Below are 57,671 nucleotides of genomic sequence, written 5' to 3'. Positions count from 1 at the left end.
CCGTGGAGCTGTTGATTCGCTAGCCGGCGTGTTTTGCGTCATTAAAAACCGCTCGATCTCCTCAACCGTACTTCGCGCCGTTCGGGTGACGCCGATCAGTGTCGCGGAAGCGGCGCCTGTCCAGTCGCCATACCCCACCAGCCATAAGCGCGGCTCCTTGATCGAACGTGTACCTTCAACGATCACACGTCCATCGGCGGTACACACCCCCAGTGATGCCAGATAACCGAGGGCAGGGCGGAAGCCGGTGCACCAGATCACTACGTCGACCGGCGTTTGCGAGCCATCGGCCCACGTCACCCCGGTTTCGGTGAAACGCAGGAACGGCCGAACCGCATGCAACACGCCACGCTCCCGCGCCTCGACGACTGGCGGGACCATCACGATATCGCCCAGGCCTCCGACTGGTTGTTCAATGACGGTCCCGGCGAGCTGGGCTTTCCAGCGCTCGGTGGCGCGCTCGAACAGCACGCGGCCATCGACGTCATCGGCGAGAAATTCTGGCGGCTGCGGAGTAACCCAGGTGGCGTCGGCCACTTTTGAGACCTCAGCGAGGATCTGTGCACCGGAGTTGCCACCGCCCACCACCAGGACTTTTTTCCCCGCAAAAGGCTTCGCATTGACGTAATGGGCCGAATGCAAATGCTGGCCGGTAAAGGTTTCACTGCCGGGGTAATGTGGCAGGTAAGGATGACGCCAGGTGCCGGTCGCACTGACCACCGCGCGGGCCAGCCAGCAACGGCCCTGGGCTTTGACCTGAAGTCGATCGCCCTGGCGCTCAACAGCATCGACCCAATAAGGCCGTTCGACAGGAAACTGATAGCGTTGCTCATACTGGCGCAGGTAATCGATCACGTTGTCACGACTGGGATAGCCGTCGGTGACCGGCGGCATCATCCAGCCGGCGATGGAGCTCCAGGTCGAAGGTGAAAACAATCGCAGGGAATCCCAGCCATGCCGCCACGCACCACCCGGTGCGGCTTCGGCATCAATGATCACAAACGAGCGCCCGGTGCGACGCAGGAAATAAGCCGCGGCGAGTGCAGACTGACCGCCGCCAATAATCGCGACATCCACTTCGGTACAGTTGGCAGTCATTGGGAGAGTCCTTGAGGCAGCGCAAGTCAGGCCAGATTAGCGCATCCGAATCGGGCGTTTGTTGATGATCCTCAAATGGCTGTATCTAGATCGCCGCCCAATCGGTTTGATGCTGCAGCAGAAAATCGACGAATGCCCGGACCCGCTGAGGAACGTAGCGGCCATGAGGGTAGAGCAGGGTGTAGGGCCGGGAGCGCCCATTGTAGGGCTGGAGTACCTCGACGAGGCGCCCATCGGCCAATTCGTTCTCGACAATGAATCGGTAAGTCTGGAACAGGCCAGCGCTGTGTTTGGCCAGAGTGACGCCGCCCAGCACATCGTCCGAGCAGCAATAGCGGCCCTCTGTGAAGATCTCCCGATGTTTGCCATCGACTTCGAACAGCCATGAGATGCGACGGCCGCTGCTGGGCAGTTCAAATTGAATGCACTCGTGAGTGACAAGGTCATCCAGTGTCATTGGCGTGCCGGCCCTGGTCAGGTATTCAGGTGTCGCGACCACGACCAGTTGTGCGTCCTCCAGCAAGCGGGCGATCAGGGTCGAGTCCGGTTGAGCCCGGACTCGAATCGCCAGATCGTAGCCTTCCGCCACAAAGTCGATATTTCGGTTACCCAAATGGATATCCACGCTGACGTCTGGATAAAGCGCCCGAAACTTCGGCAGAAGCGGCAGGATCCGGTGATGCCCATAGGTGGTCGGAAGACTGATGCGCAACCGCCCTGAAGGCGTCGATTGAGCGCCCATGACTTCTTGCTGTGCTTCCACCAGTTGCGTCAGGGCCTGTCGGCATTGTTCATAGAACACCCGGCCCGGTTCAGTCATCCGGATGCTGCGTGTGGTTCTGACGAAGAGGCGTGATCCCAAACGCTCCTCTAGACGCAAAATCGCGCGGCTTACTGCAGCAGGCGTCACACCGGCTACCTGCGCGGCTGCCGTAAAACTGCCCGCTTCCGAGGCCAGGCAAAATAGCTCGATGCTTCCTAGCTGCAGGTCATCAAAATGACGCTTCATATTCATCACACCGAGTATTCGCGAAGTGCCCAAAGCATACCGAGGTCGATGACGCAGTGGCGAGGACCGCGGCTTTTATTCATTACACGGCGTCATAAATGAAGTAACCGGGCCCGCATTTATTCATTCAAGGCCAGCTTATAGAGTTCATTCCACTTGCCGTTTCATCATGCCGATGAGACGCGAACTGGAGACTTTCCCGTGCCTTTCATCACCGTTCGTATCACCCGCGATGGCGTTACCAAAGACCAAAAAGCACAGGTGATTGCCGAGATCACCCAGACCATGCAGACGGTGCTCAACAAAGACCCGCACCTGACGCACATCGTGATCGAGGAAGTCGATACCGATAACTGGGGCTACGCAGGAATAACCACGACCGAGTACCGCCAGTCGCTGGTGGAGCCCAGGTAATGCTGAGGCACCTGAAACCGCTTTTATAAACTATCGAGGCATTATCATGAGCCATTCAAAAAAAGTCGTTGTGGTCACTGGCGCATCCCAGGGGCTCGGCGCGGGCATCGTCGAGGGTTTTCGTAAACTCGGTTATCAAGTGGTGGCGACTTCGCGCTCCATCCAGCCGTCATCGGATCCGGACATCCTGACCGTCGCTGGAGATATCGCCGATCCGGCGACGTCTGAGAAAATCATTCGCGAAGGCGTAGCGCGTTTTGGCCGCATCGACACGTTGGTGAACAACGCCGGGATCTTCCTCGCCAAGCCGTTCACGGCCTATACCCGCGAAGAGTATTTAAATACGGTGGCGACCAACATGGGCAGCTTCTTCCATATGTCGCAGCAGGCGATTGCTCAGATGGAGAAGCAAGGCGAGGGCGGTCATGTGGTCAGTATCACCACGTCGCTGGTCGATCACGCTATCGAGGGCGTGCCATCGGTGCTGGCGTCGCTGACTAAAGGTGGGATGAACGCCGCGACCAAATCCCTGGCGATCGAGTACGCCAAGCGCGGCATCCGCGTTAACGCGGTGTCGCCGGGCATCATCAAGACCCCGATGCATGGCGAGGAAAGCCACGCCGCACTGGGCCGCCTGCATCCGGTCGGCCACATGGGCGACGTGCAAGACATTGTCGCAGCGGTGTTGTATCTGGACAGCGCCCCATTCGTCACGGGCGAAATCCTGCACGTCGATGGCGGCCAAAGCGCCGGTCACTGATGGAGACGGCGGCCTGGCTAACCAGGCGACCGGCAATCTGAAGCAAGAAGCCGCCATCGGCGGCTTTTCCCATCACATTTGGGGGGCGTTGCGCGCAGCGATCGCGACGGTGCTCGGCGAATCCGCAAGTGGGACGAATTGCCGTGTCGCGCCATCAAGTGCATCGATGCATCCAGCTTCGATGTCGTAAACCCAGCCGTGCAGATTCAGCCGTCCTTGCTCGAGCGCGAGGGCCACTGAGGGATGCGTACGCAGATTCGCCAGTTGCGCGATCACGTTTTCACGCACAAGGCCATCGAGCTTGGCGCCGGGCGTATCGAACTCATGCGCCGCATTGATCGCTTTCGCGGCGTCCGCGTGACGGAGCCAGTTAGCGACCGCAGGCAGGTGGTCCAGACAAGTGCAGCGCGAAATCGCGCCCATCGCGCCGCAGTCCGAATGGCCGCAGATCACGATGTCCTGGACGCCCAGCACCGCGACCGCATATTCGACGGTGGCCGAGACGCCGCCGGGTTCGGGGCCGTAAGACGGCACAATATTGCCGGCATTACGAATCACGAACAGTTCGCCCGGTTCGCGCTGCGTAAGGAGTTCCGGCACAACACGACTGTCCGAGCAGGTGACAAACAGCGCCTTGGGATTTTGTGCCGTTGCGAGCTGCTTGAACAGCTCGACACGCTGCGGATAAACCTCGCGCTGAAAGCGCAGAAAGCCGTCAATGATGTCACGCATGAAGTTCTCCAAACCCGATTAACAGATGGGGGCACCAGCACTCGATGTGCTGTCGCGCCGCGGTGGCCGGTATTATCGCAAACGTTGCGCGTGTTAGCTGTATTTGACTTGAGGCATTGGTGCAGGAGGGAGGTAACGTAATATGCCATTTAACATAATATACATTACACGCAACAAGATGTTTCCGAATCAGCCCGGTTGCACGCCACATTCAATCCAGAGGCTCACCTGAAACCGCATTTTCCAAAACCTCGGTCTGGCCTGAAATTTGTGAGCATCAATCAGCATCCCGCGTCAGCTTTTCTATCAACATCCGATGCTGTGGAAATTGCGCAGTCAGTCTGCGTCTGTCACCCATCTCCATGTCCGCGAAATCAAATCCTGGCGACACGGTTTCGCTGATCAAACCAAACCCGTGTTCACCCTCAAGCAGTCGCGATGCTTTCCAGATGCCACCAGGTACGTGCATTTGCAAAAGCTGTCCCGCCAGAATGTCGCTACCCAATACCAATGTTTGAAGCGAGCCGTCACCTGAGATCATGCTGTACTCGATGGGATCGCCCAGATGGTAGAAATGCAGGATGTCCGATTGGTTGAAATGAAACTGGCCCACCGGCGAATCTTCAGTCAGCAAGTAATAGATCGAAGTCACCAAGTAACGTGGGCCACGGGTGGTTTGCAGCATGGCACGATGATCTGTTTGAAAAGTCCTGCGAAAATAGCCGCCTTCAACATGAGGCTGCAGATCCAGTGCAGCAATCACGTCCACGATCTCTGTTTTCCCTCGATTCATGGCCTGCTCCATTGATTGAAAGGCAGATAGGCTGATAGCTCTACTAAACAGCCATTTAGTAGAGTTGAATTGATCTCGTAGCCAATGTCTTATCAGTCCGTTATTGGGCGGTCGCTTTATAATATCTTGCTGACGGATATTGATTTTATTTCACAACACCTTTTCTAAAAGCATGGTTCTCTTGAACCTAGCTGACAGAGATACTCCAGTCTAAAGGGCTAGTCATTGTAGACCACTCGAATACTGTCGCAGGGTCGCAACGGGTTCGAACTGCTTAAAACTGAGGACACACAATGAATGCTGATTTTGCCGCTTGGACTTGGAGCGCTGGGAAAGGAATTGAGGGACTGCAACTCACCCGAAAGCCACTGGTGCAACCCGGCCCGTCTGAGGTACTTGTTGCCAACCGAGCAATCGCTCTGAATCCAGTAGACTGGAAAATGGTCGACTGGGGACACCCGAGCTGGAAGGACGGTCACGTGCCGGGGGTGGACGGCGTCGGTGTGGTCGTTGCAGCAGGACCCGATGTCTCCATCAAGCCGGGTACGCGCGTCGCGTATCATCAATCACTGACACGTGACGGTAGTTTTGCCGAGTTCTGTTTGCTGGAAGCCAGCATTGTACTAATCGTGCCCTCCGCGCTTGATGACGGTATAGCGGCAACACTGCCTTGTCCTGGGCTTACCGCCTGGCAAGCATTGGAAAAGATACCCCAGGTCAGCGACGACGTATTAGTGGTGGGTGCAGGTGGTGCGGTCGGTCTGTTGCTTGTGCAGTTAGCAGTACAGCGAGGCTATCGGGTGTGGGCCACTGCAGCTCAAAAGCACCATGCGCGACTGAAATCGCTGGGTGTTGTCGGTGTTGTTGATTACCGGGAAGACAACTGGCAGCAGATACTTCAAGCGGATATGGGTAATCGGCGATTGCACGTCGTTTTCGATACTGTGAGTGGTACTCATGCAGCCGGTCTTGCGCCTCTTCTGGGTTACAACGGCCATTTGGTGTGCGTCCAGGATCGTCAGGAAGTCGCCCCCCTTCCCCCTTTCGGCACTGCGATCTCTTTGCATGAAGTGGCACTCAACAGCTTCCATACCCATGCCAGTTCGAGTGATAAGCAACGGCTGCGACATGCTGGAGAGCGTCTGCTGGAAAGCTTGCTGGAAGGCCGTTTAGCAAAACCAGAACTTCAGATCTTCGATTTCCGAAAACTGCCCGACGCTTTACTGGCTCTCAAGCAAGGGGGTAAAGGCGGGAAATGGATCGCAAGGCTCAACGAGTCAGATCCAGTAACACTTGACTGATCGATAAAACACGGCGCCCGATTTTCAGCATTGGAGTTCGGGCGCTTTTTTCTCGCGTAAAGCTACTCACGCCTCAACCAGATTTTCTTTTTTCTCCAGCCAGTCAATCATCAGCTCGCCCCAAGCAATATCGGCCTGCAACGCGTCCTTGGCCTTGGCTGAATCTCGAGTTCGCAGGCCTTCCAACACTTCAAAGTGCTTGTGCTTGGCACTGGCCAATTCCAACTTTGGCACCTCTGCATGAAACCGGCTAAGCAATGGCCCCATGATGACCCACATGTTTTCCAGTGTTTTGGACACCACAGGCATGCGTGCCGCAGAAATCAATCCGAAGTGAAACTCCCGATTCAGCAATGCAGCCTGCTTGTAATCGACTGACACGGCTTTCTGAAATGCCTCCTGGATGGTCTCGAGCTTCTCCAGCTCCGGCCTGGTAATTCGCTGAGCTGCCATGCCAGCAGCCTCGCCTTCCAACAAACGACGAATCAACTGTATTTCCCGAAGTTGGCTGACCGACAACTCCGGGACATAAATTGAAGTGGCGGCTTTCATGTCCAGTGCATGGTCACTGACCAGGCGGAAAATCGCTTCACGCACTGGAGTGATCGAAACGCCAAACTCCTCCGCCAAACTGCTTATGCGCAACCGATCACCGGGCTGGTACTGCCCGTCCATCAACGCTGTGCGGATAATTGAATACACCCGTTCGCTCAGGTTGCCTTTGTCAATAGGCTTATGCACGGTCACTGTCACTCGATCTCCATGGTCGATTACTGTGCGTCAGACGATAGACTTGTGAATCCACCGCCTGCAAACGCCGATAACGCATCATACATCATCGATCGACACCTGCCACTCCAATCGAAGATTGGTTCAAATGCGCGTATCTCGCCGGCCAACACCTTGCAGCAATACCGCGATGACGATAATTGCCCCCTTGATAATTTGCTGCGGATAGGCCGGGACACTGAGTAAGTTCATAATATTGCCGATCAGCCCCAACACCAAAACACCCACCACCGTATAGAAAATGGTGCCTTTGCCACCCGATAACAAGGCGCCACCGATGACACAGGCAGCGATCGCGTCCAGTTCCAAAGCCAGGCCGGCACTGGGGGTGGCAACTCCCGAGCGTGAGGCGATAACCACCCCGGCCAATGCCGCAAGGCCACCGCACAATCCATAGGCAGCCAATTTGTAACGCTCAACGGAGATCCCCGCAAGGCGCACCGCCGTTTCGTTACTACCACTGGCAATGGTCAAACGACCATATGCGTTGTACCGCAGGATCAAGGCTAGAACGATCGTCACCAGCGCGCCAAGCCACACCGGCCAAGGAATGCCCAGAACACCGTCTGACAGTCGTCCGAAATCACGCAGTAATTGAGCGCCTACAAGTTTGTCATCCAGTCGTTGCGGCTGGCCGTTGGACAGGATGAACGCCAGACCACGAGCAACCGTCATCATCGCCAGGGTCGCGATAAATGGCGCCATGCGGAAATAGGCGATGAAGGTCCCCGTCACTAGCCCCATGAAAACCCCGACCGCCACCGCAATCGCTACCGCAAGCAACAAACCGGCACTCCCGCCGACCGGCAACACATTAAGGGTCATGGCGACTACAACTCCACCCACAGCCGCTACAGATGCTACGGATAAATCGATGCCCGCGGTCAGGATCACGATTAACATTCCGATGCTCACCAGCAACAGTGGCGTCATTTGGCGCAGCAAATTGCCAAGGTTCTGATAGGTGAAGAAATCCGCCGAGAGGATGCTGGCGATAATCGCTAGAACCACCAGCATCACTAACGCGTTGTGCTCCAGAAACAGGCGCTGCAACGCGCGTTGACGGGAATGCGCCTCGCCCGCGTGGTCGGTGTGCTGAACGCGTTCGGCCGTGGCCAGTTTGAAATCAGGGTTATTCATGGTGCTCCACTCCCATTGCCAGGCAAATCATTTCTTGTTCTTGAATGCGGTCGCCCGACAATTCGCCGGCGATCGCGCCTTCACGCATGACCAGCACGCGATCACACATACCGATAATTTCCATCATCTCTGAAGAAACCATGATGATTGCCACACCCTGTGCGGCGAGGTCGTTGATGACCCGGTAAATTTCAGTCTTGGCGCCCACATCGACACCACGCGTAGGTTCATCAAGAATCAGCACACGACAGCCGGCGCCGACCCATTTCATCAATGCGACTTTCTGCTGATTTCCGCCTGACAGATCGCCCACCAGTTGCTCGATCGAATGAGACTTGACCGCCAGTTGCCGGCGCAAGGCTTCAATTCCCCGGGTTTCCTGAGCACTTGCAATCCAGCCCATAGAACCGGTGTAAGGACTGTTCGGGCGCAGCGCGCCATTGACCCGGATCGACATTTCCAGCAGTACGCCCTGCTGCTTACGATCTTCCGGCAGCAGGCCGATGCCATTGGCAATGGCGTCCCTGGGAGTGCGATTGTGGATTTCCCGACCATTGAGGCGCAGGGTGCCAGAAGTCTTGCGGTCAGCACCGAAGATCGCACGCATGGTTTCTGTCCGCCCGGCTCCCACCAGCCCGCAAAAGCCCAGGACTTCACCGGCGCGCAGATCAAAGCTCACATCACGCACTTGGCGCCCGGCATATAGATGCTCGACCGTCAGCAGCACCTCACCGATCTGCGCTTGTCGTGCTGGAAACAGGTCACTCAGCTCACGACCGACCATCATTTGGATCAAGCCGCGCTCGGTGATGCTGGTCAGGTCCACAGTAGCGACGGTCCTGCCATCCTTGAGCACCGTGGCACGGTCGCAGAGACTGAAGATTTCGTCCATACGGTGAGAGACGTAGACAATGCAAGCCCCTTTGCGCCTCAGATCATCAAGGATCTTGAATAGTTTCTGCGTTTCGTGGGAGGTCAATACCGCGGTTGGCTCATCAAAAACCAGTACATTGGAGTTACGCGACAGCGCCTTGCAGATTTCAACCGCCTGTTGATACGCCACCGGCAAAGTGCCGACCGGTTGACGTACATTGATGTCGCTGAATCCCAATTCATCGAGAATCTTCCGCGCCTTTTTACGCAGCGCCGACCACTGGATCAGGCCTCTGCTCTTGCCTAGGTCGTCGATGCAAATATTCTCAGCGACCGATAAATGCGGAGCTAAGGCAAACTCCTGGTAAATAATCGAAATCCCGAGTTTGAGTGCATCAGCGGGTTTACGGATATCAACGGCTTCACCGTTCAGGCTGACGGCGCCGCCATCGCGCACGTAGGCTCCGGAAAGAATCTTCATCAAGGTGGATTTACCGGCGCCGTTCTCGCCCATCAGGGCATGGATCTCCCCGGCCTCGGCCGCAAAAGTGGCGTTGTTCAGGGCGCTGATACCGCCGAACTTTTTTGAGATGTCGAGCATCTCCACGGCAGGTTTTTGCATGGCATTCATAGTGTTCACCATCTATAAAAGTGGCGCGATCAGGCAGTGCCTGCGGTTCAATACGCAGCCACTGCCCAGTTCTATTGCGCGATATCACTTGATCGCGGTTTTGATCTGCTCGATTGACCGGAACGGTGGAACGGTGTCCGTTGACGGTGGCAGGCCGTCAGCCTTGATGTAGGTATCGACGTTATCCGGTGTGATCAACGTTACTGGGAAGTAGGACGCCAAAGGCAGGTTGTTGGCATCCAGGCCCTTGTCGAGGATCTGGTGAATCAACTCGATAGCGGCCACCCCCGTTTCCGATCCGCTATTGGTGGCGGTTACCAGCAATTTGCCCTGCTTGATCAAGTCCAGTGCCAGCCGAAAACTGCCGGCTCCGGAGGCAACCATCACGCTGTTTTTCTTGCCGGCGTTTTCCAACGCATTAATCGCACCGATTGCAATGAAATCGTTCTCGGCCAAGAGCAGATTAAGCTTGTCACCTTGAGACGAGAGAATGTCTTCAGTGGCTGTTAGTCCGCCCTCCTCGGTCCAGTCACCACGGCCCCAGGCCAGCACGTTGAAGCCGCCTTCCTGCCAGTTGAAACTGCCTTTGGCCTTGACCTGTTGAAACAACTTAAAACCTTTGAGCATTGCGTCTTCCCGGGATAGCCCCAGTTTCCGTTCTTGCGAACGGGCATAGACGATCCCGGAAATCATGCCGTTGAGACGGCTTTCGGATGTCGAGTTGCCCATCACCCCAATGACCATTGCCGCGTTAATCACCTTGGCCGGATCAGTCTTGGCCGCGATGTAACGCCCAGCCTCGAAGCCGCTGCCATACGGATTGCCGGTACTGGTAGTAATAACGGGCGCCCGAGAATCCGGCGCCGTGCCAACGGTTATGACGGGAATTCCAGCCGCCACTGCCCGCTCCACATCAGACACAGACCCGAGCACATCAGTCGGGTCGATCACGATCAAGTCGACCCCCAGTGTGATGAAGTTATCAACCTGAGCACTCTGCTTGGCGACATCACTGTCTGCTACCTGCAGTTCGATGTCGTAGTTGTACTGTTTCGCGATCGTTTTCGAGTCGTCAATCATCGAGACAAACCAAGGATTGCCCAGGGTTATTTCGGTCCACCCGATACGCAGACGCTCGCCCTTCTTTTTCAGTGGCAAGGCTTTGTTGATGGCTGTGCGATCAGGCATGTCAGGATCGATGACCCCCGACAGCGCAGTGTTTGGCATCAACCTATAGATTTCATGCTTTGGGGTTGCCCAGGCACATGTGCCGATTAGGCTTGCCATTGCCAGTGAGGTGATCGAACGGACAGCCGACAGTTTCATAATTATTATTCTCCAGTACGCTGATTTTGATCGGTGACGCGGTGGCTCAGGCCAGATCGATCCAGGCGGATTTGACTTCCGAGTACTTATCGAGAGCGTGCAACGAGCGGTCACGGCCATTGCCTGACTGTTTGTAGCCACCAAATGGCATGGTGATGTCGCCTCCATCGAAACAGTTGACCCAGACACTGCCGGCTCGTAAGGAGCGAATAATGGAGTGGGCGCGGTTCAGATCGCTGGTCCAAAGGCTGGCAGCCAGCCCATAAGGCGAGTCATTGGCGATGCGCACCGCGTCCAAGTGATCTTTGGCGTTAATCACCGAGAGTACCGGTCCAAAGATCTCTTCACGGGCGATGGTCATGTCGTTGGTGACGTTGTCGAAAATCGTAGGTGGGATGAAGAACCCATCAGCCAGTGCACCGCCAACACGCTCGCCCCCGAGGATGATTTGTGCACCCTCTTCGCTGCCTTTGCGGATGTAGCCGAGTACGCGATCCATTTGTGCGCGGTCAACCATTGCGCCTAATTGCGTCGCTGGATCCAGTGGGTCGCCCACAGCAATAGTGCGTGCGACCTTCAACACCTCGGCGAGAAACTCATTACGAATACCTTGCTCAACGATTAGCCGCGAGGGCGCCACGCAGACTTCGCCTTGATTGAAAAACATTGACCTAGCCGCCGTAGCCGCCGCTTTTTCCAGGTCATGACAGTCATTGAGAATGATGTTCGGCGTCTTGCCACCGCACTCCAACCACACGCGTTTCATGTTCGACTGTCCCGAGTACTGCAGGAACAGCTTTCCGACTTCACCGGAACCTGTGAACACCAGCGTATCGACGTCCATGTGCAGGCCCAACGCGCGGCCGGCAGTCGGACCAAATCCTGGCACCACGTTGAACACCCCAGGCGGAATGCCCGCTTGGGCTGCCAGTTCGGCAATGCGCAAAGCCGTCAGTGGCGATTGTTCAGCGGGTTTCAAAATTACCGAGTTACCCATTGCCAGAGCCGGCGCGACTTTCCACATGGCCATTAGCATCGGGAAGTTCCATGGCGTTACGGCTGCCACCACACCGATGGCTTCTCGGGTAATCATGCCCAGTGCTCCAGGGCCTGAAGGGGCGATTTCGTCGTAGACCTTATCGCAGCACTCGGCATACCACTGCAGGCACTCAAGAACGGCATGCACATCGAACCCGTTGCTCTCGGACACCGGTTTACCCATGTCCAGGGTCTCAAGCAGCGCCAGTTCAGTCATGTGTTGCTCGAACAACGCAGCAAAACGCAACATGACTTTCTTGCGTTCCTTGGGCGCCAGTTGGGACCACGCACCGCTATCAAATGCCCGGCGTGCGACCTTGACCGCGAGATCGACGTCTTCGGCTTGACAGGATGCAACCTGGTTCAACACCTGTCCGTTACGCGGGGAAATATTGGCGAATGTTTCGCCGCTGAGCGCGTCGACAAAATCGCCATCAATAAAGGCTTGCCCCGGCAAACTCAGAGTGGCGACGCGTTTTTGTACGGCAGCGATATCAACGAGGGTATTCATGGTATTGCTTCTCCTGTTGTAGTTTTTCGTAAAAACGACTGTCCCGCTAAAAACTGACTTCGGTTTTCAACCCGAACACCACCACACTCTTATCCCCGCTCAGGCCGCCAGGATTGACCACGTACTGCACGTTGGGACGTAGCGTCAGCGCAGGTGTGATGTTGATGCCGTAGTACAACTCCATCGGGTATTCCGTATCCGGTGCTGCCGAGGCGTAGCCATTCGCCTGACTGATGCGCCTGGAAGAAAGTTCGTTAACCTCTAGGCGACCGATCGCTACGCCAATCTCATCTTGAGGACGGGTAGCAAAAGGCCCGCTGATAAATGCACCTAAGTGAAAGACTTTTTCCACGTAGGACACATCGCGATCCGATTGAATGAAGTTGGCGAACAGAGTCAGACTGCGAGTGCTGTTGTCGGGATCCTGATAGACCCGTTGCTCGGCCATGAGGTAATAACCGCTGGCCGAATCATGTTGCTCCGGCGAGTGACCGGTCAGGCCGATGGGCCGGCCATCAATGTCGTGGTAAACATCATTGAAGTCTCCGGTATTGCGCCAGATGCCTGCACGATAGCTGCCAGGCAAACCTTTCACTGTCGGAGTCCAGGCCAGTTCGCCGACCGCCAGATAGCCGGTGGTGCCAGGCGGACTACCAAAATTCAAACCTTGGGCGTTTTCAGAAAAGCGTGGATTGACCTGGTACAAAGATGCATTTAGCGACAAGTCATCGGTAAGCTTGCCGGCCACCACTGCTCCCCATTGGCTGACAGGCCAGGTGAACCAGTTGGGGGTGATGTAACCCGGCACCGTGCCGCAAAATGTCAGGTTCTGGAACTTGCAGGAAAACGGAAATACATCGCCACTCATGGGCAACCGGCCGAGCTTGACCATCAACCGATCATTCAATAACACCTGTTGATAATAGAACTGGACCAGTCGGGTAACGCTGCCGTAGCCGTAAATCTCCTGGGCAGCCAACAGCGTGTTCGTCCCGGCCTCGGCGCTGAGGTTTTCACCGTTTCGGTTGCTGAACGTCATGCGAAAACTGGCGCCCTGCCAATCGAGCAACTTCTGCAAGTTGAAATTGCTGTCAAACATCAGTTGATCGCTGTAGGTACCTTTATGCTCTTGGCCGCCCTGAGTGTTGTAAGCAAGTTCGTTAACATAGGTCAGCTGGAAATCCACCCCTTGCTGATGCAAGCGGGTACGTTCACCACCCCAGTCTCCGAGCAGAAAGTTGTTCGGCGAATAACTGGAGGCATGAGCGCAAGGCAAAACACAGGCACCCAAAAGTCCAGCGACAACAATGGCGTTGTTGGTCATTCTTAGTGTTCCCGAAACTGTTTTATTGTTGGTTTTAGTGTTTTTCGAACATGCAGAGTCCAGTCGACCCAATGACTGGGCCGGCGCAACATCTGTTTTCAGAACGGCGTTAGAGCGATTTCGGCTAGAAACACATCCTCACAATTTCAGCGACTTCCTCTTTGTTGTTGATTTTCTTTGGGTGACAAGCCAGGTCTTGATTGAAACTGGTCCAGACAGTCTGGGCAAAATCATCCACCTGTTCCGGACGCAGTCCGTAACTGCGGAAGGTATCGGTAACTCCCAAGCTGGCGAACAATCGCTTGAGAATGTCCGGTAAACGCTGGGCACGATCACTCTCGGTCAGGTTCAGTGTCGAAGGTTCGAGAATCCCTGCAACTCGTGCAAACTTGTCGGTGCACACCGGCAATGTCCAGCCGACCACATGGGGGGTACTCGCTGCGACAGTACCGCCATGCGGGGCATCGGTCATCGCCCCTAATGGTTGGCCGAGTGCATGCGAAACGGTCACTCCGGAACTGGCGATCGCCATGCCACCGAGGGTCGAAGCGAACGCCATCCCGGCGCGTGCTTCAAGATCGTCTCCATGCTGCACGCACCGCATTGCATTGGCAGCAAACAATCGAATTGCTTCCAGCGCCACCATCTCCACCCAGGGCGTACAGTGAATGCTGATAAAGGCTTCCAGCGCGTGACAGAAGGTGTCCACGGCAGTCAATGCGGTCAGTTTCGGTGGCTTCGACACGAGAATCAGAGGGTCAACCAAGGCCACATCGGGGTAGATGAATGGATTGACGATGGCGCATTTAAGCCCCAATTCCGGGTTGTTGATGACCGCAAACGGCGTAGCTTCAGTGCCGGTGCCTGACGTGGTTGGCACAACTAGCAACGGCAGGCCACGGCTTTGCGGACGGGTGACAGTTTCACCCAGGCGTTCGGTGTAATCCCAGCAGTGACCGCCGTGCACAGCAATGAATGCAACAGCCTTGGCGGAGTCGATGGCGCTGCCGCCACCCACTGCCACTACTACGTCGCAACCTGTCTCATGCACCAATGCCACTGCATGATCGATCGTGGTGTGCCTGGGATTGGGCACAATGTCGTAAAAGTCGATAAAACCGATGCCGCGCTCAACGAGACTACCGGTGATTTGCGCCACTAGATCACTGCCCTGAAGAAACGGATCAATCATCAGGAAAACCATTTTTCCGAACGGCTCTACCTTTTCCCCAACGTGTTTGATCGCCCCAACCTGAAAATCCAAAGTCAGCGGCAGACTTGCCTGAAAAGCTTTCATCAGCTCACCCTTCGTTTATGAAGTTGCACTAAAAATGGCATCAGCCAGCCAGTAGCGATCCACCTTCTTTATAGAGACGGCCTAGGTCGCTAGCGCAGATCAGCGCTGCTTTCATTTCATCAAAGGTGACTTCGAACGGTTCGACCTTGCTGGTCTGGCCGGGATCAGAGGCGGTACGTGCCACGCTGTCGAGTTCATCCGGGGTGATATCGGCCAATCCGAGATCATCGAACGTCACGGGCAAGCCTACGCTCAGGCAAAACCTCAAAACGGCATCCAGTTCACGACTGGACTTACCTTCGAGCACTAACATCACCAGTGTGCCGAACGCTACGTATTCACCGTGGTACATCGTTGCCCGACGGCCCAGCTCACTGAACCCGCAATAGACTGCGTGAGCGGTAGCGACGCCATTGCTTTCAAAACCAATACCACTCATGAGAGCGTTGGCTTCCACCACTCGGTTAAAAGCCTTGGTCACACACTTGTGTTCTGCTGCGCGTCGGGCTTGCAGGCCGTCTTGCAGTAACACCCGATAACACAGCTCGGCAATCGCCATGGACGTCTGCGTCGCTTTGGCGTGGCAAGCACCCTCCTCCATCCCTGAGTCCGCGTTACCGAGAAAATTATCGCGGTCAGCCTCTACGCAAGTGCGGGCCTCGAAATAAGTCGACAGCGCGTCGCCCATTCCGGCCACTAAAAGTCTTACGGGTGCCTGCGCAATGATCCAGGTATCAACCACCACCACATCCGGGCTGCGCTCATAAAAGACTACGTCATCAAAGGCCCCCGTCTCGGTGTACAGCACCGAAAGAGAGCTGGTGGGTGCATCGTTGGAGACAACGGTGGGGACGATGCACAGTGGCAGCTTGCGCTGATTGGCGACAGCCTTGGCGATATCAATCACTTTGCCTCCACCAACTCCGACTACGCCGTCGCATTCGAGCCTACGCGTCTGCGTAGTCAGCCGTTGAATCTCCTGGCGTGTTACTTCTCCAGAAAATATTTCGAAGTGAAGCTCAGTCTTAGTATTCGCGAACTGGGTAATCAACGCTTGATACAGGCTGTCGAGACGGCCCTGTGTGGTGATTACCATCAACCGCCGACCAAACCAGGCCACATGCATTTGCAATCGGTCGAGTTCTTTGTAGCCCTGGATGTAACGGCCGGGCGCAGCAAACATTTGGGTCATGTCATCGTCATCCTGGCCTCGTCATGGAGGCTTTTTGTTATTGCTTTGAGGACGTGGTCGACCAAACACGCATCGACTGATGGATGATATATCATGTTTTATATTTTTCTACCAAGCCCTTTTTTACAACCTCAGTCACGCAAAAAACACCGATTGACGATCACCCGGACGGAAGATATATGATGTATGAAAATAAGAACAACACTGTTCGGAGAAAGGCATGCACGATTACATTGTCATTGGTGGTGGCTCCGCAGGCTGTGCGCTGACCGGCCGACTGATCGAGGCCGGCGCCTCGGTTCTACTGATCGAGGCAGGGCCGCGCGATACCCATCCACTGATCCACATCCCTGCCGGGTTCACCAGATTGCTCTCAAGCTCCCTGCTATCGCGTCACGAAACTCAACCGCAGACCACAATGGATGGACGCACGCGCATCTTGCCGCAAGGCCGTGTCCTGGGCGGTGGCAGTTCGGTCAATGCGTTGATTTATATTCGTGGACAACAGGAGGATTACAACGAATGGGCCAGCAGCGGCTGCGAAGGCTGGTCCTATCGTGACGTGCTGCCCTACTTCAAGCGCGCCGAGGACAACGAACGTTTCGACAATCATTACCACGCCACCGGTGGCCCTCTGGGTGTTTCGGACTTGAAGCAAGTGTGTGAGTTGTCCCGAGGATTCGTACGTGCCGCGCAACAGGTCGGAATTCCCTTCACGTCGGACTTCAATGGCGAGCGCCAGAATGGGGTCGGCTTCAACCAGATCACTGCCCGAAACAATCGGCGTTGCAGTGCTGCCGTGGCCTACCTGCGCACTGCTGAAAAGTCTGGGCGATTGACCCTCATCACCAACGCCACGGTGCAGCGAATCTTACTTGAAGGCAAGCGGGCCATAGGCGTCGAATACATCCAAAAAGGTCGAGTGGTGCAGGTTCATGGCAGCAAGGAAATAATCCTCAGTGCTGGGGCAATCCAGTCACCGAAACTGTTGATGCTCTCTGGCATAGGTCCCGCTCGGGAACTCGATCGCCACGGCATCGCTCTGCGCCACGAGTTGTCTGGTGTGGGCCAAAATCTGCAGGATCACGCGGAAGTAGGGGCCATCGCCTATTGCCATGGTCGCTATGGCTACTACGGTCAGGACAGCACGCTCAACACGCTCAAGAACGGCCTGCAATACCTGATGTTCAACAGTGGCCCTGTGGGTTCGAATGTCACCGAAGCTTGCGCATTCATCAACACTGACAACGCAGCAGCTCGCCCCAATGCACAGATGCACTTTGTGCCTATTGTGTTCTTCGACCTCGATCAGGAAGCCATCAAGAAACCTGGCGCAACTATCAATACCTGCGTATTGCGACCCATGAGCCGTGGCGAGATTCGCCTGCGGTCGAGCGACGCAACCAGCGCGCCTGTGGTTGATCCACGTTATTTCGCCCATCCCGAAGACCGCCGCATCGCCATCAAGGGCCTGAGCCTGGCACGGGAAATTCTTGGTCAGCCGGCCATGCGCCAATACACCGGCGAAGAGATCTTCCCAGGCCCGAGCGTACGCAGCGATGAAGCCTTGCTGAGCTACATCAACCAACGCGCCAAGACCGTCTACCACCCGGTCGGAACCTGCAAGATGGGCTGCGATGACATGGCAGTGGTCGATCCGGAACTGCGGGTACATGGCTTGCACAATTTGCGGGTGGTAGATGCCTCCATCATGCCTAACCTGATCTCCGGTAACACCAACGCCCCATCGATCATGATCGGCGAAAAAGCGGCTGACATGATCCTGGGCCGCGATGCACTGCGCGCGGCCAGTGCCTGATCCCCCCCTTTGAACGAAGGAGTGTTACATGCCTATCAGCGGTAAAACCCGGGTTGTAGTCCATCTGACCTACCCCGCCAAACATTTGCGTACACCTGAGTTCTTCAATCCGCTACTGGAACGACTCGGCATCGACGGAGTGCTTGTGCCCTGGGAAGTCTCGCCGGCCAAGCTCGCTACGGCCTGGGAAGGCTTGCGCGCAATCGAGAACCTGGCGGGAGTCATTGTCACCGTTCCGCACAAACTGGAGGTCGCCAAATTGTGCGATGAACTACACGGTACTGCTCGCCTGCTGAATGTATGCAATGTCGCCAAGCGAATGCCGGATGGACGCTTCAGCGGGCGCATGTTTGATGGTGACGGCTTCGTTGCCGGACTAAAAAAACAGGGCCACGACTTGCGCAACAAAAGAATTCTTCTGCTCGGTGCAGGAGGCGCTGCAACCGGCATTGCCCATGCCTTACTGGCTGAAGATATCCAGGCGTTGGTTATCAGCAATCGGACACCAGGAAAAGCCGAAGCTCTGGCCGCAGAGCTGCAGCAGATGTTCCGGTTACGACAAGTCAGCGCTGGACCTGCTGACGCCAGTGGTTTTGATGTCGTGATCAACGGAACGGCCCTTGGTCTCAAATCTGATGATCCAATGCCACTACCGGTCGAAACGCTGGTCCCTGGGACAGTGGTCGGTGAGGTCGTAATGAATCCTGACATCACCCCACTGTTGAGCGCGGCTGCTGAGCGCGGCTGCGTGATTCACAAAGGCGCGCACATGATCACTGGTCAGATCGACTTGCTCGCCGCTTTTCTGTTTTCCCAATCAGGCGTTTAGAACGCCCCTCCAACCCGAAGGAACAACCATGAAAAAAACTGCAATCGTGACCGGCGGCGGTTCCGGCATCGGCCTTGCCACTGCGCAACGCCTGCTCGCTGACGGCTTCGACGTGTACACCCTTGGCCTCGGCGAGCCGGAGCAGCAAATCGACGGGGTTCATTACCAAGAGCTAGACGTGACGAGCGACGAAGCGGTGAGCCGATTTTTCGCACAGTTCGAGCGCGTCGATGCGGTCGTCAATGCTGCCGGCGTCATCGATCACAACCGCGAGTGGGAGATTGAAGGATTCAGCGGTGTGATGGATGTCAACCTCACCGCGGTATTGCGAATTACCAATGCCGCCCTGCCCGGGTTGAAAGCGGCTCGAGGAGCGGTGGTGAACTTTGCATCAATGTGGGGACTTTTTGGATCGGCCAAAACACCAGCATATGCATCGAGTAAAGCCGCCATCAGCGAATTGACACGTTGCATGGCGGTTGCGTGGGCAACGGATGGCGTACGGGCAAACGCCGTGGCGCCGGGCTGGATTCTGACCAACTTGTCGCGCCGCGCGTTCGAAGATCCCGGCCGTTCCGAAGGCATCATGGCGCGCATCCCCATGAAAGCCTGGGGCGCCCCGGAAGACGTGGCCGATGTGATCGCCTTCCTGGTCTCGGATAAAGCGCGCTATGTCACAGGGACGACGTTGCCGGTAGACGGCGGATATTCCATCGCCTGAATCGCAACGAGTCGATTGAGCGCTTGACCGTCAAAAAACATGAAATATCATGCATCACTATAAGATCGAGTGCTCGGCGTTCTCCCTGCCGAGCCCCGAACAACAATAAGCAGGCAAGTGAGAGGTGCTGAATGAATCTGGTTTTCGGCTCGCCCGGACGCTATGTCCAGGGCACTGAAGTGCTCGCTCAGGCGGGTGCCTACCTGGCGCAATGTGGGCGTCGCGCCGTGGTGGTGATTGATAGTTATGTGCTGGGCCTGATCCGCCAACGACTCGATGAGTCTTGTGCCCAGGTACAAGTCGAGTTGCACTACATCACTTTCGACGGTGAGATAACCGCCGACGGTATCGCGGGTCTGCGGGCTGCTGCCGCAAATATCGAATTCGAGATGATCCTGGCCGTCGGCGGTGGCAAGTGCATCGACGCCGGCAAAGCCCTCGCTCACACTACGGGTCGCGCCCTCATCACCATGCCTACGGTGGCCTCCAACGACGCACCCACATCAAAAAACTATGTGATCTACGACGAACATCACCAACTCAGTGAAGTTGGCCACTTGCCGGTCAGCCCACGCTATGTGCTGGTAGATACCTCGCTGATTGCCCAGGCGCCGCGTTCATTTCTGCTGGCTGGCATTGCCGATGCCCTGACCAAAAAATTCGAAGCCGAGCAGTGCTACAAAGCGGCGGGCGTGAACATGTTCGGCGCCCGTCCGGCGTTGTCCGGATTGGTGTTGGCGCGTGAGTGTTATCAGGTCATTCGTCGACATGCAGAATCGGCTCTGGCTCTGGCCGGCACTGGCGAGGTGACAGTTGCCTTCGATCACTTGATTGAAGCAGTACTACTGATGAGCGGCCTGGGGTTCGAAAGCGGTGGTTTGTCCATCGCCCATGCGATGACGCGTGGCTTGTCGAAAGTCTCTGGCGCACAGCTGCAAGTCCATGGCTGGCAAGTAGCGTATGGCCTGTTGGTGCAGTTGGTGCTGGAAGACCGCGATGCTGAGCTTATGGGCGACATGTTGAGCTTCTATCAACGAATAGGCCTGCCCCGTAATTTGTCGGAGCTGGGTGTGATCGAGATCAACGACGCATTGCTCAGGCAAGTCGCCGAACCTGCCTTGAATGCCCCACACGCGAAAAATTTCGTTTCGGACTCAGGCGACGCATTGACCTGCGACGAACTGATTGCAGCCATGCGCGCACTCGAAGGGTTGACCCATTGGTCACCACCCCCCGCCTGAAAAAATCATAACCACACCATTGAAGATCAACCCGCACCACTGATTTTCGACTTCAACAACTACATGCCTGTGAAATGGAGGTAGAGATGTCTACGCCCCGCGAAACGCTAGAACAGTGGAAGGCCAGCAATTTTGTGCCGTCCTCCGATACCGTCACCAAGCTCAAGGAACGAGCGAAATTTGTTCGCCTGGAAACCATACGCCTGATTGAAATCGCCAAAACCGGCCATTACACGTCGGTGTTCTCCGCCGCTGAATTATTTTCCGCACTGTACTACGACGTCATGACGATCCGCCCCGAAGAACCAAAGTGGCCAGGGCGCGACCGATTTCTGATGGGCAAAGGCCATGCTGCAGTCGGCCAGTTCCCGATTCTGGCAGACCTCGGTGTCTTTCCCAAGGAATGGCTCGATGAATACACCCGCCTGGGCAGCCCTCTGGGCGATCACCCTGACATGCGCAAAGTACCCGGCATCGACTTCTCTTCCGGCTCCATTGGCCATGCGCTCTCTGGAGGTCTGGGCATGTGCCTTGCCCAACGTTTCACCGGCGAAGTCTACGACGTGTTCGTCATGCTCGGAGACGGCGAAATGCAGGAAGGCCAAGTCTGGGAAGCTGCGATGAGTGCGGCCCACCACAAAACCAAGCACTTGATCGCCATCGTCGACCGCAACGGCTTCCAACTCGACGGTCAGGTCGATGACGTAATCGGCATAGAGCCGCTTGACGAAAAATGGCGTGCATTCGGTTGGGAGGTACATGTCATCGATGGCCACAACATAGCTGAAGTGACCGAAACCCTACGTCGTGTGAAAGCCGATGAAAACCGCGACAAACCGGTGTGCATCATCGCCAAGACCGTCAAAGGCAAAGGTGTTTCCTACATGGAAACCGAACCAGGCTGGCATCTCGGTTATCTCGACCCGGAAGACGCCAAACGCGCTATCGCAGAAATTGAAGCCACGGAGATCTGAACATGAACGCCCCTCTTTCCCCCAATTCCTGGCAGTACCGTGGCCTCAACGCACTCAACCCGGGCCTGTCGTATTTGTCTGATGCGTTGATTGAACTGACCGAGGCCGGTTATCCGGTGATGGCCGGCTCAGCGGACTTGCAGTATTCCAACGGATTGAACAAGTTTGCCAGCCGTTTTCCGGAGCGCTATCTGCAGTTCGGTATCTCGGAGCAAAACATGGTGACGGCGGCTGCTGGTCTGGCCACGTGTGGTGTGATGCCGTTCGTGGCGACCTTTGCCTCGTTTCTCGGCCTGCTGTGCTGCGAGCAGATTCGAATGGACGTCGCCTATTCGGCGCAACCGGTACGCCTGATCGGTCACCACACCGGTATATCGCTGGGTTTCTACGGCACCTCGCACCATGCTACCGAAGACATCGCCACCATGCGTTCGATTGCTGATCTGGCTGTGGTTTCACCGGCGGACGGCCCACAATTGGTAGCGGCGATCAAAGCCTCGGCCACCTATGACAAGCCTGTGTACTTCCGTATTGGTCGCGGTCGTGACCCGATCATTTACGAGGACGGCATAGTCTTTGAGTTTGGCAAGGCGCATGAGCATTTCCAAGGTGAAGAACTGACGATCATCGCCTGCGGCATCACTGTACATCCGGCACTCGCAGCGGCTCGCAAACTGAATGCAGAGGGCCGTTCGGTGGGCGTGATCGACATGGCTTCGATCAAACCGATTGACCGCGATGCCATCCTGCGTGCCGCTGCCCGCAGCAAACGCATGATGACCGTCGAAGAGCACAACGTGCTGGGTGGTCTGGGTGCTGCGGTAGCAGAGGTCCTGGCGGACGAAGGCGTCGGCGTAAAGCTCAAGCGTCACGGTATCTACGACGAGTACAGCCTTATCGCTCCACCCACGCACTTGTACCAGCACTACAAACTCGACGCCGCCGGCATCGAAGAAGTGGCGCTGGCGCACCTCAACGCCTGACCTTTGCGCTGTGGGGGCGTGCCTTCCCGCTCCCACAGCGGATCCTCACCGCACTGGAGCATGCGTTCTTTCAGGGAGATTCACGCAAAAACCAGCGTCACCCGCCACGCCCCGTGGCAGATGAAACATCTCGGAGCCAACAATGAATAACATTACCGAGACCTGGTCCGAACAATCCGTCGGACAAGGTAATACACGCAAGTCTTTACGTAGAAAATCGTTGCTAGCCACCGGCGTCGGCAACTTGCTGGAGTGGTTCGATTGGACAATCTATACCGTCGCTTCGGTCTACATCGCCGCGGCACTCTTTGATAAAAGCAACGCGACTTCGGCCTTGCTCAATACCTTGGCGGTGTTTGCTGCGGGGTTCTTGTTGCGGCCGATCGGCGGCATTTTCTTTGGCGTTCTCGCCGACAGGCTCGGCAGACGCGTGGTGTTGCTCAGCACCATGTTGCTGATGGCCGGCGCCAGCTTGTTGATCGCCTTCATACCCTCCTACGGGTCCATTGGCAGCTGGGCATCGGCACTCTTGTTGTTGGCAAGGCTGATCCAGGGCTTTGCCCACGGTGGAGAAACCACTACTTCCTACGCCTATATCGCCGAAATCGCCCCGCCCAAACGCCGTGGTCTGTGGTCGAGCACGGTATTTCTGGCAGTAGGTTCCGGATCGTTGCTGGCGACGTTCTACATGGCACTGCTCACGTCAGTGCTGTCCGTCAGTGAAATGCAGGAATGGGGCTGGCGCGTTCCTTTTGCCACGGGAGGCCTGCTGGCTGTGTTTGCCTTGTGGTTACGCCGCAATATGATGGAAAGCGAGCATAGTCCCAGTGCTGGCAGCCAATCGGCATCGCCCGCCTGGAGTCGCGGCAAGGTCATCCAGCATGGCATCCGGTTGTTTCTCTATGAGGCCGGCGCCACCTTGACTTACTACACCTGGGTGACCTCCGCCTCGATCTACGCGATCAGCGTAAAGGGCATGGACCCACGCAGTGCGTTCACGATGAGCTGCATTGCACAAGTCATTTATCTGGTATTCCTGCCTATTTCAGGATGGATCTCGGATCAATGGGGGCGCAAGATTTCCGCACTGATATCGTTACTCGGGATTGCCGCCACACTGTTCCCGCTGTGGGGGTTGATCTCCAGTGAGCCCTGGACCTTGATGGTGGCGCAAACCGCTGGCCTGCTGCTCGTGGGTTTCATTACCGGGTGCAAACCGGCATCGATTTCAGAGCAGATCCCGACCCGCTACCGCACCCGGATGTTCGGCGTGTGTATCTCATTGGGCGTCGCGGTGTTTGGCGGGACGGCATCTTATCTGACGACCTGGCTGTATTCAGAGAACATGGGCTGGATGTTCAACATCTATCTGATTGTGGTTGCCATCATCGCCAGTGCTGTCGTACTGATGTGGAAAAACAACCACGGCGTACCGATCGACAAAATCTGAAGCATAAAACCTGTGGGATCGAACCGACTCCCACAGGTCTTTTCAGCGTTGTCCGGCGCAGATCAGCCGCCCAACGCATTCACCATCGCCGCCTGATTCTGCCATTGCGCCGTCTTGACCTGGGACAGCGCGTTTTGCGCTGCCAGTTGCACACGCTGGGCCTGAAGTACATCCAGGAACGGCGTTTCCCCAGCCTGCCAGGCGCGCTTGATTTGCTCGGCAGCAGAGCTGGCCTGACTGGCTGCACTCGCCAGATAGGCCTGCCGTTCGGCATTGCGCTGAGCCGTAGCCAACGCTGACTCCACCTCGGACACTGCCGTCAGCACCGTGCGCCGATAACTCAACAGCGCCTGCCGCGCTTCGGCATCCCGCAGATCGACAACGCTGCGCCGACGTCCGCCATCGAACACCGGCGCGCTGGCATTCACACCGGCCAGCCAGAACGTAGAACTCGCCAGGTTGGCAGCACTCACCCCATCAATCAAAGAGCCCAGCGCCGCATCCAGGCTCAATCGCGGCATCAGATCTGCCCTGGCCACCCCGACCCGTGCATAAGCTGCAATCACACGAGCTTCGGAAGCCCGGATATCCGGGCGCCTGCGCAGCAGATCCGGTGGCGTACCTGCACCCGGCAACACTACCGTCGACAACCTCGCCGGGCTGTCCTTGAACTGCTGATACAGCTCCTCTGTCGGTTGGGCCAACAGCACCGATAACCGATGCAGCGAGCGTTGCCAATTCAGTTGCAGAGCTGGCACTTGGGCAGCCGTCGAGTCTGATTGCGAACGAGCACGCAACACGTCCGCTTCCGGGCTGTCACCTGCCGCATACAACTGCTCGGTCAACTGCAGGGTTTCGGCCTGACTGGCCGCGCTTTGCTTGACGATCGCGAGACGCTCTTCGAAGCCACGCGCCTCGGCGTAGGCCTGAACCACTTCGGTAATCAACGCCACCCGCACGCCGCGTGCCTCCTCTTCGGTGGCGTTGAGGTCGGCGTCGGCAGCGCGCACTCCTTCGCGGATGCGGCCAAACAGGTCGACTTCCCACGCAGCACCCAAGCCGATCGAGGCCGGCTCGGTAATCAGCGAGTCACTGAAGCCTGCTTGGTCAGCGGAGATCCGCTGACGTGCCGCACCCCCGGTCAATTCAACCTGCGGACTGCCCGAAGCCCCAGCGACATTGCGCAGTGTCCGGCCTGCATCGATCCGCGCCAGAGCCATCTGCAAATCAAGGTTTTCACTTACCGCGCGCTCCACCAGACGATTGAGCAACGGGTCCTGATACTGCGTCCACCACTGCTCACTCACGCTGACAGGTTCGGCCGTCTGAGCATTGACGTATCGCTCGACCGGCATCTTCGACTCGGGCGGCATGACCGGCGACGCACACGCACTCAGCAGCGCGACCCCCATCATCAGCCCGGTTACACGAAAAGAGTTATTCATCAGCCGCACCTCGTTCTGAATGAATGGATCGACCAGGTACGTGACGCTCGCCACCGGCCAGACGACGGATCAGCACATAGAAAACCGGCGTGAACAGCAGCCCAAACAGCGTGACTCCGATCATCCCGAAAAACACCGCCGCCCCCACTGCCTGACGCATTTCCGAACCAGCACCCTCGGACATCACCAAGGGCAGCACGCCGAGTACAAAAGCCAGAGAAGTCATCAGGATCGGTCGCAGACGCAGGCGACAGGCTTCAACCACTGCTTCGACGATTCCCTGCCCTTCTTTCTCTTGTTGACGTGCGACCTCGACAATGAGAATCGCGTTTTTTGCCGCCAATCCCACGAGGACGATGAAACCGATCTGGGTAAGAATATTGATGTCCAGTCCCATCAGCCGCACGCCTCCGGCAGCCGCGAGCAGACACATCGGCACGATGAGCAGGATCGACAGCGGCAGGCTCCAGCTGCCGTACTGCGCCGCCAGCACCAGGTACACGAAGATCACACACAGTGGGAATACCAAAAGCCCCATATTTCCCGCAGTGGTCTGCTGGTAACTGAGATCGGTCCACTGATAGGTGATACCGGCTGGCAGCGTATCTTTCGCCAGGCGTTCCATAGTCTTGATACCAAACTCCGACCCCAGGCCCGGCAAGGTATCGCCGTTGATTTCCGCCGTCGGGAACAAGTTGTAGCGTGGGAATCGCTCCACTCCCAGCGCTTCATGCAAGCGGGTGACACTGGCGATCGGCACCATTTTCCCTGCATCGTTGCGCACCTTGACGCGAGCCAGATCCTCCGGCGTGACGCGGTAAGGCAAGTCGGCCTGCGCGGTCACGCGATAGGTACGACCGACGAGGTTGAAGTCGTTGATGTAGGACGACCCGAAGTAGGTCTCGATTGCCTGGTTGATCTGGCTGCTGGGCACACCAAGCATTTCGGCGCGCTCACGGTCCAGTTCGACGAACACCTGTGGTGTCCGGGCCGAGAATGGTGAGTAGACCCCTGTCATGCCCTCCGTGGCATTCGCGGCGGCGATCAGGTCATCGGTTGCTTTGGCCAAGGCTTCGGTTCCTAGCCCGGCGGTGTCTTGCAATCGCATGGAGAAACCACCGGTGCTGCCCAACCCTTGAACGGGTGGTGGTGTCGCGACGATGACCGTTGCACCGCTGACTACCTTCAAGCGTTCACGCAAGTCTTCGGCGATCCTGTCCGACGTCAATCCGTGCAACTTGCGTTCTGACCAAGGCTGGAACACGGGCGCCAGGCCCGCCGAGTTCGATGAGCTGGTACCGGTGACCATCGAGAAACCGGAGAAGGTCGGCACCCGATCAACCCCTGGCACTTCAAGAGCAATCGCTTCGATCTGTTGAGAGATTTCGTTGGTACGCTCCAGCGACGCACCGTCAGGCAATTGCACGATGACCACCAGATAACCGCGATCCTGAATCGGGATAAAACCCTTTGGCGTCGACACCAACAAGTAAGCGGTGGCGGCAATCAGCACCGCGTATATCGACAGCATCAACGGGGTTTTTGCCAACAGCGCACGTACGCTGCCGGCATAACTCGATGACAGTTTCAGGAAGCCATTGTTGAACCCGTCGGCCGCTCGCTTGAACAGACCGGATAAACCTGTTTTCTGCGTACCATGCGCCTTGGGGTCATGAGGGCGCAGGATCATCGCCGCCAGAGCTGGCGACAATGTCACCGAATTGAATAGAGAAATCGCCGTGGCGACCGCGATGGTAATCCCGAACTGACGGAAGAATTCTCCGGAAATGCCCGGAATGAACGCCGTCGGAATAAACACCGCACACAGTACCAGCGTGATCGCAATCAACGCCCCGCCAATCTCCTGCATGGTAACGATGGTCGCCTCCAGCGGGCTCTTGCCATCGGCCAGATGCCGCTCGACGTTTTCCACCACAACGATGGCGTTATCGACCACGATCCCCACAGCCAGCACCAGTCCGAAAAGGGTCAGGTTGTTGATCGAGTAACCGAGCATCGCCATGACCGCAAATGTACCCACCAACGATACCGGAATCGCCAGGATCGGAATGATCGAGGGCCGCCAGCCTTGCAGGAACACCATGATCACCAGCACCACGAGAATCACCGCCTCGTAGATGGTCTTACCCAGCTCGCCGATGCTATCGGCGATAAACGCGGTCGGGTTATAGCCGATGCTGTATTCAATGCCGTCGGGGAAGTCCTTGCCGATTTTCTCCATGGTTTCCTCTACTACTTTCATCGTCGCCAACGCATTGGCGCCCGGACGCTGCAACACTTGCAGGCCGATGGCCGGGTTGCGCAGGTAGTAGGTGTTGTTGACGTATGCCAATCCGGCGATTTCCGTGCGTGCGACGTCCTTGAGCCGCACCAGACGCCCCGCATCCCCGGACTTGAGGACGATGTTGTCGAAGTCGGATGGCTCCTTCAGTCGCCCCTCGAAAATCAGGTTCGGCTGAAAGGCTTGAGACGCCACCGGTGGCTGAGCGATGACACCACCCGCCACTTGGGTGTTTTGCGCTCGTACCGCAGCGATGATGTCGGCCGGGGTCAGATTGAACGCGGCCACACGCTCCGGATCAAGCCAGATGCGCATCGAGTATTCGCGCGCACCCAACGGATTGATATCGCCGACCCCGTCAATGCGTTTAAGGACATCCGCCACGCTACGAATTGCAAAGTTCGAAATGTAGAGCTGGTCGTAAGTACCTTTGGGCGAGGAAATGAAGATCGTCGAAAGCTGCGTAGGTGAAGACTTTCGTACCGTTACACCACTGCGCTGTACCGGTTCCGGCAAGCGTGGCGTGGCCAGTGCGACACGGTTCTGCACCAGCACTTGTGCCTTGTCGACATCGGTGCCGCTCTTGAAGGTCACGGTCAGGTTGAGACTGCCATCGGACGTAGCCTGGCTATACATGTAGAGCATGTCTTCGACGCCGTTGACCTCCTGCTCGATGGGGATCGCCAGCGTTTCAGCCACGGTCTGCGCCGAAGCGCCGGGATAAGTGGCGGTCACCACGACGGTGGGCGGTGCGATATCCGGGTACTCGGATGTCGGCAGAACCAGATAGGCCAGTCCGCCGACAATCATCAAGACGATTGAAAGCACAATCGCCAGCACCGGTTGGTCGATGGAGGTACGTCCCAGGCTCATAGTGGCGCCCCTTGGCTATCAGCAGTGTTCGCCACCGTTGCCAACTGGCGCTCCTGTGCGGTCGCAGTGTCGCCGGTACGCACGCGTTGGAGACCGTCGACGATTACCCGGTCCTGTTCCTGCAAGCCGCTGACGATTTCACGCAAACCGTTATGCAGTTTGCCGAGGGTGACCGGGCGGATTTCTACTTTGTTTAGTGGGTTGAGTACGTACACAACCTTGCGGGTCGCGTCGACGCCGATCGCTGTGTCCGGCAGCAATAGCGCCGGGTACGGCGCCTGACTGGAAAACTGCACGCGGCCGAATTGCCCTGGGCTCAAACGCAGGTCACGGTTGCTGACGCGAGCGCGCTGGCGCAGGGTGCCAGTGGCGGTATCGAGGCGGTTGTCGATGAAGTCCATGTGCCCGGTCATGCTCGGCTCGACCTCGCCGGGCAAGGCGATCCGCACTTGACTCTGATTGGTGCTGGCCGTTGGCTGACGCCGGTATTTGAGGTAGCTCTGCTCATCAATATCGAAGTAGATGTCGATCGGATCGAGCGAAACGATGGTGGTCAACAGTGTCGCGTTACTGTTGCCGCCGTTGACCAGATTGCCCTCACTGATCAGCTTGCGACTGATACGTCCGCTCATGGGGGCGATGATACGGGTGAATTCCAGATCCAGCTTGGCATTACTCAGCGCACCTTCGGCGCTCAATACCTCAGCCTGCGCGGCTTGGCGCGCTTGCAGACGCTGATCATAAAGGCTGCGGGCAATAGTTTTCGATTCGATCAAAACATTGGCGCGCGCAAACTCCTGCTCGGCGAGCGCCAATTGCGAACGCACTTGGGCGAGTTTGCCTTGAGCCTGCACTACGGCTGCCTGAAACGAGCGCGAGTCGATCACGAACAACAAGTCTCCCTTCTTGACGAAGGCGCCGTCCTGGAACGCGACTTTCTCCAGATATCCGCTGACTCGTGAACGCACGTCCACCGAATCGGTGGCCTCGAAACGGCCGGTGAAACTGTCCCAGTCGGTGATCACCGATTGGACTGGCTTGCTGACGGTGACACTCGGGACTGCCGGTGCCTGACTGGCCGGATCCGGTCCGCAACCACTGAGGGCCGCGGCCAGCGCCAGGCTTAATGCCGACACCGCCACACCTTTTAACAACATTGAATTCAATTGTGTATTCTCCGCAGTTGGCCATTGAATGCACTGCATCCGATGGACAGACAGATAACTGAGCTGTAATTCGAGCGAGGTAATAGCAAGTTACTACGGCAAAGCAGTTAACTTTTAGATGTGTATTCACTGTGGGATTTATTACGCTCGACAAAGGCACCGGACTCTTCAGCGTGAACCGCCAGGGAAGCAGAGAGCGCAGCCAAAGTCGCGAACAGTGCAATGGATTTTTTTACGCAGGTCATTTCAAGTGTTCTCGGTAGTGTTTGAATAAAAAGAATTTTCCGTGAGCACACGATCGAAATAAACCGTCGAAACGCGAAAAGAATATTGACTAAAAGGCAAGAGCCGGCGCTCTGATATGAGACGTTTGGGGATTCTGTCGACCACGTGAAAATAATCTGTGGAGTGGGCTCGCCGATTATTCAAGTGTGCTGATAAATAGCTCGAAATATAACTTTCAAAGAATCAGGAATGTTAAAGGCAGACAAAAAAGATGGCCTGGCGGCCATCTTTTTCAACACTCAGCGATTAATACCGCCCAAGCAGAGGTATTTTATTTCTAGATAGTCTTCAATGCCGTATCTGGACCCTTCACGGCCAAGTCCCGACGCTTTGACACCCCCGAATGGCGCAACTTCGGTAGAGATCAGTCCTTCGTTGATTCCGACGATCCCGCACTCCAGTGCTTCGGCGACACGCATGATCCGCCCGATATCACGACTGTAAAAATACGAAGCCAGGCCAAACTCGGTATCGTTGGCCATCTCGATGGCTTGTGCCTCTGTACTGAACCGGAATAGTGGCGCCACCGGGCCGAACGTCTCTTCACGGAACACTTTTGATTCCCTCGGCACATTCACAAGAATCGTCGGCCGATAGAAACTGCCGCCCAAAGGATGACGCTCGCCACCGGTCAATACCGAGGCGCCCCGTTCGACCGCATCGGCAACATGCTCTTCAGCCTTGCGTACTGCGTTGTCATCGATTAGCGGGCCGATTGTCACGCCTTCTTCAAAACCACTGCCCACGCTCAGCGCTTCGACGGCGATTTTCAGTTTGGCAGCGAACGCATCGTAGATGCCGTCCTGCACCAGCAAGCGGTTGGCACAGACACATGTCTGCCCGGCGTTGCGGTACTTGGAAGCCAACGCCCCCTGCACAGCCGCGTCCAGATCGGCATCATCGAACACGATAAAAGGCGCGTTACCGCCCAGCTCCATGCTGGTCTTCTTGATCGTCGGTGCGCACTGGGCCAGCAATGTCGCCCCGACTTCAGTGCTACCCGTGAAGGACAATTTGCGCACATCCGGATTGGCAGTCAGTTCGCCACCTATCTCACTGCCGGGACCGGTAATCACGTTGCAAACACCCGCCGGCAGACCCGCACGCTCGGCCAGTACAGCAATGGCAATCGCCGAGAAAGGTGTCTGGCTCGCTGGCCGCAACACGCCCGTGCAACCGGCCGCCCAACCGGGTCCGGCCTTACGAGTGATCATTGCCGCCGGAAAGTTCCACGGGGTAATAGCGGCAAACACGCCGATGGGTTCTTTCTGGACGATGATGCGACTGTTTGGCGAATGGGAGGCGATGGTGTCGCCATAGACGCGCTTGCCCTCCTCCGCGAACCATTCAATGAACGATGCGGCATAGGTGATCTCACCGCGACTTTCGGACAACGGTTTACCTTGTTCGGCGGTCATGATGCGTGCGAGGTCTTCACGATGAGTGATCATCAACTCGAACAGCACTCGCAATTTTGCTGCGCGTTCTTTGGCGGTGAGTGCCCGCCATGCTGGTTGCGCGCGCCTGGCGGCGGCAATGGCGCGCGCAGTCTCGACCGCGCCCAGTGACGGTACGCGCCCGAGCACTTTACCGTTGGCCGGATTGGTGACGACGATGCTGCGCCCCTCACCCACCTCCAGCCACTGGCCATCGATGTAGTTCGCCTCGCGGAATAGCGTCGGATCTTCGAGCGTAGAAAGGAAATTGGTATCAGCCATGCTGTCGCTCCTCAAAATTCAATAACCTGCCGCACCGCACTGCCATCGTGCAGGCGGTCGAAACCTTCGTTGATATCGTCAAGTTTGAGCCGGCCGCTCAGCAACCGGTCTACCGGCAGGCGACCGTCGCGATAGAGTTCGATGAACCGCGGAATATCGCGAAGCGGCACACAAGTGCCGATGTAGCTGCCCTTGAGGGTGCGCTCCTCGCCTACCAGTTGGACGACATTGACCGGCAGCGACGAACCGGGTGGTGGCAGGCCGGCCGTCACGGTCATCCCTCCGCGCCTGGTCATTTTCATTGCGTTCTCCAGCGCCCGGATCGAACCGGCCATTTCGAAAACGTAGTCGGCGCCGCCACCGGTGAGTGCCAGCACCTGCTCGACGGCGTCGGGATCACCACCATTGACCACAGAGGTGGCACCGACATCCTTGGCCAAAGCGAGCTTTTCCGCTGACAGATCGACCGCAATAATTTTGCTCGCCCCGGCGGCTCTTGCCCCCAGCACCGAAGCCAGACCGACACCGCCCAAGCCAATGACCACGGCGGTCGAGCCCACGCGCAATTGCGCGGTATTGACTACCGCACCGACACCGGTCAACACCGCACAACCAAACAGCGCGGCTTCGACAAAGGGCAACTCGCGGTCGATCTTGACCACCGAGTTGCGCGACATCACGGCGTATTCAGCGAATGCCGAAACACCAAGATGATGATGAACGTGAGCGCCGGCCGCGCTCAACCGCACCGAGCCGTTGATCAATGTCCCGGCGGCGTTGGCTTTCGCTCCAGGCTCACACAGTGCCGGGCGCCCCTCAGCGCATGGTAGGCAATGACCGCAGCTGGGCATGAAGACCATTACTACATGGTCCCCCGGCTCAAGGTCGCTAACCCCCTCGCCCAAGGCCTCCACCACACCGGCAGCCTCATGACCCAGTGCCATGGGCATTGGCCGGGGCCGATCACCATTGATCACCGACAGGTCGGAATGGCACAGACCGGCAGCACGAATTCGCACCAACACCTCGCCCGGTCCCGGCGATGCCAATTCGATGGTTTCGATCGAAATCGGCTTGCTCAGGGCATAGGGCGGGGCGACGTTCATGTGTCTTAGAACAGCAGCTCTGACTTGCATCTTTTCGTCTCCGACGCAGCTGGACTCGATAGTGAGTGTTCATCACTATGCCGGAGCCCGACCAAGCCAGAAATGCATCGCCGGGCGCAGCTGTTTGGAATCGAATTCGCAAAAGCGCGCTATGCCAGCGGACACTCAATTGAATCGAATTGTTATTTGAGTTCTCAAATCTTGTGCACGACCAGCGCATTCCCGGCTTCTGACCCAGTGCTTATTCTGAAACCACAAACAACGTCACAGCGTCTCGTAAAGACGCCTGAATGAGGGTTTCAAAATGACCGAATCAAGCACCCGGAAGAAACTGGTCGAGGCCGCTCCCCACGCCTCGTTCAATCTCGACGAGATAGTCAAGACGTTCCCCGAAACCGCCGAAACGCTCTTGGTCGACACTCGCCTGACTGACGAAGACGAAGCCAGTGCTCGTGTCTTTCGGGTATACCACCCAACTCCCGCCCACTATCACGCCACCTGTGACGAGTACCTGATCGTACTCTCCGGCCGCGCTACGTTTTTCATGGGCGACCGTGAAGAGTTCGAGGTGGGCCCGGGAGAAATGCTGTTCTTCAAGAAATTCACCATTCACGGCATGCCGAAAATTCTCGAACACCCGCTGTTCATGGTTTCGGTCGATACGCCACGCCGAGATCCGAGCGACATCATCTTCGTCGACCCTTCCAGCGGCACCGCTGAATCATTCGTGCAGGCAAAGCCATGAACAGCCCGGCACTGGAGGTCTTCGCGACATTCCCGGTCGAGCGCCCAGGCAATCCCACGGTATTGCCTGACGGACGCGTTCTCGTATCGGTGTCGGCCATCATCGCCCCCGACATTTCGGTACGAGCGGTGGCGCAGAACGGCGAGCACCGGGCCTACCCCAATGAGGCATGGGCCGGCAAACCTCGCGAGGACGGGCGTGGCATGTCCGCCGTGATCGGTATCCGCACCGATCCCGAAGGCATAGTCTGGATACTCGATATGGGAAAACCAGAGCAACAGCAACCGCGGCTGATTGCCTGGAGTGATCGTGAGCAACGCCTGCACCGTCTGATCGTATTGCCGCAAAACGTCTTGCGTCCAAGCTCCTTCACTCAGGATTTCGTCATCGATTGGCGGCGCCAGCGCATCTATATCGCAGACATGACCATGAACGCCAGCGGCGCCAGTGACTACCCGGCAATCGTCGTGGTTGACCTGCAGACGGGTCTGTCATGGCGTTCGCTAGAGTGTTACCCGGGACTGATGCCCGGCGATGTGCCTCTGCTCGTTGCTGGCAAACCGCTGGCCCTGCGTACGGCCGAGGGTGAAGTCATTCCGTATCGCTACGGCTTGAACCCGATCGCTATCGACCCATTGGGCCGTTGGGTGTATTTCGGCTCAATGTCGGGACGCAAGGTCTTTCGGATCAACACCGAGAGTCTTGCCCAACCCAACAGCGCGACAGCGTTGGTCGAAGCCGTTGAGTACTGGTGTGAAAAGCCGCATTGCGACGGCTTTGATGTCGACGCCGAGGGCAATATCTACGTGACCGATATCGCCAACAACGCGATCGGTCTGGCGTCTCCGGCGGGTTACCGCGTCCTGGCCCAGGATGATCAATTGCTCGGCTGGCCGGACGGTGTCGAACTCGATGCTCAAGGTAAATGGTTGTACATCACGGCCAACCAATTACATCGTCACCCGTTGCTCAACGCCGGTGAAGATGCCAGCCAGCCACCGTTTCATGTGTTGCGCCTGCGTGTGGATGCACCAATGGGCTTGAGCGAAACGCCATGAACCATAACCGTGTTGCACTCACTGTCATTGCATTATTGTTCATCGTCAGCACCGTCGTCGTTGCATTGACCGAGAGCACGTCAGGAGTCGGCATCTGGCTGTACGCCTTGGTGGCGGTTGCCGTCATGGGGGTCTCAAGGTCGATGCCAGATCTCTGGCCCAACTGCCTCTTCGACGCATCGAGTGCTTGGCGGGCGGCCCTGACCCAGCGCCTGCTGACGCAGATGGCAGCACTGGTTTGTCTGCTCTCTGCTCAAACGGTAAGCGGGACAGTATCCACGACGCTCTCGATCACCGGCCTTCTGCTGTTCATTCACACTTTGGTACTGGCGCGCTTGTTTCGGCGCCCGCGACCAGTGAGGCATTGATCCGTGACAGCACAGGCCAGCCAACGATCATCGGTACCCGGGCGTCTGCCATTGTTAATGGGGCCGGGGTTGTTGGTCGCAGTGGGTTACATGGACCCGGGCAACTGGGCAACCGGTATCGCTGCGGGGGCGCAGTTTGGCTACCAACTGCTGTTCATGGTGGTGTTTTCGAGTCTGGCGGCCATGTTGTTGCAGACACTCGCACTGCGCCTGGGCGTCGTCACAGGTCAGGACCTCGCCCAGACCTGCCGCCTTCGTTACCCCCGCCCCCTCACATTCGCGCATTGGGCGATGGCCGAAATAGCCATCATCGCCACCGATATTGCTGAAGTTCTGGGGGCGGCGCTGGCATTTAAACTGCTGTTCAACCTTCCACTCAGCATCGGTATCTTGCTGACGGCAATCAGTACTTTGATCATCCTGGGCGTAAAGGGCGCTGCCAATGGCCGCGTACAAAGGATCGTCCTGACACTGGTGACGATCATTGTCATGTGTTTGGCCGCAGAACTGGCACTGATCACACTCGATACAAACAAGTTGCTCCAGGGATTCGTTCCTTCACTGGCCACGCTGGCTGAGCCCGGGGCGCTGTTCATTGCAGTGGGCATCATTGGCGCCACGGTCATGCCGCATAACCTCTATCTGCATTCAGCTCTGGCCCGTTCCACCGGGCGTCTCAACAACAATACGCAGGTCACGCAATCGCTGCGCCGCGGTCGCCACGACACAATTCGCGCGCTGTCGATTGCCGCCGCCGTTCAGGTCGCGATTCTGTTGGTGGCTGCCGCTGTGTTCCATGAAAGTGGCCACACAGAAATTGGCGGTATAGAGCAGGCCCACCAGTTGTTGATGCCCCTGACAGGGGGCGCGTTGTCCGCAGTGCTGTTTGCCCTGGCCCTGCTGGCATCCGGACAAAGCGCAACACTGACAGGCACCCTCGCCGGTCAAGTGGTGCTCGAAGGATTCCTGCAACTGAGGATTTCATTGTGGAAGCAACGTATCGCCACCCGGCTGCTGGCCATCGTGCCGGCGCTATGGGCAATCCTCTGGCTCGGTGATCGTGCAGTCGGCGACCTGTTGGTGTTTTCACAGGTGGTGCTGTCGATACAACTACCGTTTGCCGTTTATCCGCTGATTCGTTTTACCCGCGATAAAACACTGTTGGGCGACTTTGCCATATCACGCCCGGTCGCCCTCATGGCCTGGCTGATCTTCCTGCTGATCGGCGCCGCCAATCTGTGGCTGGTCGCATCCATCATTCTCTGAAAAACCCACAAAACAGGTGAAATCATGAGTGAAGTCCACGTCTGGATCGCAATCGAACGCCCCCTTGAACAGGTCTGGTCGCTTCTCGGCGGGTTCGACTGGTTGCCCCGCTGGCTCGATGTGATCGCCAGCAGTACCCTCAGCGACGGAGGGCGATTGCGGCATTTGAAAACCACGAACGGTGCGACTATTGTCGAGCGTCTACTCACATTTGACGAAGATGAAAAGCACTACAGCTATGCCTTGCTCGAAGGGCCTTCACCAGTCATTGACTACGTCGGCAGAATGTCAGCGCAGTCCGACGGCAAAGGTGGAACACTGGCGTCTTGGTCGAGTACCTTCTTGGTCAACGGAGCGGAAGAAACCGAAGTCATCGCTCACTTCGAGTCGCTTTATCGCTCTGGCCTGGAAAGTCTCAAGACCATCATTGAATCCAGCGACTGAAACAAGCAAGGGCTCACCCGCGATCCATGAAGGCTTGCAGGCGCGGCACCATAAAGTCGAGGAACGTCCGGATACGCTGAGGGACATGCTGCCCGCCCTGATAAAGCGCATGGACTTCCTCGCAGTCATGACCATTTTGTGAAAGCACCTCGACCAGGCGACCCGAGGCCAGATCATCGTCGATGTGAAAGTCCGCCAGTCTGGCGATCCCGACACCTGCAATGGCCATGCGCCGAACAGTCTCGCCATTGTTGGCCTGCAGGTTGCCCTGGACGATACGATCCACTATGCGGCCACTTTGGTTCATTGGCCAGACCGGACTGGAACGACGGAAGTTAAAGCTCAAACAATTATGTTCGCAAAGATCTTCCAGGGTTTCGGGAACACCGTGCTTTTCCAAGTAGCCCGGTGAAGCAACGATTTTTCGCCGAGCGACCCCTATCTTCCGCGCCCGTAATGTCGAGTCATTCAATATGCCTACCCGGAATGCAATATCCGTCCTGTCCAGGTACATGTCGACGATGTCATCGCTCAAGGACAGATTGATCTGAATGTTGGGATGCGCCTCCCAGAAAGCCGGCAGATTGGGTTCGATCGCCAATGTGCCGAACGCTACCGACGCATTGATGCGCACGGTCCCGCGGGCCTTTTGTGCACCTTGAGCCAACACCCTCTCGACATCATCGAGCTCGGCCAGCAAAGCATGACTGCGTTCGTAGTAAATACGTCCTTCATCAGTCAGTGACAGTTTACGTGTCGAGCGCTCCAGTAGCCGCACGCCCAAGCGTAGTTCCAGGCGAACTATCAGCTTGCTGACCGTCGAAGGTGTCATCAGCATTTGGCGCGCCGCCTGCGAAAAGCTGCCGGCGTCGACAACCCTTACGAAGACCGACATCTCACCCGCTCTGTTATCCACGTATCTATCCTCAGAATGACTCGTGAAAAAATATCACAAGCGCCTGCATGTAAATTATGGATAACAAGGGATAGGGTTCATTTGTCTTTGGAAGTAATTTCACAATTAAAATGCGACCCGCGCTCTGCAGCGATTGCTGGTTCCCTGATCAGTTGTGAAGCGACCTCACAGAACCTGTTCACCCTGACCCCGTTATCAACCAGTCGATCCGTGCTTAACCTCTTTAACACCACCCATTGAGGACAGCAGGCTATGAGCACGTTATTTACCCCATGCCAGACAGGGTTGCTGACACTGCGCAATCGCATCGCAATGGCACCCATGACCAGGGCCCGTAACCCCGATGGCGTTGCAAATGAACTGACCGCGCTTTATTACAGCCAACGAGCCAGTGCCGGGCTGATCATTACAGAAGGCACTCCGATTTCACGTTCGGCCGAAGGTTTTCTGGCCATCCCCGGCATTTATACGACGCCCCAGATCAACGGCTGGCGCAAAGTGACTCAGGCGGTCCACGAAGCTGGGGGCGTTATATTCACTCAGTTGTGGCATGTGGGACGCGTTTCCCATGTCAGCATTCAGCCAGGAGGTATCGCACCGGTCAGCTCGACATCCCGGGTTGCCCGCAACTCGCAGGCCTGGGGTATGACCGAACGTGGAGAACCCGGCCCGGTTGATGTTTCAACTCCGCGTGCTCTCAGCACGCAGGAAGTCAAAGCGGTCATCCGTGACTTTGCCCAAGCCGCCGCCAACGCAATGGAGGCCGGCTTCGACGGAATTGAACTGCATGGGGCAAACGGCTACCTGATCGAGCAGTTTCTCAATCCATTGGTTAATGACCGTACGGACGAGTACCGTGCCGATACTGTCGAAAGCCGTTCACGCTTTTTGCTTGAAGTGGTCGATAGTGTGATTGATCGAATCGGTGCGCAACGTACAGCTGTACGCTTGTCGCCATTTGGCGGTCTATTTGACATGGGCTTATACGAGGATGTCGAACAGACCTATCTGTATGTTGCTGATCAACTGTCTCGGCGTGGATTGGCGTACGTTCATTTCATGGATCAACTGTCGCGGGGCAGCTCGCCAATCCCCGACAACTTTCTGCAAAGATTCCGCAATCACTATCACGGAACACTGGTACTCGCTGGCGGCATGACCAAAGAACGGGCGGAGAAATTTCTGGATGAGGGTCTGATCGATATCGCTGCTTTTGGTGAACCGTTTATCGCCAATCCCGATCTGGTTGAACGCCTGCGAAATAACTGGCCACTGTTAAAACCCGACCGTGCACTAAGCTACGGCGGCGGAGCTCAGGGGTATACCGATTATCCAACCTACTCGATCAGTTAATGCTCATTGAAGTCTGAGTGACGTTATCCGCCATCTCCTGAGTCAGGAAATCGATCAGTGCCCGGGACGCGGCCGACAACTGCCGATGAGGCGGGTATATCACAGAGAACGGTCGGGACCGTCCGCCCGACTGTTCGAGTAGCGGGATCAGACGTCCACTTTCAATCCGATCCCGAACAATGAAGTCGTAGGTCTGGCATATCCCCATACCGTGTTCAGCCAGGGAAACCGTGCCCAGAACATCGTCGGAGACTTGAACACTTGCCTGCGGTATCCACTCACGATCAATCCCGTGCTCGCAAAACAACCAAGGGCCGACCCGACCACTGCTGGGCATCACAAATGGCAGACAGGCATGGTCTGCCAGATCCTCAACACTGAGAGGAGTACCCGCTCGCTGCAGATATTCGGGGGCAGCGACTACGCACAAATTCGCGTCTTCGAGCTTGCGACCGACCAGGCCACTGTCGGGTAATTGTCCGAGGCGAATAGCCAGATCATACCCTTCGGCCACCAGATCCACATTTCGATTGCTGATGCCCAACTCGATGCGCACTTGCGGAAACTGACGAGTGAAGCGACAGAGAAAGGCTGGCAGTCGGTGATGTCCATAAGTCGTCGGCACGCTCAGGCGCACTCGGCCGTTCAACGCACCCTCCCGGCCATGGATGAGTCGTTCGGCATCATCGATCAATGCGAACGCCGCGCGGGACTGTTCAAGATAAAGCAGACCCGCATCGGTCAGGCTCAAACGGCGGGTCGTGCGTCGAAGTAACTGGACGCCCAGACGTGCTTCCAGTCGGGAGATCGCCCGACTGACCACCGACGGCGTGGTCGCCAAAACCACTGCCCCGGAGCTTAATGAGCCCTTTTCCACCACAGTGATGAAGACTTCGACGTCCGCCAGATAATCGAATCGACGCGTCATATTTGCCTCAAAAGAACAGCTGATTTTCGTGAAGGCCAGTTTATCGCCGACAGAGGCACGAATAAAGTTTCGTCAATGGTCAACACAGTTGATCTGAACCTCCCTATCACTCTGCGGAAATCTCATGCGCCTTATCAATCGACTCGCCCTTGCAATGGCTATTTGCGCCGCTACCGTAAACGCCCAAGCCAGCAACGTACTGATCGTTTTGTCAGACTCAGACCATCTCGACCTCAAAGATAAGAAAGTCTTCGCTACCGGTTTTTATCTGAATGAACTGATGCAACCGGTGAAACTGTTGCTTGATGCCGGGCATTCGGTGACCTTTGCGACGCCGACAGGCAAGGCGCCGACATTGGACCAGTCATCCAACGACAAAATGTATTTCAACAATGACCTGACGGCGCTTCAGGAACACAAGGCGTTGCTTGAGCAGCTGAAAATTACATCGCCGGGCGAATCCCCCGTCATCAGTCTTTCGCGCGTCGAACAGATAGGCTACGCACATTTCGATGCGATCTATGTACCCGGTGGTCACGCACCGATGCAGGATTTACTCCATAACGCAGCGCTGGGAAGATTGCTCAACAATTTTCACGCGACCAACAAGACGACAGCCCTCGTCTGTCATGGGCCAATTGCCTTGCTGTCGACGCTGTCCGACCCGACAGCCTTCACCCGCAAGCTCGAAGCCGGCAACAAAGCCCAAGCATCAGGCTGGATTTATGCCGGATACAAGTTCACCGTCATCAGCAATCAAGAAGAAGAACTGGCCAAAGGGTTGTTGAAGGGAGGCGCCATGAAGTTCTATCCGCAAACTGCACTTGAACAGGCCGGTGGCCTCTACAGCAGTAACAGCACTCCATGGACCTCTAATGTCATCATCGACCGCGAATTGGTGACAGGGCAAAACCCGGGTTCAGCGTTGGATGTGGGCAAGGTTTTACTCCAGCGACTCAAGGACTCACAACCGACTCAAATACGTTGAATGGTTCAGTCACCTGTTCACGGTGAGTTCCGGAACAGTCTCAGCGTCATCAGGTTGCTCGCGGCCGCTTTGGATAGAAAGCGCTGGCAAGAAAGTCAGCGCTAGAACGTCGAAACCTATCTCACAGTACCGAGCGTATGGTCCCGCCCTCAACGCGCATGGCCATGCCGTTGAGCGCCGGCGAGGCTGCCAGGTGGAGGACGCTGCGGGCTACCTCCTCGGGTTCGATCATACGTCTGATCAAGGATGTGGGTTCGGTTTCGTCAAAATAATTCTGGACTACTTGTTGAGCCGAGATGCCTTTCTCTTGTGCGATTTCCTGGTGATAGCGCTTGACCGCATCGGTGCAGGTTGGCCCAGGCAGTATCGAGTTGACCCGCACCGCGGTACCCTTGGTCAACTCCGCCAACGCCCGGGAAATACCCAGAAGGCAAGTTTTCATCGCTCCATAGTGAACCATCCACGGCTGCGGCTTGACCGCTGACTCGCTGCTGATAAACACAATTGAGCCTTGTCCACGCTCAAGCATTGCTTTCATCACCAGGCGAGTCATACGCACGCCGCTCATGACATTGACGTTGAAGTAATGAAACCACTGGGCATCGTCCGTTTCGAAAAAGTCCCTGACTTCGAATATCCCGACGTTATTGATCAGGAAGTCGATGGGACCGTCCTCCAGGGCCATATTAACCAGCTGCTGCGCCGCACCTTCCTCCGTTAAATCGGCCACCAGTCCCTTGCTGAAGTCACCCAGTTCTTCAACCGCCGCACTCACTTCATCTGCCGATAACCCGCTAATGACAACCTTCGCCCCTTCGAGAATGAAGCGCTGGGCGATGGCCTTGCCAATGCCTGTCGCTCCGCCAGTAATGAGTGCGGTTTTGCCAGTCAGTTGATAATCCATGGAAGCTGCCTTGTTTTGTTGTTTTAGGCAAAATCTTGCCCCAGGCTCGTAATGAAGTCTTTCAAGGGTTGCAGAAGACTGTTTTAACCAAAAAACGAAAGTGGTTACTTGACCTGCCTTCATTTAGAACTGAGATGTGGAGCAATCCTTTCCAGCAGGAAATCAATAAAAACCCTCACCCGGTGAGGCAGTTGCTGGCCAGGGCCGATAAACACCGCATGGATGGCTTCGGTTTCGCCGCTGTTGAATTGCTCAAGCAGCGGTAACAACCGCCCTGACTCGATATCGGAATTGATGTGGAAGCTTGCAAGTCTGGCGATACCCAGACCAGCCAACGCAGCCTGACGCATGCTCTCACCATCACTGAGTAACGCGTTACCCTTGGGTTCAATCTCAATGCGTTGGCCTGCTGCGTCGCGATAAACCCAAGCCTGCGAATGACGATGAAAACCAAAGCTCAACCGATTATGTCGGTGCAAATCATCCAGAGTTTCCGGCTGACCGTATCGTGCGATGTAAGCCGGCGAAGCCACCGTGATCATTCGGCTTTCACCCAGTCGACGCTGGACCAGGCTCGACTCCTTCATAGGCCCCGTGCGTATCGCGACATCCGCGCGTCGTTCGAGTAAATCCACAACGGTATCGGTCAGTTCCACGTTCAAGGTGATGTCCGGGTAGGCCGCCAGAAATTCAGGCAATTGCGGTAACAAGTAATGCAGGCCAAAAGGAAGGTTGGCGTTGACCTGTATCAGCCCGCTGGGCCTGGACACGTTACCGATATCCCGTTCGGCGGAGTCGATCAACTCAAGAATGCGCAGGCACTCATTGTTGAAACGTTCGCCCTCCGCCGTAAGTTCCAGTCGCCGAGTGGAACGATGCAGCAAACGGGCCCCCAGGCGTGCCTCCATACGGGCGATCAGTTTACTGACCGCTGAAGGAGACATTTCCAGGCGCCGTGCCGCTTCTGAGAAAGTGCCAGCATTGACCACTCGGGTGAACACTTCCATTTCGCCAGAACGATTGATGTCTTTGAGATTTAGCATGAACTTGATTCACAGATTCTTGTAGTTAAAGCAGTCTAGCTCACAAAAAGCCTCCGTCGTATGGTGATGAGATTCCTTACTCAGGAATGGCTTCGCCTTTCGCTCAGGAAAGGCCAGGCCCAATCAAAATAAGAGGGAGGCAGGACAGTGAAAATTTTCGTTACCGGCGTGACCGGTTACATCGGCGGCTCTGTAGCTAAATACCTGGTGGATGCAGGCCATGAAGTCAGCGGTCTGCTACGCAACCCGGAACAGCGTGGGGCATTGCAGGCTATGGGGATCACCCCTGTGCTCGGCACCCTGGATGACGCCTTCATTCTTACCGAACAGGCGCGTGCTGCGGACGCGGTAGTGAACGCGGCTAACTCCGACCATCTGGCTTCGGTACATACCTTTATTTCAGCACTGAGCGGCAGTGGGAAAGTCCTGCTGCACACTTCGGGCTCGAGCGTTGTCGGTGACGATGCTCGCGGCGCTTATGAGCGCAAGGAGATTTTCACCGACGAAACGCCGTTTACGCCTATGGACATCCGTAAAGACCGCGTCCATATCAACCAGGTCGTAAGGCGAGCAGGTGTTGAACAGGGTATCCGCAGCATCGTATTTTGCCCGACCATGATTTACGGAGAATCCCTGGGTTTGCCTGTGAAAAGCGATCAACTGCCGAAGCTGTTCGAGCAATCGCGAAAGTATGGCGCGGGCGCTTATATCGGTGCCGGTGTACATCGTTGGTCTAACGTGCATATTGAGGATCTGGCAGAGCTCTATCGCCTGGCCATCGAAAAGGCGCCATCTGCCTCCTTGTTCTTCGCAGAAAACGGCGAAGCGTCGTTCCTCGACATCGCGTGCTCCATCAGCAAGTCCCTCGGTTTTGGTGGCGCCATTCAAAGCTGGCCGGCCGACGAGGCAATCGCTCAGTTGGGAGACTGGGCGCGTTTCGCCATCGGCTCCAATAGCCGTGTGCGAGCCGTCAACGCCAGAAACCTGCTGGGCTGGACGCCAAAGCGTGAGTCGATGCTGCAATGGATCGAGACAAGCGGCGTCCAATGGTGATCGTCGCTGCGCGGTTCGAAAGCTCACTTCGGTGAGCTTTTTTGTACCTGTGTAAATTGTCCTTCCGAACAAAGCACTCGCAAAAAAAACGTGCGGCCAAGGTCTTCGTCAATGAACACCCTGATCGCACGTGCAGGCTTAAATTGCCTGAAAGGGAAAGCCAGAAATACCGCTACGCGTTCACTACAACGCAGGTATGGATTTACGTCATCAACCCAGAACTTCCAACGCTACACTTTCAATGCCGGCGGCATCGAGTCGGTAGTGCCGGTAGAGATGGGTTGGCGGGGCAATCAGGCTGTACTCGTCGTAGATACCATGCCGGCGAACCTTGACGCCGACGCCCTCCTCCGCGATCACTTCACACACGGCACCGCCCAGACCGCCGATGATGTTGTGTTCCTCAACGGTCAGTATCGCCCGACTATTTCGCGCAGCGGTCAGTACCGCCTCACGGTCTAGCGGCTTGATGGTGGTCATATCGATCACACCTACCGAGCGCCCGGCGGCATTCAATGCCCGCGCCGCTTCGAGGGCCGGATGAACCGTGGAACCGGTGGCAATGATCGTCAGTTCATCGCCGGTCAAATGCACGGTCGCCTTGCCGAAAACAAAGTCCGGAACAGTGTCATACACCACAGGGTCGCGCCCGCGCTGGATACGGAAATAGATCGGTTGTGGGTAGTTGGCCGAAGCAAGAATCGCAGCTTTGAGCTGGTTGCCATCAGCAGGTGCGACGACGGTGATGTCGGCAATCGAGCGCATGATCGCCAGGTCTTCGGTAGCGTGGTGCGAGGTGCCGTAAAAGCCGAGTGAGATTCCGGCGTGGTGACCGATCAGGCGTACCGGGAGCGCCGAATAAGCAACGTCCATACGGATCTGCTCACAGCAAAGCAGTGGCAGAAACGACGCAAAGGTCGCCACAAACGGTTTCATGCCCACCGCTGCCATGCCGGCGGCGGCTGACACCATGTTCTGTTCGGAAATACCGAACTGCACGAATTTCTCTGGATGCAGTTTGGCGAACTTTGAAAGACCGTTGGAGTATTGAAGGTCAGCGGTACCGGCAACGATCGGCTCGCCCCGCTCGACCAGTTCGATCAAGGCATCCGACAAGGCATTCAGGCTCGGTGTCTGGCTATTGAGTTCCCGGTACTGCCAGGAGTTGTTCGACAGAGGTGCGGTATTCATGGGTTAGATCACCTTGCTTTTGATTTCGTCAATTGCACGTTGTGCATCTTCGGGATCGAGATACCCCAGGTGCCAACCTGGTTCAGTCTCCATGTAGGAAACCCCTTTGCCTTTGACCGTATTGGCAATGACGCATACCGGTTGCGTGCGTGTCGTATCGGCTTTGAGGCGACGCAACAGGCTCGTGACCGCAGCGAGATCATGGCCATCTACCACATGGGTCTCCCAGCCGAACGCAATCCACTTGTCCGCCAATGGTTCGATACCGATAACATCATCAACGTTGCCGTCAAGCTGATAGCCATTGCGGTCGATGATCGCCACCAGGTTTGCAGTCTTGTGGTGAGCCGCCGACAGTGCCGCCTCCCACACTTGCCCTTCCTGCATTTCCCCATCGCCGAGCATCACGTAAGTGGTGAATGATTTGCCCAGCATCCGCCCGGCCAGAGCCATGCCCAAACCGCCGGACAGAGCATGACCGATAGAACCTGAGGAAAAATCCACGCCGGGGACTTTGCGCATGTCAGGGTGGTCACCCAGGGGATTGCCGAGGCGCGTGTAGTTGTCGAGAATGTCTTTGGCGAAGAAGCCCCACTCCACCAACACCGGAAACAAGCCGACGGCGGCGTGTCCTTTGCCCATCATGAAACGGTCGCGGTCGGGCCACTTCGGCTGACCGAATCGCAGTTCCATCACGTCGTAATACAACGCAGCGAACAACTCGGCAGCGGAAAATACCGAAGTGTAGTGGCCGACCTTGGCGATCTCGATCAGCCGGATGGTTTCCAGACGGATGAATTGAGCTTTTTCCCGCAGGCGAGCCAACTCCTTTTCGGTCAATTCAAAGGCTTGATCCGCGCTTTCGCGGATATCTGTCAAATCAGTCATATGTCGTATCCAGGCGCATTAGCAGAATTTTGGCCGCACCTGCGATGCGGCCACACATAAGCCCACGGCAATCAGGCGATCACTGCGCTTTCAAACGAGGTGTCATGTAATCGTTGAGGCGAGGCATGACTTGCTGCGCAGTCAGTTGCATCGATCGCCGCCACAGCGCTTCGTCATCCCACTCGTGGAAAGTGGTCATCAACGTACCGAACGGTCCAGTCTGTTCACTGAACGCGACCAGTTGCTCGGTGACGGAATTCACGTCGCCGTAAATCACCATTTCCTTGATGCAATGGTCGACCGTGACTTCCTCGTCGGTCATGTCGGGGCGGGTCTTGAAGATCTTGGTGTAATGGTTGGTGGCAAGGTTATCGATCATGTAATCGAAGTAGCGTCGCAGCGTGCAGCTCTCTTGCGCCAGATAGTCCTCGGCCTGAGCTTGGGAGTCGGCAACGAACACCGAACGAGCCACACGCCAGTTATTGGCGTCGGCTTTGATACCTGCGCTTTCGGCACCCTGACAGTAAGCGAGCCAATGGGAGGCAACCGTGGCGGTCGGGTTGAAGTTGGCGGACATCAGGTCCCAGTCCTTGGCACCGGCAAGTTTCGCAGTGCCGGAAAACGGACTCATGGCCGTGGTTGCCACGCGCGGAAACGGCTTTTGAAAAGGCGTCGGCATGTAACCGATTTCCAGATCGTGGTGCACCGCGTCCTTGAGGCTGACCTGGTAGTGCTCTGAGGAAAAATCATAGGGCGCTTTCGAGTTCCAGATTGCACGTATCATCTCGTAGCACTCGACCATCATCTGCCCACGGTCCTTACCGTTGCTGCCATACACCTCGAAGTCGGAAGCGAGCCCGCCAGGGCCAATGCCCATGATGAAGCGCCCTTTGGACATATGGTCGAACATCGCAGCATCGGCGGCAATTCGCGCCGGGAAATGATGCGGCAAATTCAGCACACCGGTGCACAGTTTCATGCGTTGAGTCAGCGGAATCAGGGTGGACAGAAATTGCAGCGCGTTGGTGATCGGCTCGGTGCGCTGTGACGTGTGTTCACCGACCCAGAGTTCATCAAAACCGACGCTGTCAGCATGGACAGCGCAGGCGATATCCTGATCGTACATCTCGTGATAGTCCCAGCCCTTGTGATGAAGTGGCTGCATGAACATGGCGAGTTTCATGTCGTTCTCCTGCTGCGTTGAGTGATGGGCGCGTTGCGAACAGTTTTCACAACTCACCGTTTTTATGACGAGCGCTCGTTTCGCAGGCGTGCCAATGCCGGCGCTGCAAGTCGCAACGTTCAAGGAATGGGTTAAATTCCGGGGAAGTGAGGCGTCACTTAACGCCTGCAACTCACCCTCAAGTGCTTGACCTGTGTTTTAACTTCCGTGCAACAACCAACCGCCGTCCACCAGCAGATCAATTCCGGTCACATAGGACGACAGCGGTGAAACCAGGAACAGCACCGCATCGGCGATCTCCCAAGGTTCCGCCGCGCGGCCCAGGGCGATGTTGCCCAGCACGTTGTTTTTGCGGTGCTGCTCAAGCAGTTCCGGCTCCAGATTGCCGGGTGTCGCGGTCAGCCCCGGCGACACCGAATTGACCCGGATATTGAAGGCGCTCAGATCTTTCGCGAGGCTGCGAGTCATGGCCATGACCGCGCCTTTAGATGTATCGTAGGTACAGTGATTGGCCATGGGCCTGTGACCACAAATCGACGACAGGTTGACGATCGCCCCAGCGCTCCGCTGCCTGCGCATCTGCCGTTGCGCCACCTGCGTGCCCACGAATACCGCTCGCGTATTGATCGAGTGCAGCCCGTCCCAGAAGTCCGCATCGACTTCGTCAATGGCCTTGAGCGGATAGATGCCTGCGTTGTTGATCCATATATCCACGCTGCCGAAGCGCTCGACAGCGGTGTCCGCCAGCCTCTGAATATCCGCCGGTTGGCTGACATCGGTTGCTTGAAACGTCACGGGAAAACCAGCCTCCACCAGCTCCCCACTGCGCTCCGGCGCAAGGCTTCCAATCACCACGTTGGCCCCGGCTTCCACCAGTCGCCGACTGATGGCGAAGCCGATACCACTGCCACCACCAGTAACCACCGCGGTTCTACCGGATAAATCAAGAAGCTCGGCAAAAGGCCGGTATGGCAATGCCTGATAGGGTGACGACATGTTAGATGTTCCTCGAAGATTCTCGGTCATCACGCGGTGGCCAGCGTCATGATGCGGTCAGGGGCAATCTGCGGCCGATGCAGGATGCCTTGGGAGCAACCGCGAGCCATGACCATCACCCGATGGGACAATCCGATGACTTCCTCCAGGTCGGAACTGACGACAATCACCGACACACCGGTTTTCGACAGGTCAATGATCAGTTCGTAAATCGCCGCCCGTGCGCCCATGTCGATGCCTCGGGTCGGCTCATCGAGGATGATGACTTTCGGATTGCGAGCGATCCATTTGGCAATCACTACTTTCTGCTGATTACCACCGGACAACTTGTCGAGTATCTGCCCCGCTACGCCCTTGATCCCCAGGGTCGCGATGCGTTCACGAGCGAATGCCGCTACCCGGTGTCCGGCAATTACTCCACAGGAGCTGAGGCTATCCAGATTGCAGTACGCAAGGTTCTCGGCAATCGTCTGATTCAGCACTACGCCCTCGGATTTTCGATCTTCCGGGATCAACACGATGCCGGCGTCAATCGCCGCCAGCACGTTGTTGGCGGGCAGCGTTCGATCGCCGAGCATTACTTTGCCGGTACTCAGTGCGCTCAATCCGGCAATCGCCTGAACCAGTTCGGTACGTCCGGCGCCGACAATGCCGGCAATACCGAAGATCTCCCCAGCCTTCACTGAAAACGACACATCGTGAAAACGCCCCGCCCTGTCCGATAGTTGCTCGACGCTCAAAACCACCTTGTCCCCAGGGATGGGTAATTCCGGAAACAGGCGATCAATCGGGCGCCCCACCATTTGCGAGACCAGAACGCCGACATCAGCCGAACCGCTGTCGTGCCGCGCAATCAGGTGACCGTCGCGCATCACCACTACCTTGTCAGCGATCCGCGCAATCTCGTCCATGCGATGGCTGATGTAGATGAATGACACGCCTTCCTTTTTCAGCTCCCGGATCTGCTTGAACAGCAGTTCGGTTTCGTCTTTGCCCAACGCGGCGGTTGGCTCATCGAGAATCAACAGCCGCGAGTTGAGCGTCAGCGCCCGCGCGATTTCCACCAGTTGCTGTGCAGCGATTTTCAGCTGGCGCACCGGCGTCTCCGGCGAGATGTCCAGGCCGAGACGGCGCAGTTGTTTCTCGGTTTCACGGAACATGGTCTTGCGGTCAACAATGCCGTTTTGCGTGGGTAAATGACCAAGGAACACGTTCTCCGCCACACTCAAGTCGGGCAGCAGATGGATTTCCTGGTGGATCATGTTGATCCCCTGCGCCATGGCAGCGCCCGGCCCGTTCGGCGCATAAGGTTCGCCGGCAACAAACATCTTGCCTTTCGATGGCGTCAGCGCTCCGGCGACGATCGAGGAAAAGGTGGATTTTCCCGCGCCGTTTTCGCCAAGCAGAGCGACCACTTCTCCATAGCCAATGTCGAGGCTGATGTCTTCCAGCACCCTGACCGAGTTGAAAGACTTGCCGATATTGCTCGCGCGAAACAAAGGCGCCTGGTGGGTCTTGATGACTGTCATGACGTGCCCTCCTTCACCGGACTCACGGGTGCTTCTCGAGGAAGGTTGCTGCGTTTTCCCGGGTAGTTACAAAGGCTGGCAACAACTGGGTCTTGGTTACCTGTTTGCCTTGCTGGAGATCGACGGCGGTACGCAATGCGGTACGCCCCATCTCCACGGCTTGCTGCGTTATGGTCATGTCCATTTTTCCATCACGAATGGCCTCCAGGGCAGATGGCAAACCGTCATAACCGAAAACCCAGACCTTGTGATCGATGTTGGCCACTTTTACCGCCTGTGCCGCACCCAGCGCCGGAGCATCGGAACGCCCGATGAACACATTGATGTTCGGGTTCTTCTGCAGCATGTCCTGGGCGACCTTGAAGCCGTTTTCCTGCAGCCAGTCAGTGGGCTTGTGGTCGACGATCTTCATTTCAGGTACCTCGGACAACACCGCATCCAGGCCTTTGGCACGGGCCACTTCAGTGGAGTCGCCCAAGGTGCCTTGCAGCAGACCGATTTCGGCCTTGCCGCCCGTCAGCTGGATCATCTGCCGGGCCAGTTCACCTGCGGCTGCCAGGTTGTCCGTCGAAACATATGCGTCGCACTCGACGTTTTTCGGAAAGTTGTCAATGCAGATCACCGGCACACCCTGCTGTCTCGCCAGACGCACTGGCACGGCCGAAGCGGCACTACCGGTAGCGGTGTAGAGCAGCACGTCGATTTTTTTACTCAGCATGTCCTGAATCTGGCTGACCTGCCGCGCCGGGTCGGCCTGGGCATCAGCTACCAGCACATTTTTGATACCGAGGGTACTTGCCTGCTCCATGACACCATCGCGAACCATCAGATAGAACACCCACTGGAGGCTGGGGATCGACATTCCCACAGTGATTTCATCCAACGCCTTGCTTTGTGCGTGAGCAGTCATCGACATCAGGCCGCCGAGCAACGGCAACCACAGAAAACGTAGCGAGAAAACAGCACACAGCTTCATGTTTTTATCCTTCTAATCGTGTGTGTAGACGGGGATTCTTTTGAAGCGTGATCCGGACTCAATCAGTCTTGCGCTTGAGTAAATCGAGCATTACCGCGAACGCGATGACCGCGCCGATGACCACTTGCTGGACGAAAGGAGAAATACCCGCCAAGTTCAAGCCGTTGCGCAAGACGCCGATGATCAGCACGCCGATGATTGTGCCCACCACGCTGCCTGCACCGCCTTTCAGGCTGCCTCCGCCGATCACAACGGCGGCAATCACATCAAGTTCATAACCGACACCTGCGCCGGCGCCGGCAGTGTCCAGACGCGACGTCATGATGATGCCGCCCAGTGCCGCGCAGATGCCGGAGATGATGTACACCGCGCTGGTGTACCCCTTGACCCGGATGCCGGCGAGCTTGGCCACTTTGCTGCTCCCACCGATGGCATACAGACTTCGTCCTGAGACCGTAAATTTGAGGACGAACCAAAACACCAGCGCCAGCACCACGAAGCAAGTGACCGTCAGCGACAGCACACCCCCGTAACGAATCACCGAGAGATTGCTGAACCACTCAGGGAAACCGCTGACCTGAGCACCGTCTGTGACCATGTAGGCCAAACCACGAGCGACCGACATCATCGCGAGTGTTGCAATAAATGAAGGCAGGCCCGCTCGCACGACCAGTAAGGCGGTTGTCGAACCACACGCTGCACCCACGGCGATCGCAGCAAGCATGGCCGCCCACATTGGCAGGCCCAGGACCTGTTCGAGCCAGCTCATGACCATGATCGCCACCGCCAGCACGGCCCCCACGGACAGATCGATACCACCGATCAAAATCACTAGGGTCATGCCCAAGGCCATGATGCCCAGTACGGTCACTTGATCCAGTACATTAAGCAAGTTGCTCAGGGTCAGAAAGCTATCGGTAAAGAAGGTCAATACCGCACATAACAACAACAGGCCGACCATAGGGCCAGCGATACTGGACTCCAGACCAATCCACTTTGGAATTGCTCCGGAGAGTCGTGCCTTTGCCAACAACTGGTTGTTCATACCCACATCCACTTCTTATTTAATTGTTATAAGATCGAGCAGTGCATCAATTACGACTTAGTGACCGAGCTGCCGATAGCGGCCTCCCATATAGAGGAGAGGCTCTTCCAATGGCTGCGTAATCACATCTATGACGTTTCCTATAAACACCGTATGTGAACCGTGTTCTATCTCCTGCACGACTTCGCAAAAAATCGCCGCCTGTGCATCGGTCAGATACTGGATGCCATGCACGCCGGTGCGCCAGTCGCCTTCCACGAATCGCCGTTCGCGCAAATCGGGTTGACTGAAGATTTTGCAGATCGGCTCATGCTGACTTTGCAGCATATTCACGCAGAAGAGCCCGGAACGCTTGATGATCGGCGAGGCACTGGCGGTGCGAATAACACAGATCAGTGCCGAGGCGGGGTCCATCGATACCGAGGAAAAGGCAGTCGCGGCCAAGCCGTGGGACTGACCGTCATCATCGAGTGTGGTGATAAGGGTTATTGAAGAGGCGAAGCGGCCCATTGCCATTTTGAACTGACCGGCCAGGTCTATTGAAGGGGCGGTCTCTTGATATTGAACACGCATAGCATAAACCCTCTTTTTATTGTGACTCACAGGCACTGACTTGCATTATTAACAATCAATCGGACTTTTCTATTCGATTTTAGGGAAATGACTATTCACTGATGCCGAAAGGTGAACCCAACAACAAACATATTTGAATTTGCTTCACAGGCGTACTCAAAGCCCCGTCCCAAAGCACTTGCGTATCACAACGACTTTTCGCTTTCACTTTGAATTTGTGGTTTTTACTGAATAATTGACTGATACTTTTCTGAAAACAAAAACAACTTCCACGAGACAAGATTCCCATGGTCGATCGATTGCAAGACATGCGGCTATTTCGCCTCGTCGTTCAGACAGGTTCCCTTTCAACCGCGGGTCGGCAGATGGGCCTGTCACCTGCGGCCATGAGTGGTCGACTCAAGGCGATGGAGGACTTTTATGGATTGCGGTTGCTCAAGCGCAACACGCGAAGCCTGAGCCCTACCGCCGAAGGGCAACTCTTGTTTGAAAACGCCCGGAAAATTCTTGAAGAGGTCGACACCCTCGACAGCATCATCAAAAACGGCCACAGTGATGTACTTGGCACCATCGGACTGACGTGCCCTACCGATCTGGGCCGGCAGTGGATCAGCCAGTTGGTCGACAGTTTTATCAGCGAAAATCCTCATATCGTCATTCGCCTTTTCCTCACTGACCGCGTACTGGATTTTGTTGAGTCCGGGTCAGACATTGCGATCAGGTTCGGCGACCTTCCGGACAGCTCACTTATCGCCCGCTCACTCGGAGTGGACCGCCATATCGTTTGCTGCTCTCCACAATATCTTCAGCAGCACGGTGCACCGCGCACCCCTGAAGATCTGCAGCATCACAACTGCCTGGTACACCTGAGTGCGGATTTCACGCTTGATCGCTGGAAATTCATGGACAAAGGGGTGCCGACGACCATTCAGGTCAAGGGTAACCGGATGGCCAATGACGGATTCACGTTGCGTCAATGGGGAGTGCAAGGCCTAGGGATCATTTGGAAGTCAGTCTGGGAGGTGGCAGATGACCTACACGCCAAACGGTTGATCCCATTGCTTGAAGACTATCAATGCCCGAGCACCGGTTTTCATCTGCTGACCGAGGGTGGGAAAAAGCTACCGTCGCGCGTAAAGACGTTCGTCGAATATGCCGTGCAGTACTTTAAAAACCTCGATACACCGTCGCGATACAATCTGCCGGCACCTTAACCTCAGTGATCGCAATCAGCAGCGCGTAGGGACTTCAGTCATTCGGACTGGTAACACAAGCATCCCGTCATTGCTCAAAAAACTTTTTGAGGGGAAGCACCTTCATTTACTCGCTTGCTGCATGTGCTCCAAGGCCCGGTTTAGATTGGCATCCACTTTCAGCAACAATTTGTGCAATAGCATTTGTTCTTCAGCACTTAAACCCTCAAGCGCCTGGCTGCATGTCTGATCCATCACTCGTTTGGCTTTGGGCAACTGACATGTTGCCAGTGCTGACAGCGAGATCAGCCGACTGCGGCCGTCTGCAGGATCGAGTACACGCTGAACCAACTCATCACGCTCCATACGACTGAGCAGTTGCGCCATGCTGGGTTGCTCGACTCGAACGGCTCGGGCCAATTCTCCCTGTGAAATCGCTCCGAAGTTTTTGAGTGTGACCAATACGGGCAATTGGCTGACGGTAAGGCCAAGTTCTCGAAGCGGTAAGTCGACCAGGCGCGAAAAGCTCCTAGACACCATCCCTATCAGCCTCATGGGGTTTTTATCCAACACATTTGACATGCATAGGCACCTATATTAAATGTATAGGCACCTATCTTAATGGCTGGCTTTCATGCATTCAAATCCACGCATTGCGATCATTGGCGCAGGCCTCGGCGGACTGACGCTGGCTCGTATTCTTTACTTGCACGGTATTGTCGCCACTGTGTACGAGCGGGATGTTCACCCACTTTCACGGCCTCAAGGTGGTTCGCTCGATTTGCACGAGGACTCGGGGTTGCTGGCGCTTGAACGCGCCGGATTGAGAAATGAATTTCAAGCTGTCGCCCGCTACGAAGATCAAGGCATGCGGCTCCTGACCAAGAACGGGCAGCTGCTTTTCGATGATCAAAACCCCAGTGACGGCAATCGACCCGAAGTGGATCGCACAGCTCTGCGTTCTCTGCTGCTGGACGCTTTGCCAGCGACGATGATTCGTTGGAACTGTGCATTGTCGGAATTGGAGGAAGCCGGGGGCAACTGCTGGAACCTCTCGTTCGGCCACGGTAACGAGGGTCCTTTTGATTGCGTGGTCGGCGCCGATGGCACTTGGTCACGTGTGCGGCCTTACCTCTCGACATACGAGCCGCAATACAGCGGGCTGTGCTTTGTAGAGTTTGGCATCGATGATATTGACCGCTTGCATCCTGATTTGGCTACGTTGGTAGGCCGTGGAATGTTGAATGTACAAGGTGATGGCAAGGCCCTCATAGTCCAGCGAAATGGCAATGCCCATGTCCGTGGGTATGCAATCTTTCGCGTGCCTATGGGGTGGGTCGAGAGGAAATTTGACTTCAAATCAGCACGCGCCGTGCGCGGGGGATTGATTCAAGAGTTCGCCGGGTACTCCGAGAATATTCTGGGTCTTTTCCGGGCCTGTAACGATGACTTCGCCGTTCGCCCGATTTTTGCCCTGCCCACGGGCCATTCTTGGGTACATCGTCCAGGCTTAACCCTGATCGGTGATGCAGCTCATGTAATGTCGCCGTTTGGTGGCGACGGTGTGAATAACGCCATGCTTGACGCCGCCGAACTCGCGGATTTGCTGATCAAGCGTCGTTCGTCCGATAACGCCGTAGCGGAGTACGAACGAATGATGTTTGACCGTGTGGTCGCATCTGCCAAAGGTGCAGCAGAGGGAGCGGCTACCTTTCTTTCTCATGATGGGCAAGCACTGGCTCTAGCCATGTTTCAGAGCCATCAAGGCCCCCGGCATTGACCTCCATTCAGGCAACGACAGCATCCATATCAATCGTGCGTTTTGCTCAAGACTCTTGTGCGTGTTGACACATTTTTCTCCAGTGGGGAGCGGCCGATACTGGCGGCATTCACACATTACGTTGCCTGGTATCACATAAGGCGCAGGAGATCTGATGAACTCGCACTTTCAACGATTGCTTGGCCCGGGAGACTTTTCCCTCGGCCTGGAACTGCCACTGGACAATGACTGGTCGACAACAGGCCAGCGCCTGCGTATAGCGGAGGATCGTCCTTTCGGCGTCCCTGACCTCAAGCAACATGCACAACTGGCGCAATTGGCCGACAGCAGCGGCTTTCGAGCACTGTGGGTGCGGGATGTTCCGATGTACGACCCGCATTTCGGAGATGCAGCGCAAGTATTCGAGGCCTTTTCCTACCTGGGCTATCTGGCTGGTATTACCAAAAACATCATGCTGGGCACTGCGGCGGTCGTGTTGCCGCTTCGACAACCGTGGCTGACTCTTAAAGCTGCCAACAGCATCGACGAACTGAGCGATGGTCGTCTGCTACTGGGAGTGGCCAGTGGCGACCGTCCGATGGAATACCCGCTGTTCGGTGTCGATTACGACCAGCGAGGAGCACACTTTCGCAGCGCTGTAGAACTGCTCAAAAGTCAGGGCAACGGACGCTTGCCTGAAGGTGTTCAACTCCTGCCACAGCGCCAGGAACAAGCTCCCCTGCTCGTCGCCGGGCTTGGTCAGCAATCACCCGAGTGGATAGGAAAACACATGGATGGCTGGCTCGCTTACCCCGGAACAGCGCAAGAACATCGCCGGCGTGTCGGGCTGTGGCGAGAAGTCGGCGGCGACAAGCCTTACATCACGTTCCTGCACCTGCACCTTGAAGCCGATCCTCATTCGCCAATGAAACCCGTGCGCTTCGGCGGACGAGGCGGAAGGATGGCCCTCATTGATGAATTGGAAGCACTGCGTGAAGCAGGTGTGCAACACGTAGGTCTGCATCTTCGTCACAACACGCGCCCGGTTGCCGAGGTGATTGAAGAAATTGCCGAGTACGTCTTGCCCAGGTTTCACGACGCTCGGTAAAACAACACCGGCAGCTCACTTACACCTTGAAATTGGCAATTAGCCCGTGCAAATCACGTGTCATATCAGCAACCTGATTGCTGATATTGACCGTGCTGAGTGTCTGCCCTGCCGTGGACTCGCTCAGCGTTTTTATCTCTAACGTATTCTGCTCAACGTCTTGCACAACATTCGCCTGCTCCTCAGTAGCTGAAGCAATCTGAATATTCTGATCGATGATGAGCGCCATGCCGCAGGTAATGTCATCAAAGTAGCCGGCTGCCCGGGACACCTCCTCAACCGTTGTAGATGCGTTGCCATGACAACTGCGGATGATCGAGACCGCGTTGAGTACCTCGTGTTGCAACCGGGTAATGTTAGCGTGGATCTCGCCCGTCAGCTTATGGGAGTGAATCGCCAGGCTACGCACTTCATCGGCGACCACCGCAAATCCCCGACCCTGGTCACCAGCACGTGCTGCCTCGATCGCGGCATTGAGTGCGAGCAGGTTTGTCTGCTCGGAAACACTCTTGATAAGTCCTACCGCTTTTGAGATGGCCTGACTTTCGCTTTCCACCGCTTGTATGGAAATCATTGAGTCGTTCAGTTCCTGGAACAGATTATTGATTCCCGTCACTGCCCGGCCAACCTGGACGGTACCGTCGCGACACTTCTGACCTGCCAGGCTAGCTTTGTCGGCCGTTGTATGGGAACTGACGCTGACCTCTTGTACGCTACTGACCAACTCCACCATTGAGGCTGCAATCAACTCTAGCCTGACAGCTTGCTGTTCTATGCTTTTGTGAGATGAGAGTGCATGTTCGCTGACATGTACCGCCTTGTCCTGTGTTGAAAAGGAAAAGTTTTTCACTTCGGATATCAGTTCGCGCATACGGGCTTGCATGAGGTTGAAGTCTCGTGCGAGGTCGCCCAGTTCGTCACTCCCCAATGATTTTATCCCGTGGCGTAGATCGCCTTGCGCAAGGAGACGCGTCGCGCCTGAGAGTTCGCGGATGGCCCGGCCAACGGACAGGTAGAATCCGAT

General features: G+C 56.4%; 52 protein-coding genes (2 of these 52 only partly in view). 21 read left to right on the top strand and 31 right to left on the bottom strand.

What is annotated here, in order from left to right; genetic code table 11:
• Positions 1-1,098: the 5' portion of an ArsO family NAD(P)H-dependent flavin-containing monooxygenase gene (locus tag KVQ82_RS15140; RefSeq protein ID WP_222019319.1), read on the bottom strand. It extends 12 nt beyond the left edge of the window; 1,098 of the gene's 1,110 nt are visible here — the first part of the coding sequence; its start codon is at positions 1,096-1,098; its stop codon lies beyond the left edge, outside the window.
• An 85-nt stretch (positions 1,099-1,183) separates the two neighbouring features.
• Positions 1,184-2,107, bottom strand: a complete 924-nt coding sequence (locus tag KVQ82_RS15135; protein WP_222019400.1) for a LysR family transcriptional regulator — start codon at positions 2,105-2,107, stop codon at positions 1,184-1,186.
• A 201-nt stretch (positions 2,108-2,308) separates the two neighbouring features.
• On the opposite strand from KVQ82_RS15135, the gene KVQ82_RS15130 reads away from it, so the two are divergent.
• Together KVQ82_RS15130 and KVQ82_RS15125 are read left to right on the top strand one after the other, a co-directional pair.
• On the top strand, positions 2,309-2,521 hold the full coding sequence (locus KVQ82_RS15130; protein WP_222019318.1) for a 4-oxalocrotonate tautomerase family protein: 213 nt from the start codon (positions 2,309-2,311) through the stop codon (positions 2,519-2,521).
• Between the two features lie 46 nt (positions 2,522-2,567).
• Positions 2,568-3,281, top strand: a complete 714-nt coding sequence (locus KVQ82_RS15125; RefSeq protein ID WP_145598099.1) for an SDR family NAD(P)-dependent oxidoreductase — start codon at positions 2,568-2,570, stop codon at positions 3,279-3,281.
• Positions 3,282-3,353: 72 nt separating this feature from the next.
• Here the strand turns inward: KVQ82_RS15125 and KVQ82_RS15120 are convergent, their stop codons facing one another.
• Entirely contained in the window at positions 3,354-4,013 is a 660-nt protein-coding gene (locus tag KVQ82_RS15120) for a carbonic anhydrase (RefSeq protein ID WP_145598098.1), read from the bottom strand.
• Between the two features lie 277 nt (positions 4,014-4,290).
• Positions 4,291-4,806: a cupin domain-containing protein gene (locus KVQ82_RS15115; RefSeq protein WP_222019317.1), complete on the bottom strand. Its 516-nt coding sequence runs from the start codon at positions 4,804-4,806 to the stop codon at positions 4,291-4,293.
• Between the two features lie 293 nt (positions 4,807-5,099).
• Here KVQ82_RS15115 and KVQ82_RS15110 point away from each other — a divergent pair, with 293 nt between their 5' ends.
• Positions 5,100-6,107 (top strand): zinc-binding dehydrogenase, encoded by a 1,008-nt coding sequence (locus KVQ82_RS15110; RefSeq protein WP_222019316.1) that lies wholly within the window; start codon positions 5,100-5,102, stop codon positions 6,105-6,107.
• A 66-nt stretch (positions 6,108-6,173) separates the two neighbouring features.
• On the opposite strand, the gene KVQ82_RS15105 is transcribed toward KVQ82_RS15110, so the two are convergent.
• The 8 genes from KVQ82_RS15105 to KVQ82_RS15070 all read right to left on the bottom strand — a co-directional run bounded on the left by KVQ82_RS15105 (position 6,174) and on the right by KVQ82_RS15070 (position 16,228).
• Positions 6,174-6,860, bottom strand: coding sequence for a GntR family transcriptional regulator (locus tag KVQ82_RS15105; protein ID WP_260688106.1), 687 nt, complete (start codon positions 6,858-6,860; stop codon positions 6,174-6,176).
• A 120-nt stretch (positions 6,861-6,980) separates the two neighbouring features.
• On the bottom strand, positions 6,981-8,036 hold the full coding sequence (locus tag KVQ82_RS15100) for an ABC transporter permease (RefSeq protein ID WP_222019315.1): 1,056 nt from the start codon (positions 8,034-8,036) through the stop codon (positions 6,981-6,983).
• Positions 8,029-9,540, bottom strand: coding sequence for a sugar ABC transporter ATP-binding protein (locus KVQ82_RS15095; RefSeq protein WP_222019314.1), 1,512 nt, complete (start codon positions 9,538-9,540; stop codon positions 8,029-8,031). Before KVQ82_RS15095 ends, KVQ82_RS15100 begins: the two co-directional genes overlap by 8 nt.
• Before the next feature lie 84 nt (positions 9,541-9,624).
• A complete protein-coding gene (locus tag KVQ82_RS15090; RefSeq protein ID WP_222019313.1) occupies positions 9,625-10,866 on the bottom strand; it encodes a sugar ABC transporter substrate-binding protein in 1,242 nt (413 codons plus the stop codon).
• A gap of 46 nt (positions 10,867-10,912) precedes the next feature.
• Positions 10,913-12,415, bottom strand: a complete 1,503-nt coding sequence (locus KVQ82_RS15085) for an aldehyde dehydrogenase (RefSeq protein ID WP_222019312.1) — start codon at positions 12,413-12,415, stop codon at positions 10,913-10,915.
• Positions 12,416-12,461: 46 nt separating this feature from the next.
• Positions 12,462-13,739, bottom strand: coding sequence for a carbohydrate porin (locus KVQ82_RS15080; protein ID WP_222019311.1), 1,278 nt, complete (start codon positions 13,737-13,739; stop codon positions 12,462-12,464).
• Positions 13,740-13,863: 124 nt separating this feature from the next.
• Positions 13,864-15,036 carry an iron-containing alcohol dehydrogenase gene (locus tag KVQ82_RS15075; protein WP_222019310.1) on the bottom strand — a complete coding sequence of 391 codons (1,173 nt, stop codon included), beginning with the start codon at positions 15,034-15,036 and terminating at the stop codon, positions 13,864-13,866.
• A gap of 40 nt (positions 15,037-15,076) precedes the next feature.
• Complete coding sequence (locus tag KVQ82_RS15070; protein ID WP_222019309.1) at positions 15,077-16,228, bottom strand: glycerol dehydrogenase; 1,152 nt, start codon at positions 16,226-16,228, stop codon at positions 15,077-15,079.
• 220 nt (positions 16,229-16,448) lie between these two features.
• Here KVQ82_RS15070 and KVQ82_RS15065 point away from each other — a divergent pair, with 220 nt between their 5' ends.
• The 7 genes from KVQ82_RS15065 (at position 16,449) to KVQ82_RS15035 (ending at position 24,245) form a co-directional block, all read left to right on the top strand.
• Positions 16,449-18,047, top strand: a complete 1,599-nt coding sequence (locus KVQ82_RS15065) for a GMC family oxidoreductase (RefSeq protein WP_222019308.1) — start codon at positions 16,449-16,451, stop codon at positions 18,045-18,047.
• A gap of 28 nt (positions 18,048-18,075) precedes the next feature.
• Positions 18,076-18,876, top strand: a complete 801-nt coding sequence (locus KVQ82_RS15060) for a shikimate dehydrogenase (RefSeq protein WP_222019307.1) — start codon at positions 18,076-18,078, stop codon at positions 18,874-18,876.
• A gap of 28 nt (positions 18,877-18,904) precedes the next feature.
• Entirely contained in the window at positions 18,905-19,597 is a 693-nt protein-coding gene (locus KVQ82_RS15055; protein WP_222019306.1) for an SDR family NAD(P)-dependent oxidoreductase, read from the top strand.
• Between the two features lie 131 nt (positions 19,598-19,728).
• Positions 19,729-20,838 (top strand): glycerol dehydrogenase, encoded by a 1,110-nt coding sequence (locus tag KVQ82_RS15050; RefSeq protein WP_222019305.1) that lies wholly within the window; start codon positions 19,729-19,731, stop codon positions 20,836-20,838.
• An 86-nt stretch (positions 20,839-20,924) separates the two neighbouring features.
• Positions 20,925-21,812 (top strand): transketolase, encoded by an 888-nt coding sequence (locus tag KVQ82_RS15045; RefSeq protein ID WP_222019304.1) that lies wholly within the window; start codon positions 20,925-20,927, stop codon positions 21,810-21,812.
• 2 nt (positions 21,813-21,814) lie between these two features.
• Entirely contained in the window at positions 21,815-22,795 is a 981-nt protein-coding gene (locus KVQ82_RS15040) for a transketolase family protein (RefSeq protein WP_222019303.1), read from the top strand.
• 142 nt (positions 22,796-22,937) lie between these two features.
• The gene (locus KVQ82_RS15035; protein ID WP_222019302.1) at positions 22,938-24,245 is read left to right on the top strand and encodes an MFS transporter; all 1,308 of its coding nucleotides are present in this window, start codon (positions 22,938-22,940) and stop codon (positions 24,243-24,245) included.
• Between the two features lie 62 nt (positions 24,246-24,307).
• Here the strand turns inward: KVQ82_RS15035 and KVQ82_RS15030 are convergent, their stop codons facing one another.
• The 5 genes from KVQ82_RS15030 to KVQ82_RS15010 all read right to left on the bottom strand — a co-directional run bounded on the left by KVQ82_RS15030 (position 24,308) and on the right by KVQ82_RS15010 (position 33,140).
• Positions 24,308-25,690, bottom strand: coding sequence for an efflux transporter outer membrane subunit (locus KVQ82_RS15030; RefSeq protein WP_222019301.1), 1,383 nt, complete (start codon positions 25,688-25,690; stop codon positions 24,308-24,310).
• Positions 25,683-28,865: an efflux RND transporter permease subunit gene (locus KVQ82_RS15025; protein WP_222019300.1), complete on the bottom strand. Its 3,183-nt coding sequence runs from the start codon at positions 28,863-28,865 to the stop codon at positions 25,683-25,685. The genes KVQ82_RS15030 and KVQ82_RS15025 overlap by 8 nt, the downstream gene beginning before the upstream one ends.
• Entirely contained in the window at positions 28,862-30,022 is a 1,161-nt protein-coding gene (locus KVQ82_RS15020; protein WP_222019398.1) for an efflux RND transporter periplasmic adaptor subunit, read from the bottom strand. The genes KVQ82_RS15025 and KVQ82_RS15020 overlap by 4 nt, the downstream gene beginning before the upstream one ends.
• 533 nt (positions 30,023-30,555) lie before the next feature.
• Entirely contained in the window at positions 30,556-32,034 is a 1,479-nt protein-coding gene (gabD, locus tag KVQ82_RS15015) for an NADP-dependent succinate-semialdehyde dehydrogenase (RefSeq protein ID WP_041063915.1), read from the bottom strand.
• A gap of 11 nt (positions 32,035-32,045) precedes the next feature.
• Positions 32,046-33,140 (bottom strand): zinc-dependent alcohol dehydrogenase family protein, encoded by a 1,095-nt coding sequence (locus KVQ82_RS15010; protein WP_256198909.1) that lies wholly within the window; start codon positions 33,138-33,140, stop codon positions 32,046-32,048.
• 304 nt (positions 33,141-33,444) lie between these two features.
• Between KVQ82_RS15010 and KVQ82_RS15005 the strand changes: the two genes are divergently transcribed.
• Genes KVQ82_RS15005 through KVQ82_RS14985 form a run of 5 tightly spaced genes read left to right on the top strand, consistent with a single transcriptional unit; the run spans position 33,445 to position 37,021 of the window.
• Positions 33,445-33,885, top strand: a complete 441-nt coding sequence (locus KVQ82_RS15005; protein WP_041063913.1) for a cupin domain-containing protein — start codon at positions 33,445-33,447, stop codon at positions 33,883-33,885.
• Positions 33,882-34,943, top strand: coding sequence for an L-dopachrome tautomerase-related protein (locus KVQ82_RS15000; protein WP_222019299.1), 1,062 nt, complete (start codon positions 33,882-33,884; stop codon positions 34,941-34,943). The genes KVQ82_RS15005 and KVQ82_RS15000 overlap by 4 nt, the downstream gene beginning before the upstream one ends.
• Positions 34,940-35,311, top strand: a complete 372-nt coding sequence (locus tag KVQ82_RS14995) for a hypothetical protein (RefSeq protein WP_222019298.1) — start codon at positions 34,940-34,942, stop codon at positions 35,309-35,311. Before KVQ82_RS15000 ends, KVQ82_RS14995 begins: the two co-directional genes overlap by 4 nt.
• 57 nt (positions 35,312-35,368) lie before the next feature.
• Complete coding sequence (locus tag KVQ82_RS14990; RefSeq protein WP_222019397.1) at positions 35,369-36,577, top strand: Nramp family divalent metal transporter; 1,209 nt, start codon at positions 35,369-35,371, stop codon at positions 36,575-36,577.
• A 24-nt stretch (positions 36,578-36,601) separates the two neighbouring features.
• Positions 36,602-37,021 carry an SRPBCC family protein gene (locus tag KVQ82_RS14985; RefSeq protein ID WP_041063906.1) on the top strand — a complete coding sequence of 140 codons (420 nt, stop codon included), beginning with the start codon at positions 36,602-36,604 and terminating at the stop codon, positions 37,019-37,021.
• A 13-nt stretch (positions 37,022-37,034) separates the two neighbouring features.
• On the opposite strand, the gene KVQ82_RS14980 is transcribed toward KVQ82_RS14985, so the two are convergent.
• On the bottom strand, positions 37,035-37,916 hold the full coding sequence (locus KVQ82_RS14980; protein WP_256198908.1) for a LysR family transcriptional regulator: 882 nt from the start codon (positions 37,914-37,916) through the stop codon (positions 37,035-37,037).
• Between the two features lie 273 nt (positions 37,917-38,189).
• Between KVQ82_RS14980 and KVQ82_RS14975 the strand changes: the two genes are divergently transcribed.
• Positions 38,190-39,290: an alkene reductase gene (locus tag KVQ82_RS14975; RefSeq protein ID WP_041063902.1), complete on the top strand. Its 1,101-nt coding sequence runs from the start codon at positions 38,190-38,192 to the stop codon at positions 39,288-39,290.
• On the opposite strand, the gene KVQ82_RS14970 is transcribed toward KVQ82_RS14975, so the two are convergent.
• On the bottom strand, positions 39,283-40,218 hold the full coding sequence (locus KVQ82_RS14970) for a LysR family transcriptional regulator (protein WP_222019297.1): 936 nt from the start codon (positions 40,216-40,218) through the stop codon (positions 39,283-39,285). The genes KVQ82_RS14975 and KVQ82_RS14970 overlap by 8 nt on opposite strands.
• 124 nt (positions 40,219-40,342) lie before the next feature.
• Here KVQ82_RS14970 and KVQ82_RS14965 point away from each other — a divergent pair, with 124 nt between their 5' ends.
• Positions 40,343-41,206, top strand: a complete 864-nt coding sequence (locus KVQ82_RS14965) for a type 1 glutamine amidotransferase domain-containing protein (protein ID WP_222019296.1) — start codon at positions 40,343-40,345, stop codon at positions 41,204-41,206.
• A gap of 121 nt (positions 41,207-41,327) precedes the next feature.
• Here KVQ82_RS14965 and KVQ82_RS14960 read toward each other — a convergent pair whose 3' ends face one another.
• Both KVQ82_RS14960 and KVQ82_RS14955 read right to left on the bottom strand, forming a co-directional pair.
• A complete protein-coding gene (locus KVQ82_RS14960) occupies positions 41,328-42,110 on the bottom strand; it encodes an SDR family NAD(P)-dependent oxidoreductase (protein WP_222019295.1) in 783 nt (260 codons plus the stop codon).
• Positions 42,111-42,229: 119 nt separating this feature from the next.
• Positions 42,230-43,153 (bottom strand): LysR family transcriptional regulator, encoded by a 924-nt coding sequence (locus KVQ82_RS14955; RefSeq protein ID WP_041063894.1) that lies wholly within the window; start codon positions 43,151-43,153, stop codon positions 42,230-42,232.
• Between the two features lie 147 nt (positions 43,154-43,300).
• Here KVQ82_RS14955 and KVQ82_RS14950 point away from each other — a divergent pair, with 147 nt between their 5' ends.
• Positions 43,301-44,206, top strand: a complete 906-nt coding sequence (locus KVQ82_RS14950; protein WP_041063892.1) for an NAD-dependent epimerase/dehydratase family protein — start codon at positions 43,301-43,303, stop codon at positions 44,204-44,206.
• 210 nt (positions 44,207-44,416) lie between these two features.
• On the opposite strand, the gene KVQ82_RS14945 is transcribed toward KVQ82_RS14950, so the two are convergent.
• From KVQ82_RS14945 to KVQ82_RS14910, 8 genes are all read right to left on the bottom strand, one after another.
• Positions 44,417-45,397: a transketolase family protein gene (locus KVQ82_RS14945; RefSeq protein WP_041063890.1), complete on the bottom strand. Its 981-nt coding sequence runs from the start codon at positions 45,395-45,397 to the stop codon at positions 44,417-44,419.
• Between the two features lie 3 nt (positions 45,398-45,400).
• Positions 45,401-46,285 (bottom strand): transketolase, encoded by an 885-nt coding sequence (locus KVQ82_RS14940; protein ID WP_041063888.1) that lies wholly within the window; start codon positions 46,283-46,285, stop codon positions 45,401-45,403.
• Positions 46,286-46,364: 79 nt separating this feature from the next.
• Positions 46,365-47,468, bottom strand: coding sequence for an LLM class flavin-dependent oxidoreductase (locus KVQ82_RS14935; RefSeq protein ID WP_222019294.1), 1,104 nt, complete (start codon positions 47,466-47,468; stop codon positions 46,365-46,367).
• Positions 47,469-47,666: 198 nt separating this feature from the next.
• Complete coding sequence (locus KVQ82_RS14930; protein WP_222019293.1) at positions 47,667-48,464, bottom strand: SDR family NAD(P)-dependent oxidoreductase; 798 nt, start codon at positions 48,462-48,464, stop codon at positions 47,667-47,669.
• A 29-nt stretch (positions 48,465-48,493) separates the two neighbouring features.
• On the bottom strand, positions 48,494-49,993 hold the full coding sequence (locus KVQ82_RS14925; RefSeq protein ID WP_222019292.1) for a sugar ABC transporter ATP-binding protein: 1,500 nt from the start codon (positions 49,991-49,993) through the stop codon (positions 48,494-48,496).
• A 22-nt stretch (positions 49,994-50,015) separates the two neighbouring features.
• The gene (locus KVQ82_RS14920; RefSeq protein ID WP_052510573.1) at positions 50,016-50,969 is read right to left on the bottom strand and encodes a sugar ABC transporter substrate-binding protein; all 954 of its coding nucleotides are present in this window, start codon (positions 50,967-50,969) and stop codon (positions 50,016-50,018) included.
• Positions 50,970-51,027: 58 nt separating this feature from the next.
• Positions 51,028-52,014, bottom strand: a complete 987-nt coding sequence (locus KVQ82_RS14915; protein WP_041063881.1) for an ABC transporter permease — start codon at positions 52,012-52,014, stop codon at positions 51,028-51,030.
• A 57-nt stretch (positions 52,015-52,071) separates the two neighbouring features.
• A complete protein-coding gene (locus KVQ82_RS14910; protein WP_222019291.1) occupies positions 52,072-52,587 on the bottom strand; it encodes a flavin reductase family protein in 516 nt (171 codons plus the stop codon).
• A 287-nt stretch (positions 52,588-52,874) separates the two neighbouring features.
• Between KVQ82_RS14910 and KVQ82_RS14905 the strand changes: the two genes are divergently transcribed.
• Positions 52,875-53,801 carry a LysR family transcriptional regulator gene (locus KVQ82_RS14905; protein WP_041063877.1) on the top strand — a complete coding sequence of 309 codons (927 nt, stop codon included), beginning with the start codon at positions 52,875-52,877 and terminating at the stop codon, positions 53,799-53,801.
• 102 nt (positions 53,802-53,903) lie between these two features.
• Here the strand turns inward: KVQ82_RS14905 and KVQ82_RS14900 are convergent, their stop codons facing one another.
• Positions 53,904-54,362 (bottom strand): MarR family winged helix-turn-helix transcriptional regulator, encoded by a 459-nt coding sequence (locus KVQ82_RS14900; protein WP_041063875.1) that lies wholly within the window; start codon positions 54,360-54,362, stop codon positions 53,904-53,906.
• 52 nt (positions 54,363-54,414) lie between these two features.
• Between KVQ82_RS14900 and KVQ82_RS14895 the strand changes: the two genes are divergently transcribed.
• Positions 54,415-55,560, top strand: coding sequence for an NAD(P)/FAD-dependent oxidoreductase (locus KVQ82_RS14895; protein ID WP_041063873.1), 1,146 nt, complete (start codon positions 54,415-54,417; stop codon positions 55,558-55,560).
• Between the two features lie 154 nt (positions 55,561-55,714).
• Positions 55,715-56,647 carry a TIGR03571 family LLM class oxidoreductase gene (locus KVQ82_RS14890; protein WP_041063872.1) on the top strand — a complete coding sequence of 311 codons (933 nt, stop codon included), beginning with the start codon at positions 55,715-55,717 and terminating at the stop codon, positions 56,645-56,647.
• A 19-nt stretch (positions 56,648-56,666) separates the two neighbouring features.
• Here the strand turns inward: KVQ82_RS14890 and KVQ82_RS14885 are convergent, their stop codons facing one another.
• Positions 56,667-57,671 carry the 3' portion of a methyl-accepting chemotaxis protein gene (locus KVQ82_RS14885; protein ID WP_222019290.1) on the bottom strand. 981 nt of this gene lie beyond the right edge of the window, so the window shows 1,005 of its 1,986 coding nt (coding positions 982-1,986); its start codon lies beyond the right edge, outside the window — the gene reads right to left on this strand; the stop codon is at positions 56,667-56,669.

This window comes from Pseudomonas sp. AO-1, assembly GCF_019775695.1.
Lineage (GTDB): Bacteria > Pseudomonadota > Gammaproteobacteria > Pseudomonadales > Pseudomonadaceae > Aquipseudomonas > Aquipseudomonas parakoreensis.
This window is presented reverse-complemented; position numbering and strand designations above follow the sequence as displayed.

Coding starts and splice junctions, on each gene's coding strand:
- KVQ82_RS14985 (WP_041063906.1), top strand. CDS start 36,602: ATGAGTGAAGTCCACGTCTGGATCGCAATCGAACGCCCCCTTGAACAG.
- KVQ82_RS15040 (WP_222019303.1), top strand. CDS start 21,815: ATGAACGCCCCTCTTTCCCCCAATTCCTGGCAGTACCGTGGCCTCAAC.
- KVQ82_RS14965 (WP_222019296.1), top strand. CDS start 40,343: ATGCGCCTTATCAATCGACTCGCCCTTGCAATGGCTATTTGCGCCGCT.
- gabD (WP_041063915.1), bottom strand. CDS start 32,034: ATGGCTGATACCAATTTCCTTTCTACGCTCGAAGATCCGACGCTATTC.
- KVQ82_RS15070 (WP_222019309.1), bottom strand. CDS start 16,228: ATGACCCAAATGTTTGCTGCGCCCGGCCGTTACATCCAGGGCTACAAA.
- KVQ82_RS14945 (WP_041063890.1), bottom strand. CDS start 45,397: ATGAATACCGCACCTCTGTCGAACAACTCCTGGCAGTACCGGGAACTC.
- KVQ82_RS15085 (WP_222019312.1), bottom strand. CDS start 12,415: ATGAATACCCTCGTTGATATCGCTGCCGTACAAAAACGCGTCGCCACT.
- KVQ82_RS14925 (WP_222019292.1), bottom strand. CDS start 49,993: ATGACAGTCATCAAGACCCACCAGGCGCCTTTGTTTCGCGCGAGCAAT.
- KVQ82_RS14915 (WP_041063881.1), bottom strand. CDS start 52,014: ATGAACAACCAGTTGTTGGCAAAGGCACGACTCTCCGGAGCAATTCCA.
- KVQ82_RS14955 (WP_041063894.1), bottom strand. CDS start 43,153: ATGCTAAATCTCAAAGACATCAATCGTTCTGGCGAAATGGAAGTGTTC.
- KVQ82_RS14890 (WP_041063872.1), top strand. CDS start 55,715: ATGAACTCGCACTTTCAACGATTGCTTGGCCCGGGAGACTTTTCCCTC.
- KVQ82_RS14910 (WP_222019291.1), bottom strand. CDS start 52,587: ATGCGTGTTCAATATCAAGAGACCGCCCCTTCAATAGACCTGGCCGGT.
- KVQ82_RS15115 (WP_222019317.1), bottom strand. CDS start 4,806: ATGAATCGAGGGAAAACAGAGATCGTGGACGTGATTGCTGCACTGGAT.
- KVQ82_RS15065 (WP_222019308.1), top strand. CDS start 16,449: ATGCACGATTACATTGTCATTGGTGGTGGCTCCGCAGGCTGTGCGCTG.
- KVQ82_RS14960 (WP_222019295.1), bottom strand. CDS start 42,110: ATGGATTATCAACTGACTGGCAAAACCGCACTCATTACTGGCGGAGCG.
- KVQ82_RS14980 (WP_256198908.1), bottom strand. CDS start 37,916: ATGTCGGTCTTCGTAAGGGTTGTCGACGCCGGCAGCTTTTCGCAGGCG.
- KVQ82_RS15075 (WP_222019310.1), bottom strand. CDS start 15,036: ATGAAAGCTTTTCAGGCAAGTCTGCCGCTGACTTTGGATTTTCAGGTT.
- KVQ82_RS15050 (WP_222019305.1), top strand. CDS start 19,729: ATGAATCTGGTTTTCGGCTCGCCCGGACGCTATGTCCAGGGCACTGAA.
- KVQ82_RS14905 (WP_041063877.1), top strand. CDS start 52,875: ATGGTCGATCGATTGCAAGACATGCGGCTATTTCGCCTCGTCGTTCAG.
- KVQ82_RS15100 (WP_222019315.1), bottom strand. CDS start 8,036: ATGAATAACCCTGATTTCAAACTGGCCACGGCCGAACGCGTTCAGCAC.
- KVQ82_RS15005 (WP_041063913.1), top strand. CDS start 33,445: ATGACCGAATCAAGCACCCGGAAGAAACTGGTCGAGGCCGCTCCCCAC.
- KVQ82_RS14895 (WP_041063873.1), top strand. CDS start 54,415: ATGCATTCAAATCCACGCATTGCGATCATTGGCGCAGGCCTCGGCGGA.
- KVQ82_RS15120 (WP_145598098.1), bottom strand. CDS start 4,013: ATGCGTGACATCATTGACGGCTTTCTGCGCTTTCAGCGCGAGGTTTAT.
- KVQ82_RS14970 (WP_222019297.1), bottom strand. CDS start 40,218: ATGACGCGTCGATTCGATTATCTGGCGGACGTCGAAGTCTTCATCACT.
- KVQ82_RS15095 (WP_222019314.1), bottom strand. CDS start 9,540: ATGAATGCCATGCAAAAACCTGCCGTGGAGATGCTCGACATCTCAAAA.
- KVQ82_RS14935 (WP_222019294.1), bottom strand. CDS start 47,468: ATGAAACTCGCCATGTTCATGCAGCCACTTCATCACAAGGGCTGGGAC.
- KVQ82_RS15020 (WP_222019398.1), bottom strand. CDS start 30,022: ATGTTGTTAAAAGGTGTGGCGGTGTCGGCATTAAGCCTGGCGCTGGCC.
- KVQ82_RS15000 (WP_222019299.1), top strand. CDS start 33,882: ATGAACAGCCCGGCACTGGAGGTCTTCGCGACATTCCCGGTCGAGCGC.
- KVQ82_RS15090 (WP_222019313.1), bottom strand. CDS start 10,866: ATGAAACTGTCGGCTGTCCGTTCGATCACCTCACTGGCAATGGCAAGC.
- KVQ82_RS14990 (WP_222019397.1), top strand. CDS start 35,369: ATGGGGCCGGGGTTGTTGGTCGCAGTGGGTTACATGGACCCGGGCAAC.
- KVQ82_RS14900 (WP_041063875.1), bottom strand. CDS start 54,362: ATGTCAAATGTGTTGGATAAAAACCCCATGAGGCTGATAGGGATGGTG.
- KVQ82_RS15060 (WP_222019307.1), top strand. CDS start 18,076: ATGCCTATCAGCGGTAAAACCCGGGTTGTAGTCCATCTGACCTACCCC.
- KVQ82_RS14930 (WP_222019293.1), bottom strand. CDS start 48,464: ATGTCGTCACCCTATCAGGCATTGCCATACCGGCCTTTTGCCGAGCTT.
- KVQ82_RS15035 (WP_222019302.1), top strand. CDS start 22,938: ATGAATAACATTACCGAGACCTGGTCCGAACAATCCGTCGGACAAGGT.
- KVQ82_RS14920 (WP_052510573.1), bottom strand. CDS start 50,969: ATGAAGCTGTGTGCTGTTTTCTCGCTACGTTTTCTGTGGTTGCCGTTG.
- KVQ82_RS15045 (WP_222019304.1), top strand. CDS start 20,925: ATGTCTACGCCCCGCGAAACGCTAGAACAGTGGAAGGCCAGCAATTTT.
- KVQ82_RS15030 (WP_222019301.1), bottom strand. CDS start 25,690: ATGAATAACTCTTTTCGTGTAACCGGGCTGATGATGGGGGTCGCGCTG.
- KVQ82_RS14995 (WP_222019298.1), top strand. CDS start 34,940: ATGAACCATAACCGTGTTGCACTCACTGTCATTGCATTATTGTTCATC.
- KVQ82_RS14940 (WP_041063888.1), bottom strand. CDS start 46,285: ATGACTGATTTGACAGATATCCGCGAAAGCGCGGATCAAGCCTTTGAA.
- KVQ82_RS15025 (WP_222019300.1), bottom strand. CDS start 28,865: ATGAGCCTGGGACGTACCTCCATCGACCAACCGGTGCTGGCGATTGTG.
- KVQ82_RS15125 (WP_145598099.1), top strand. CDS start 2,568: ATGAGCCATTCAAAAAAAGTCGTTGTGGTCACTGGCGCATCCCAGGGG.
- KVQ82_RS14975 (WP_041063902.1), top strand. CDS start 38,190: ATGAGCACGTTATTTACCCCATGCCAGACAGGGTTGCTGACACTGCGC.
- KVQ82_RS15135 (WP_222019400.1), bottom strand. CDS start 2,107: ATGAAGCGTCATTTTGATGACCTGCAGCTAGGAAGCATCGAGCTATTT.
- KVQ82_RS15110 (WP_222019316.1), top strand. CDS start 5,100: ATGAATGCTGATTTTGCCGCTTGGACTTGGAGCGCTGGGAAAGGAATT.
- KVQ82_RS15010 (WP_256198909.1), bottom strand. CDS start 33,140: ATGAACGTCGCCCCGCCCTATGCCCTGAGCAAGCCGATTTCGATCGAA.
- KVQ82_RS15080 (WP_222019311.1), bottom strand. CDS start 13,739: ATGACCAACAACGCCATTGTTGTCGCTGGACTTTTGGGTGCCTGTGTT.
- KVQ82_RS15055 (WP_222019306.1), top strand. CDS start 18,905: ATGAAAAAAACTGCAATCGTGACCGGCGGCGGTTCCGGCATCGGCCTT.